Here is a 44313-nt window from a genome sequence, read left to right as displayed (position 1 = left end):
CGTTCCCATCCCGAACACGACCGTTAAGCCCTCCAGCGCCGATGGTACTTGGACCGCAGGGTCCTGGGAGAGTAGGACGTTGCCAAGCGGTAAAGCCGATTGTTTCGCAATGATGCGAGATGATCGGTTTTTTTATGTACTGGAATCTATATAGGAATCTTTAAGTTCTATACCGTGGTGTAGTGTACATGAGACTCCCTACTTGCCCGAACTTGGGTTGACCCGCGATTGCCCCCGCCACGTACTGGGAGCCGCACACGGCCCAGTTCCCATAAGAGCGGTTTGTACCGCTTATTTTTCCAAAAACTGAGCTTGGTGTGTTCATACGAGCGGTTTGCAGCTGCTAAATCGCTCCAAAGTACGGATTTCCTACAAAGTCGCTGAAATAAGAGGTAGAAACCGCTTCTATTTCGTGTAAATAAAGTATCATTTACCTAATAAGAGGTTCAAATAGCTCGTATTCCGGGATGAGGCTCGATAGACACCTTTGCTCCCACTCCCCGTGTATCAGTTGCGGGTTTGTCGGCCTGATTTGCCTCTAAACAAGCCATACTATACGTCATGCCCGTTTTTCCTAAATCGGGACGAGCCTGATATAATAAAACGTAGGAAGAACCAACTCGGAATTTGGAGCGTGATTGAAAATGCCTGTCCAGCCGGTTCCTTTTTTCTCGGGAGCTTTATATGCCAGAAAGTCGTGCTTTGTTTACTTGCCTTCGAGTTATGAGAGTACGGACCGGGAATATCCGGTGGTTTATCTGCTTCACGGCATGTACGGCAGCGAAAGCGACTGGCTGCTGAAGGGAAACGCTGAGGCAACGCTTAACCGGATGATGGAAGCCGGCGAGCTCGGAGAAAGCATTGTTGTATTCCCTAACGACGGAGGGTACGGCCAAGGTACGTTTTATATCGATTGGTATGACGGAACGGGGAATTTCGAGCAATATATAGTAGACGATCTCGTACCGTTCATCGATGAAACGTTTCGGACGATCAAGGACAAGAAATACCGGTACGTCGGCGGATTATCCATGGGAGGCTTCGGAGCATTCTCGCTCGCGCTGCGCAAGCCGGACGTATTCGGGGCTGCGGCCAGCTTGTCCGGAGCGCTCGGTTCCCTCCGTCTGATGCCCTACCCGAATTTCGCGCGATCCGAGTTTCCTCGGATGTTCGGGCCCCGGCACGGCGAGCGGGTCCAATCTCACGATCTGCTGCTGCTGACTGCCGCGCTGCAGACATCCGGTGAGCGCCCGCATCTGTATTTCGATTGCGGGAAAGAAGACTATTTGTACGAATACAACGCCGCCTTCAACCGGCATCTGGATGAGATCCGTTACCCGCACCTTTATACGGAATACACGGGCGAGCATAATTGGGCTTACTGGACGGAGCATTTGCCGGATGCGCTGCGGTTTTTCGAAACGTGCCGAGTAGAGGCGGGGCTGTAGGCTCGCATGTTGCATGATCGGGAAGGCTGCCCTGCGGATTGGGCGGCCTTTCTTGGTCCATGCAGCATCATCGTAAAGGTGCGGCCGCGGCTAAGGCTGCGGAGCAGATGTCGCGTTGCTGGACACGATTGCAAAAATTGATCATAATAGAAACGATATGGCATTATTCGACTTTAACTATCCGGTAATGGAGGATTTCCTTTGACTAACGGGGTCCGGAGAACGACGTTCAGGGAGCGCTACGCCTATCTTCTCGACCATATACGAACGAAAATTTCGTCCGGCGAATGGCCGCCCGGCCAATATATTCCGGCGGAAAACGAACTGGCCCGGTTGTTTCAGCTGAGTCGTCCTTCCGTCCGAAAAGTATTAAACGAGCTCTCGGAAGAAGGGCTGATCCATACGATGCATGGCAAAGGCTCGGTCGTAACCGAAGCGGAGCCGGCTTGCACGTATTTAAATTTGTTTTGGGGCGTGCCGTCCTTCGAGTTTGAGACGGTTAACGAAATTGTCACCCGGTTTAATCAGGCGAATCCGTTCGTGAAGGTGGAGATCACGCAGGTCCCCCGGGAAACGATTCTGTCGGCGACGCAGGAAGGATCGTTTATGGGACGGGTGAAGCCGGACCTCGTCGGATTGCCGAATACGATGTTTTTTCAAATATCGGACGGCGAGCCGGACAAGCTGCTGAAGCCGATCACCCTCGAAGACCCGGACGATTTTTACGAAGCGTACAGACGGGCTTTCACCCATGAAGGCAAACTGTGGGCCGCCCCGATCATGTTCGCTCCGATCATTCTCGCTTACAACAAAACGATATTCGACAGGCTCGGCTTGTCGTATCCGGACGAGACCTGGACATGGGACGAGCTGCTGCAAGCGTCGCAAGCGCTAACCGAATACGACGGCGGGCAGGCGGAGCGGTACGGCTTCAGTTTTACGGCGTCGGCGAACCGCTGGCCTTTGTTCGTTTTGCAGAACGGAGGAGCTTTCGTGGAAGGCCGGCAGTTGCTCCCCGAAGACAGCCGTACTTGGGAGGCGCTGCAGTTTTCCGCCGATCTGATGTACAAGTATCAAGTGTCGCCGATTTATTCGACCGGACATGCGAAGACAGGGGAAGGATTGTTTTTGCGGGAGAAGGTCGGAATGATTCTGACGTCCTACACGTTTATGGAGCAGTTCCGGGATATCGACTTCGAGTGGGACTTTGTGCCGTTTCCGGGCAAAGTGGCGGACGCGGGGCTCGGCATCTGTTCCGGGATCGGCATCAGCTCGCACTGTACATCGGTGCATGCGGCCGAGCAGTTTATCCGCTACGTCACTTCCGAAACGGCTCAAGCTGATATGAAGCACCGCGTATGCTCGATTCCCGCCCGAAGAAGCGTGGCCGAGTCCCGTGATTTTCCGCATTATCCGCTTGCCGGGAAAAGATATTATTCATTTCAGAGCATCACGGAGCGGGCGCAGACGATCAAAGACTTCGGACTGACTTACAAGCAATTTATGGATCTCGATAATGAACTCGGGCTGCTATGGGCGAATGTGGAATCGGTGCAAGACGTATGGAGGACGCTTCGAGGCAAGTGGAACGTACACATGTAAATAAGCGAACAACGCAGCTGTACAGCCGGTATCGGCGAATGGCTGCTTTTTTTTGCGTTTACGGCGAATTGGCGGGGATGACCGGAAGGAGCCGCTTTATGGCCGGATCAAGTTTTTTTATATACACAAAGATGGAGTTACCGATTGACGGCTACCGAGCAAAGTACTATGATGTAAATAAGTTGTAAACAACATAGTGAAACGGGTGATTGTTATGATACATGTAATCTGGAACGAGAAGCGTGCGAACAAGGTATGGGAACAAGGACGAGACGTTTACGAGTCGTATTGGCCGGAGATGTTGAGGCAGGCGGGACTCGCTTACGAGACATGGACGCCTGAATCGTGGCTCGGTAAGCAGCCGGACGGGGTGACGATCGTAACCGGTCTGGACGATTCGGCGGACTGGCCGGCTGTTTTTCAGGCTTACTGCGCTCGGGGCAGCTCGCTGCTGGCTGTCGGGGGAACGCACGGTCTGGACGATGTTCTGGGTGTGAAGAACGTACGCGATATTCATGAAGGATGGATCGACTGGAACGGGGCGGCTTTGGCAGACGGCATGCACAGTTCATTCCACTTTTTCGGGTCGGCTCTGGTCCGGCCTAACGATGAAACAGAAGCGCACGGAACGATTACGCTCCGCAACGGAACGGACACGGCGCATCCCGCAATTACGCTGAAGCCGGCCTCCAGCGGGACGGCCGCTCTGTTCGCCGTTGATCTGGCTCGGACGTTCCGGCTCATTCAGCAGGGCGATACGGTCATGAAGGACGGAGTCCCTGCCGATGACGGAAGCGGAGCGATCGACGACGACATTTTGAAGGCGGACGACAGTATTGTGCTGGACTGGAAAAGAGACCGCGACTCGGTAGAGGACGGCGTGCCCTTTTTCCTGCATCCGATCGTCGATGAGTTCCGGCTTGTGCTGTTAAGGCTCGTTCACCGGCTGCACGAGAAGACGTCGCGTACCTTCGCCCAGGTTTGGTTTTGGCCGGAAGGGGTGGAGGCGGTCGGACATATTTCCCACGATACGGACGGCAACCTGGTCGAAGCCGCGAACATGATGATGGACCGATTAAATGAAGCGGACGTGAAAACGAGCTGGTGTGTCATTATGCCCGGTTATCCGGAGGATGTGTACGAGCGGGTTCTTGCTGACGGTCATGAGATGGCGTTCCATTACAATGCTGTGCCGCAAGAAGGCTGTTATTGGGACGAAGGGCTGTTCAACGAGCAGTTGAGCCAGCTGCAAAGCCAAATGGCTGGGATGGAGAACGGCGCCGAACGGATCTGGACGAACAAAAACCATTACTTGCGTTGGGAAGGCGACGTCCAGTTTTATAAATGGTGTGAAAAAGCCGGGATCGTCGTCGAGCAGAGCAAGGGCGGGACGAAGCAGGGCAATAAAGGATTTCTGGCCGGGACGTGTCACCCTTACTTGCCCGCCAGCGATGCAGCCGAGCATAACCGGATAATGAACGTATACAGCAATCCGACGCTCGCATGGGACCCCCCGGTACCGCTTCGCTGCACCTATCCGGAGGCGAAAGCGCTTGTCGACCGGTCCAAGGACGTTTACGGGGTCGCACATTTCTTGTATCACCCGGCTACCTTCAAGATGTATCCGGATGTCGGGCCGACCTTCGTCGAGTTGATTCGTTATGGCAAAGAGGCCGGTTTGCCTTGGTGGACGGCGCTGGATTTGTATAACTGGCTGGAACTGCGGAGAACGGTTGATGCACGCGTCGAAGCCGGTACGCTGCGGATTGTAGCGGGCAAAGCGTGTAAAGGGCTGACGGTGCTTCTGTCGGAAGGAAGCCTGTCAACGGATACGGCGGCTTCGCCCGGAGTGCGAAGCGTCAAGCCGGTCGAACGATTCGGAATCCGTCTGCAGGAGCTCGTGCTCGACGTGGAGCAGGGGGAGACGCTGATCGCGTTGCAGGGGGCAGTCGGAGCGACCGGGTAAGCGGTTATTCATCCGTTTCTCGCCGTCGGCGGGGGTGGACCATAATCTGCATTTGGACTTATATGTAAAAATGAAAGGAAAAGGGCGGCCTTCGGTCGTTCTTTTTCTTCTTATTAAGAAGCGGCCCCCACCTTCCCGGATCAGACGGCTTCGATAGCGCGGTGAGTATGGTTCCAACGGTTGCATAACGAACGATCCGCAGCTTTTCCGGATAAGAAAAGATCCCGGCTGCTTCCTGCTCGCAGCATCTATTTTCGCAGCCCTATGATATAATAAAAATGGTAAATGCAGGGTGGGTACGTCTGTTGCGGTATGGCGTGCTCATAACTTCCAGGCGAGGGAACGAACGAGAGGAGGAAATCCAATCAGAAACGGACCCCGAACCAGGCGACAGGCCATCCTGTACTCGTTCTTATCCATTCCGGATGAACCGATGCTGATTCATCCTCCCCGGCTTCGGCTGCTGCTTCGCTTATGGTTGCTTCTCGTGTATTTGTCCTTTCTTGTAATCGCCTCCAATGGCATCTTTATGTTCGTTACCGTGCCTTTTTCCGTTGTATTTGTGCATCATTATTATTTGCTCTCCAAAAGGTGGGGGCTGCACCGGTATTCGAAGAAGCTGCTGCATTCCATTACTATTGCGGTATGGCTCGTTACGTTGGTGTTTGTGGAGCAGGCGAGGGACGGGATTATGCAACTGCTATGGTTATATTTCTAGGAAACGGCGTCGCCTCGGATTGCCATTAGGGAGGTTGTATACCATGTCCATACCAGAGGAAATCAGTCTGCTTTATCCGCCGGGGGTTACCGAGCATAACGCCGGGCAGTTTCCAATGGACTCTGCGGTTGTAGGGGCGCTTGCGGCGGAGGCTGTATTCGCGGCAATGCGAAGCGTGTTCAAATTTAAACCGAATCAGAGTCATCCTGTCGTATACGGCACGGATCGGCTGGAGGTGATTCAATACAGGCTGGATGTCGTCGAGGATCTGATGGAGAACGAGCAGCTGTATCTGATGCTCCGGTCGCTTCACCCGGAACTTGAGGATATGAGAGAATTGTACACGGCCGACAAAGGCGGTGAGGCGGATACGGTCGCTTCGCTGAGCAGCGTTTCGGAAATCGAGGTGTACACGGAGCTGATCGAGAAATTATACGTTTTTTTCCAGCAGGATTCGGTCGTTCTGCGCTCGGACGGCATGAAGCGGTTTAAGGCCGCCATCCGCGATATTCACGAAAGCGAAACGTTTCGGCGGCTGAAGGCGGAATATGCGAAGATCAACTCGCGCATCCGGGATATTAAAAGTATTACCGTAGGCATTAATCTCGATACGAAATTCAATCCGGTAGAAGCGGGGATTGTCGATGTACATACCGAGCGATTTCAATCCGGCAACATTATCGATAAAATGCTGCGGATGGAATTCCGCGACAATGGCTACAACTGTCTGGCTCCGCTTGAAGTGGTCGGCAAGGGGCTGTCGCCGGACCGGGCGGCCGGTTTTCGGGCGGCTGTCAACAGTTCGCTCCAAATGGTGATGAAATCGACGCTTCGAAGCTGGAAGCCGGCTATCCGGGCGTACACGTCGGCGCATTCCAAGTTTCTGTACCGGCTGGCGGACGAGATCCGGTTTCTTGTCGGAGGCGTGTCGCTGCTTCGTCAGCTGGTCGCGGCGGGAGTGCCGGTATGCAAGCCGCAGGCGGAACCGAAAGAACAGCGGGCGTTTACGATGAACGGGTTGTATAACCCGGTTATTGCGCTGAATCGGGAGAGTACGCCAGACGAAGCGGCCGGCCTTAGTCCGGTGGTGCTGAATTCGATCCAATTTGACGAGAACGGCATGATATATATCGTTACCGGTCCCAATCAAGGAGGGAAGACCGTTTTTGTGCAGGCGGTCGGCATCGCTCAAATGCTGTTTCAGCTCGGTCTGTTCGTGCCCGCGTATTCGGCGGTGATGAGCCCGGTCGATGCGATCTATACTCATTTTCCGGAAGACAGCGACCGGCGTTCGACCGGCAGGTTCGGGGACGAGTGCCAGCGGCTGATGCGCATCTTCGAGAAGCTGACCCCGCACAGTCTCGTCTTGATGGATGAGACGTTCTCCAGTACGAGCGCCGCGGAAGCCACTTACATCGCCGAGCAGGTACTGCTCGGGATGAGGGCTTCGGGAAGCCGCGTCCTGTTCTGTACGCATCTGCATGATCTGGCCAAAAGCATCGACGAGCTTAACGGTCGTGCGGGTTATGCAGGCAGCCGGATCGACAGCCTGACGGCGGAGCTGGACACGGAGCAGGCGGAAAGCGGCGTCCGCAGCTACAAAATCACCCGTTCGCGCCCGGAAGGCAGCAGTTACGCGAGGCATATCGCCCAGAAGTACGGATTGACCTTGGAAAACTTGATCGGATCGTTGGCCCGGTAACCCGGGCCTTTTTGGTGATCAGAAAGTTTGTGTTCACCGCATTAAAACGAAGATGAGCCGGAATGTAAGCTAAACCATACTCTAACGGACATGGTGGAGGCTATTTCGCTAAAAAACAGTTTTTTTAATGTGTAACGATCACCACAGCGCTTATTTACTCCGAATCACCTCTAAAAGTAACATTTCTCACCAAATAGTTGCGTTCATGTCCGTTAGAAATCAAATCGATCGAAATTCACCGTAATAAAGGCTGCTGTGTCCGTCAGAGTTTTTGTTCCTATACACCGTTCACGACTTCCGCTCCCAACGTAGCCGATCCGTACGATATCGCTGTTCCCGCCGCTGATTATAGAGATAAATCCGTCCCGGCAGGTTGGTTTTTCACCACTTGGAATAAACTGTTTGTAAGCGTTTTATTTTCTAAATGAACGCAACTTTTGTCGACATATCGGTTTTGCAGGATCAAATACGAACTTTACAACAATATGGACATAAAAATGTTCGCCTTTTAAGTTGACATGGCCATGTTAACATTGATAAACTAAACATGCAGATTCAAACACAAAATAAAACAACGATTCTCGTATAAAGCCGGGGATATGGCCTGGAAGTTTCTACCCAAAAACCATAAATTTTTGGACTACGAGTGAGCTGAAAGCGGAATGGGACGCCCTCCGCGGCGGTCTGACATTCCCTTTTTCGCTTCCGACCGGAAGCGGCTTTTCTTACAAAGCTTACGTCCATAGGCAGGCGCGGACAACCGTCTGCTCCTTGGGCTTTTTTCATTTCCGGACCTGTCGGGCCGGCGACTCCACAACGAAAGAAGGTTGGGACATGACGGCGAAGGTTGGCGTCATAATGGGAAGCAACTCGGATTGGGAAACGATGAAGCACGCTTGCGACATTCTGGATGAGCTGAAGGTGTCTTATGAAAAAAAGGTGGTGTCCGCACACCGGACGCCGGATCTGATGTTCGAATACGCCGTATCGGCTCGGGAGCGCGGTCTCCAGGTCATTATCGCCGGTGCCGGCGGAGCTGCTCATCTGCCGGGCATGGTCGCTTCGAAGACCGAGCTGCCGGTAATCGGCGTGCCGGTGAAGTCGTCCAACCTGAACGGTCTGGACTCGCTGCTGTCGATCGTTCAGATGCCGGGTGGCGTACCGGTAGCGACGGTTGCGATCGGCAAAGCCGGCGCGACCAATGCGGGGCTGCTCGCCGCGCAAATTCTCGGCATCAGCGATCCGGATCTGATGGACCGGTTCCAGAACCGCCGCGAAGAATTGCGTCAGCATGTGCTGAAGATGAGCGAGACGCTGGGAGAGGACGCGTAATGAGCGGAACGGGCGAACAAGTTATTAAGCCGGGAAGCACGATCGGCGTGCTCGGCGGCGGCCAGCTCGGACGTATGCTGGCTCTGGCCGGCCGGGCGATGGGTTACCGGTTCGCGACGCTGGACCCGACGCCGGATTCGCCGTGCGGACAAGTGGCCGACCAGATCGTCGCGCCTTACCACGACGCGGAAGCGGCCAGGAAGCTGGCCGGCATGTCCGATGTGATCACGTACGAGTTCGAGAACGTGGACGCCGGAGTAGCCGCGATGCTGATGAGCGAGTCTTATGTGCCGCAAGGCAGCGAGCTGCTCTACACGACGCAGCACCGGCTCCGCGAGAAGCGCGCGATTGAGGCGGCGGGCGTCAAAGTTGCGCCGTACCGGGAAATTCGCAGCGAGGACGAGCTTCGCGAAGCGGTGCAGGCTTTCGGTACGCCCTGCGTGCTGAAGACGGCCACCGGAGGCTACGACGGCAAGGGACAATGGGTGATCCGGTCCGAGGGCGAGATCGGCGAAGCGTACGAGACGTTAAGCCGGGCGAAGACGGAGCTTGTCCTCGAGCAGTTCATCCGGTTCGAGAAGGAAATATCGGTTATCGCGGCGCGAAGCCCTCGCGGTGAAGTCCGAGCGTTTCCGGCAGCCGAAAATATTCACGTCGATAATATTTTGCACTTGTCGATCGTTCCGGCGCGGGCGCCGGCCGAGGTGCTGGAGCAAGCGGAGCAGATGGCCGTCAGGATCGCGGAATCGCTTGGAGCGATCGGCCTGCTGGCCGTCGAGATGTTCCTGACGCGTGACGGAGAGCTGTTTGTGAACGAGCTGGCGCCGCGGCCGCACAATTCCGGCCACTATACGATGGACGCCTGCCGGACCTCACAGTTCGAGCAGCATGTCCGGGCGGTGTGCAACCTGCCGCTAGGTCCGGGCGAGCTGCTGACGCCGGTCGTCATGGCGAACCTGTTAGGCGAGCATGTCGCACCGCTCCTCGAATGGATGGGAGACGAAGCCGGCTTGCCGGAAGGCGTCGCCGCCAAGGTGCATCTGTACGGCAAGCATGAAGCGAAGGCCAAACGCAAGATGGGCCACGTCAACCTGCTCACGGACGACGTGAACAAAGCGATTGCCTGGGTGGAACAGTCCCCGATCTGGAAAAGCTAAATGAGAGAAATGATTGACCCCATAAATGAATTTATTCGACGGTAACGGAGGTTTTCTACGATGCTGCAACGGTACAGCCGGCCGGAAATGGCCGCGATCTGGACGGAAGAAAACAAATTCAAAGCTTGGCTCGAAGTTGAGATTCTTTCCTGCGAAGCGTGGTCGAAGCTCGGAATCATTCCGAAGGAAGACGTGAAGGTGCTTCGCGAGAAAGCCAGCTTCAACATCGACCGCATCTACGAGATCGAGGAAGAAACCCGCCACGACGTTATCGCCTTCACCCGCGCCGTCTCCGAGACACTCGGACCGGAGCGGAAATGGGTCCATTACGGCCTGACCTCGACCGATGTCGTCGACACGGCGCTCGGCTATTTGCTGCGGCAGGCGAACGAGATTATCGAGCAGGACCTGATCCGTTTCATCGACATTTTGAAGGAAAAAGCGGTTCAGTATAAAAGCACGCCGATGATGGGGCGGACGCACGGCGTTCATGCCGAGCCGACGACGTTCGGCCTCAAGATGGCGCTGTGGTATGAAGAGATGAAGCGCAACCTGGAGCGGTTCCGCACAGCGGCGGACGACGTCCAATTCGGCAAAATGTCCGGAGCGGTCGGCACTTACGCCAACATCGACCCGTTCATCGAGCAATACGTATGCAGCAAGCTTGGCACGAAGGCGGCGCCGATCTCGACCCAGACGCTGCAGCGCGACCGTCACGCGAGCTATATCGCGGCCATCGCTCTGATCGCCACTTCGCTCGACAAGTTCGCCACGGAGATCCGCGCATTGCAGAAGAGCGAATTCCGCGAGGTCGAGGAACCGTTCGGCAAAGGCCAAAAAGGCTCGTCGGCAATGCCGCACAAGCGCAATCCGATCGGCTGCGAGAGTATCTCCGGCCTGGCGCGCGTTATCCGCGGCCATATGCTTTCCGCCTACGAGAACGTACCGCTCTGGCATGAGCGCGACATCTCCCACTCGTCGGTCGAGCGGATCATTTTGCCGGATTCGACGATTCTGATCAACTACATGCTGAACCGGCTCGGCAATATCATCAAGAACCTGACCGTGTTCCCGGACAACATGCTGCGCAACATGAAACGCACGTACGACGTACCGTTCTCCGGACGCGTGATGACGAAGCTGATCGACAAAGGCTTCAGCCGCGAGCAGGCTTACGATACCGTTCAGCCGAAGGCGATGCAGGCTTGGGAAGAGCAGCGCTCGTTCCGCGAGATCGTCGAGAGCGACGCAGCGATTCGCGATCAGCTGACGCTGGAGGAGATTGCCGACTGCTTCGATCCGAGCTGGCACCTGAAGCACGTCGATACGATTTTCAGCCGTTTGGGCCTTGCCTGAGCTGAACGGAAGACGTTTTGCAAACAACCAACAAACCGGGCCGGACAGCCCTTCCTACTATGAAAAGGAGGCCATCGCCTTGAGTACAACGACGGCGATCTCGACCGCTGCGGACGATGTGAACGCACCGCTTTTGTATAAAGGAAAAGTACGGGAGATATACGATCTCGGGGAGCACTTCCTGATCGTCGTAACCGACCGGATCTCCGCTTTTGACTACGTGCTCAGCCCGGCCGTGCCGGACAAAGGCAATGTGCTCAACCGGATAAGCAAATTCTGGTTCGAGAAAACCGCCGATTTAATGCCGAATCACGTGATCCACACCGATCTGGTGAAGCTGCCGCAAGGGCTGATCCGGGACAACGATAAGATGAAGCACCGGTTCATGGTCACGAAGAAGGCGGAGCGGATCGATATCGAATGCGTCGTCCGCGGCTATATTACCGGCGGCGGGTGGAGACAATACCAGAAAACGGGTGAGATTAACGGCATCAAGCTTCCGGAAGGCATGCGCAAAAACGAGAAGTTCCCGCAGCCGATCTTTACCCCCGCAGCCAAAAACGACGTCGGTCACGACGAGGACATCTCCTTTGAGCGAATGGAAGAGCTGGTCGGCAAGGATATTGCCGCCGAACTGCGCGACAAAAGCCTGAAGCTGTACGAATTCGCGCATGCTTACTGTGCGGAGCGCGGAATCGTGCTGGCCGATACGAAGTTTGAATTCGGCATCGTGGACGGCAAGGTCATCCTGATCGACGAAGTGTTCACCCCGGATTCCTCGCGGTTCTGGGCTAAAGAAAATTATGAGCTCGACATCGAGATCGACAGCATGGACAAAGAACCGGTGCGTACGTACCTCGCGGGATCGGGCTGGGACAAAAACAGCGAGCCGGACCCGCTGCCGGATTCGGTCGTATCCGAAACATCCCGGCGGTACCGCGACATTTTGAACCGCTTGACGGGACAATAATGAGCAACTGTTACGAAATCATGATTATAACGACCGATTATCTGAGGAGGAACTTCCCATGATTAAAGCAACCGTCTACGTAACGATCAAGCAAAACGTATTGGACCCGCAAGGCAGCGCCGTGCAAGGCGCCCTGCACTCGATGGGCTTCGCGGAAGTAGGCAAAGTGCGCATCGGCAAATATATGGAGCTGGAGCTGGACACGACCGACCGTTCGGAAGCGGAGTCCCGCGTGAAAGCGATGTGCGAGAAGCTGCTCGCCAATACCGTTATCGAAGATTACCGTTTCGAATTGAACTGATTGTTATAGCGAATCCCATTACCAGCATTTGAGGAGGCATCCAGCCCATGAATTTTGCGGTTCTTGTGTTCCCGGGGTCGAACTGCGACATCGACTGCTTCAAGGCGGTCGAGCAGACGATCGGCCAACCGGTCGATTATGTCTGGCATACGACGACGGACTTGTCCAAATATGACGCCATCCTGGTTCCCGGCGGTTTTTCGTACGGCGATTACTTGCGCTGCGGCGCGATTTCCCGGTTTGCTCCGGTTATGAACGAAGTTGTCAAAGCGGCGGAGCAGGGCAAATTCGTCCTCGGCATCTGCAACGGCTTTCAGATTTTGCTCGAATCCGGGCTGCTGCCGGGCGCGATGCTGCGCAACCGGACGCTCAAGTTCCGCTGCCATCCGTCGACGCTTCGCGTGGAGAACAATGCGAATCCGTTCACGACGCAATATGCGGCGGGCGAGCTGATCAACATCCCGATCGCGCACGGCGAAGGCAACTATTACTGCGACGAGGCGACGCTGGCTGAGCTGAAAGCGAACAACCAGATCGTGTTCCGATATCACGGCGAAAACCCGAACGGTTCAGTGGACGATATCGCCGGGATCAGCAACAAGGAAGGCAACGTAGTCGGCATGATGCCGCATCCGGAGCGCGCAGTCGATCAACTGCTCGGCTCGGAGGACGGCAAACGGATGTTTACGTCGATCTTGAACGCATGGAGGGAGAAACATGGCGCAGCAATTGTCCGTTAAGGAGCCTACGGCTGAACAGATTGCAGAGCAAAAAATATATAAGCAAATGGGCGTTACCGATTCGGAATACGACCTCATTTGCGGATTTCTCGGACGCAAGCCGAATTATGTAGAGATCGGCGTATTCAGCGTCATGTGGTCGGAGCACTGCTCGTACAAAAACTCCAAGCCGATTCTGAAAAAGTTCCCGATCACCGGGCCGCGCGTCCTGATGGGACCGGGCGAAGGAGCGGGCATCGTCGACATCGGCGACAATCAGGCGGTCGTGTTCAAAATCGAAAGCCACAACCACCCTTCCGCAATCGAGCCTTACCAAGGCGCAGCTACGGGCGTGGGCGGCATTATCCGCGATATTTTCTCGATGGGCGCGCGTCCGGTGGCGCTGCTGAACTCGCTGCGTTTCGGTTCGCTGAAGAACGACCGGGTCAAATATTTGTTCGAGCACGTCGTATCCGGCATCGCAGGCTACGGCAACTGCATCGGCATCCCGACGGTCGCAGGCGAAGTAATGTTTGACGAAAGCTACGAAGGCAACCCGCTCGTGAACGCGATGTGCGTGGGCCTGATCGATCACGATAAGATTCAAAAGGGCGTTGCGCAGGGCGTAGGCAACCCGGTATTTTATGTCGGTCCGGCGACCGGCCGCGACGGCATTCACGGTGCGACCTTCGCATCCGAGGAGCTGACCGAGGAGTCGGAAGCGAAACGTCCGGCGGTTCAAGTCGGCGATCCGTTCATGGAGAAGCTGGTACTTGAGGCGACGCTCGAATTGATCAATTCCGGCATCGTCGTCGGTATTCAGGATATGGGCGCAGCCGGTCTCACCTGCTCCAGCTCGGAGATGGCGAGCAAGGCGGGCAACGGCATGGAGCTGTACCTCGACGAGGTGCCGCAGCGCGAAGAAGGCATGACGCCGTACGAGATGATGCTGTCGGAATCCCAGGAGCGGATGCTGTTCGTGGTGAAGCCGGAACATGAGGCGCAAGCGACAGAAATTTTCGAGCGCTGGGGCCTGATCTGTGCGAAGGTCGGCAAAGTAACCGACGACGGACGTCTGAAGCTGTTCCACCAAGGCCAACTGGTCGGCGATATGCCGGTAAAAGCGCTCGTCGACGAGTGCCCGGTATACAACAAGCCTTCCAAAGTTCCGGCTTATTACGAGCAGCAGGCTTCGGTCGATACGACCCGTTATGCGGAAGTGGCGGACTTGACGGACGCCCTGAAGCAAGTGCTGGCTTCCCCGACGGTGGCGAGCAAGGAATGGGTATACAATCAATACGATCATATGGTACGGACGAGCACTTACGTGCGTCCCGGCTCGGACGCGGCGGTTGTCGGCGTGACCGGTACCCGCAAGGCGCTGGCGATGACGACGGACTGCAACGGACGTTACGTATATCTCGATCCGGAAGTCGGCGGCGCGATCGCCGTAGCCGAAGCGGCGCGCAACATCGTCTGCTCGGGCGCGGAACCGCTCGCGATCACGGACAACCTGAACTTTGGCAGCCCGGAGAAGCCGGAAATTTTCTGGCAGCTCGAGAAAGCGGCCGACGGCATGTCGGAAGCTTGCCGCAAGCTGAACGCCCCGGTTATCGGCGGCAACGTCAGCTTGTACAACGAAAACGCAAAAGGCGCGATCTATCCGACGCCGGTTATCGGCATGGTCGGACTCGTTCACGACCTCGATCATATTACGACTCAAGGCTTCAAGAAGGAAGGCGACGTCATCCTGCTGCTCGGCGAGACGAAAGCGGAGCTGGGCGGAAGCGAATTCCAGAAAGTGCTGCACGGCGTTACGGAAGGACGTCCGCCGCAAATCGATCTCGACACCGAGAAAAAGCTGCTTGACGGCGTGCTCGGTGTGATCCAGAAAGGCCTCGTCGCTTCCGCTCACGACCTGTCGGAAGGCGGTCTGGCTGTCGCCCTGGCCGAATCGTGCATCAGCGGCGGCATCGGCGCCAAAGTCAGCGTAAGCTCCGAGCTGCGGACCGACATCTCGCTGTTCAGCGAAAGCCAGTCCCGGATTCTGCTCAGCGCTTCTCCGGACAAAGCGGCGGAGCTTGAGGCGTCGCTCGTACAAGCCGGCGTGACGGTTCAGAAGATCGGTACCGTTCAAGGCCAAGATTTGACGATTGAAGTCAATGCCAAGCAAGCCGTCCAGTCGCCTGTCGCTCAGCTGGAGAAGGTTTGGAAGGATGCGATCCCATGTTTGATGCAATAAAGTCGCCAGCCGGAACGCTTTGGACCGGGGACTTTTACAATGAAGGCATCAATCGCGAAAATCTGTTCGATAAATTGAAGGAAGAGTGCGGCGTCTTCGGGGTGTACGGTCACCCCGAAGCTTCTCATCTGTGCTATTACGGGCTGCACGCCCTCCAGCACAGAGGCCAGGAAAGCGCCGGAATCTGCACGACCGACGGAAGCCAGTTTCATTACCATCGGGATATGGGACTGGTCAAGGAAGTATTCGACAACGACAAGCTCGTCTCGCTGCAAGGATTGAACGCGATCGCTCACGTGCGTTACTCCACGGCCGGCGAGAGCAAGCTGGCGAATGCCCAGCCGCTCGTGTTCAAGTACCGCGAAGGCGATCTCGCCGTCGCTACGAACGGCAACATCGTCAACGCTCCGGAGATTCGCTCTCGGCTCGAGCGTCAAGGCTCGATCTTTCAGACGTCGAGCGATACCGAGGTCGTGGCGCATCTGATCGCCCGTTCGAAGCATGACGATATTGTGGAAGCTGCGCGTGAATCGCTTACCAACTTGAACGGGGCGTATGCCTTTCTGTTCATGACCAACGATAAGCTGATCGCCGCGCGCGACCCGCATGGGCTGCGTCCATTCGTCCTCGGCAAGCTGGGAGATGCGTGGGTGTTCGCTTCGGAGTCCTGCGCGTTCGACGCGATCGGTGCCGTCTATGTACGGGATATCGAGCCGGGCGAGCTGCTCATATTTGATGAGAACGGGATGAAGGAAGACCGGTTTGCCCCCGCCTCGAAGAGAGCCGTATGCGCGATGGAGTATATTTATTTCTCCCGGCCGGACAGCGATATCGACACGATCAACGTACACAGCGCCCGCAAGCGGATGGGACGCCAGCTGGCGATGGAAGCGTTCGTGGACGCCGACGTCGTAACCGGCGTACCGGACTCCAGCATCTCGGCGGCGATCGGATTTGCCGAGCAGACGGGGATTCCCTACGAGCTGGGCCTGATCAAAAACCGCTACACCGGCCGGACGTTTATCCAGCCGAGCCAGGAGCTGCGCGAGCAGGGTGTGAAGATGAAGCTGAGCGCGGTTCGCAAAGTCGTGGAAGGCAAACGCGTCGTCATGATCGACGATTCGATCGTACGCGGCACGACGTCGCTTCGCATCGTTAATCTGCTGCGCGAAGCGGGAGCGAAGGAAGTGCATGTGCGCATCAGCTCGCCTCCGTTCAAAAATCCGTGCTTCTACGGCATCGATACGCCGGACCGCAAGGAACTGATCGCCGCACAGAAGACGATCGAAGAGATTCGTATCGCGATCAACGCGGACTCGCTCCATTTCCTGAGCAAGGACGGGCTGATCGAGGCCGTCGGCAGACTGTCCGAAGCCGAAGGAGCCGGGCATTGCACCGCTTGCTTTGACAATATTTATCCGACCGATGTGCCGGATGTAGAGAATGCGGCCGCCGCTTGCGGAGGCTGCGACTGATAGATTTTACCAGCGCAGAAGGATCTGTGCCCAACCACCTACTACAATTTCAGAGCTAATCCTAGGGGATGAAAAGACGTTGGCCGGCGGCCGGCTCTCCTTTTCAAGCCACATCTTTAGCTCTGAATTTGTAATATCAAGGAGTGAACGAACTTGTCGGAAGCGTATAAACAAGCAGGAGTGGACATCGCCGCGGGCAACGAAGCGGTCGTACGGATGAAGAAGCACGTCCAGAAGACGTTCCGTCCTGAGGTGCTTACCGAGCTCGGAGGTTTCGGCGCCTTGTTCGGCCTGAACAAGGACAAATATGAGGAGCCGGTGCTCGTATCCGGAACGGACGGAGTCGGCACGAAGCTGAAGATTGCTTTCGCGATGGATAAGCACGACACGATCGGCATCGATGCGGTGGCCATGTGCGTCAACGACGTTGTCGTACAAGGAGCGGAACCGCTGTTCTTCCTCGACTATCTGGCTTGCGACAAGGTCGTACCGGAAAAAATCGAAGCGATCGTCAAAGGAATCGCTGACGGCTGTCTGCAAGCCGGCTGCTCCCTGATCGGCGGCGAAACGGCGGAAATGCCGGGTATGTACTCGGAAGGCGAGTACGATATCGCGGGCTTCACGGTCGGTATCGTCGATAAGAAGAAAATCATCGACGGCTCGACGATCGCCCCGGGCGATGTTATCCTCGGCTTTGCTTCCAGCGGCGTGCATTCGAACGGCTTCTCGCTCGTCCGCAAGCTGCTGCTGCAGGACAAAGGCTACAAGCTGCAGGACGAAGTGGCCGAGCTTGGCGGCAAGCTGGGCGACACGTTGCTGGCGCCGACGAAAATTTACGTGAAACCGATTCTGGCGATGCTGGAGAAGGTGACGATCAAAGGCATGGCGCATATTACGGGCGGCGGGTTCCTCGAGAACATCCCGCGCGTTCTGCCGGAGGGCGTCAACGCTCAAATCGAATACGGCTCGTGGCCGATTCTTCCGATCTTCAAGCTGCTGCAGCAGTCAGGCAACGTAACCAACAACGATATGTTCCGCACGTTTAACATGGGCATCGGCATGGTGCTGATCGTTCCGGCGGAGCAAGCGGACGAAGCGGTCCGTCTGGCCGAGGAGAACGGAGAGAAGGCGTACCGTCTCGGTACCGTCACCCCGGGCGAGCAGATCGTGACGTTTAACGGAGCGGACGTGTAATGAGGCCGTTTCGCATCGCGATCTTCGCTTCGGGAAGCGGTTCGAATTTCCAGGCGATCGTGGACGCCGTACAATCCGGGAAGCTCGATGTCGAAGTCGGGCTTCTCGTTTGCGATAAGCCGAATGCCAAAGTCGTCGAGCGGGCCGCGGCGGCCGGAGTCGACACCTTCGCGTTCCGTCCGAAGGAGTACCCCTCCAAGGAGGCGTATGAGGCGGCTATTGTGGAACGGTTGCAGAAGAAGGAGATCGATCTGGTCGTTCTCGCCGGGTATATGCGCATCATTACGGATACGCTGCTGAAGCCGTACGAAGGGCGGATCGTTAACATCCATCCTTCGCTGCTTCCTTCGTTCCCGGGACTTGATGCGATCGGTCAGGCGCTCGCTCACGGGGTCAAAGTAACCGGAGTTACCGTGCATTTCGTCGACGGTGGCATGGATACCGGGCCGATTATCGCACAGCGCGCGGTAGAAGTGGCGGGCGGCGACGACGCCGATTCGCTCGCTTCCAAGATTCACCCGATCGAGCACGAGATGTACCCGTATGTAATCCGGGCCATCCGCGAAGGCCGGGTGTCCATCAGCGATGACGGACGGCGGGTGCTGTGGAGCTGAGCGGCGGCTTGCGGTAGCCGGCCATGCTGCTTTAGTCGCGCAAGCCGAGCTGCAAAGCCATAGCCATAGCCGCACGCCATAGCTATAGCTGCACACCCTGGTCACATGCCATAGCTAAGCTGCACGTTATGACCCAAGTAGCACGCCATAGCCATGCTACACACCTTAGCTATAGCAAGCTACACACCATAACCCTAGCTGCGCCGCCCGATGGCCACACACGAACGTTTACCGGTACTGTTGCTCAATCAAAGAAGCTGTTGCTCAAATAAGAGTCTTTTGTACCTCTTAAAACGTCTCTCCCCGCCGAATTCAAGTAAATACGAGTCTTTTGGGACTCTTATTCCGACCCTGTTTTGCCCAAAAGGCGTTTTTGATCAAAATAAGAGCTGCAAACCACTCCTATTTGCTCGAGAGTTCACTTTATCCGGCAAATAACGGTCCCTAAAGACTCTTATTTAAGCGGGGAGCCGGGAAGGTCCGAGCCGAGTCGTCGGAGGTGTTCTCCTCTCCGGTCACCTCGGAGTCCGAAGCTGTAGCTATACGGAAGCCGCGTCTTCAACCGGGAAGCCGGACAAAGTCTGCTCCTTTCCAGGCTGCCACCAGGTATACAAGGCGGGAGAACGAGACGAGAGAGGCAATAAACTAATTAAGGATGGTCCACTATGCCAAATGAGATCCATTTGCGTTACGGGATGAACCCGCACCAGAAAGAAGCGAAGCTGTACGCCGAAGGCGGAGCCGAGCTGCCGATCAAAGTGCTGAACGGCGATCCGGGCTTTATTAACCTGCTCGACGCTTTGAACGCGTTCCAACTCGTACGCGAGCTTCGCCAGGCTACAGGCCTGCCGGCGGCCGCTTCGTTCAAGCACGTCAGCCCGGCCGGGGCGGCGGTGTATGCTCCGCTTAGCGACACGCTGAAAAAAGCGTACTTCGTAGACGGCCTGGAGCTATCCGAGCTCGCTACCGCTTATGCGCGCGCGCGCGGAGCCGACCGGATGTCGTCCTTCGGCGACGCGGCAGCACTGAGCGACATCGTAGATGCGTCTACAGCTACCCTGCTGAAGCGCGAAGTGTCCGATCTTGTCGTAGCGCCGGGTTATACGGAGGAAGCGCTGGAGATGCTGAAAGCGAAAAAAGGCGGCAAATACCTCGTGCTGCAAATCGACGCCGACTACGTGGCCGACTCGATCGAGACCCGTACCCTGTTCGGCCTGAAAATTCAGCAGCAGCGCAACGATGCCACGATCGACGCCTCGGCGTTCGACCATCTCGTAACCCGCAACAAGGATCTGACCGAGGAAGCGAAGCGGGATATGCTCGTAGCTCTCATTACTTTGAAATATACGCAGTCCAACTCGGTCTGTTACGCGCTCGACGGCCAGACGATCGGCATCGGAGCCGGACAACAGTCGCGGATTCACTGCACGCGTCTGGCCGGGGATAAAGCTGACCGTTGGTACCTCCGCCAGCATCCGACTGCGCTCGGCATGAAGTTCCGCCAAGGCTTGTCGCGCGCCGAGCAAAACAACGCCATCGACTTGTGGCTTGAGGACGAGCTGACCTCGTTCGAGCAGGCGAGCTGGGAAGCGTGCTTCGACGAAGTGCCTCAGCGTCTTACCCGCGAAGAGAAGCGCGAATGGCTGCAAGGGCTCACGAACGTCTCGTACGGTTCGGACGCATTCCTGCCGTTCCGCGACAACCTCGACCGCGCCAGCCGCAGCGGCGTCCGTTACGTCGTTCAGGCGGGCAGCTCGATGCGCGATGAGGAAGTCGTTCAGGCTGCCGACGATTACGGCATGGTCATGGCGTATTCCGGCGTTCGTTTGTTCCACCATTAATATCGTTAATTAGGGAAGGGAGAACGCCAACGTGACACAGCAATGGAGCCAGACGGCCGAGATTAACGCAGGCAAACTTAAGGAAAATGCATATCCGGGACGCGGTATCGTTATCGGCCTTACGCCGGACGGTACGCGTTACGCGCAAGTGTATTGGATCATGGGCCGCAGCGAGAACAGCCGCAACCGGGTGTTCATTCAGGAGGACAACGGCTTCGTCCGTACCGAAGCTAAAGATCCGGCCAAATTGACCGATCCGTCGCTTATTATTTATTATCCGGTCCGTCATGCGGGACAAGCCCATATCGTAACGAACGGCGATCAAACCGACACGATTTACGACGCCGTAGCCGCAGGACGCACGTTCGAGCAAGCACTGACGACTCGTACGTGGGAGCCGGACGCGCCTAACTATACGCCGCGCATTTCCGGATTGGTCGACTTGTCCGACGTGAACTGCGCGTACAAGCTGTCGATCCTTAAGACGAACCAAGGCGACGCTTCGCAGACGATGCGCCACTATTTCCACTACGAGCAAGGCATCGCCGGCTTCGGTCATTGCATACACACGTACGCCGCAGACGGCAATCCGCTTCCTTCGTTCCAGGGCGAGCCGGTGCTGATGCCGTTATTCGACGATATCCGGCAAACCGCTTCGTTCTACTGGGACCGCTTGAACGAGGAAAACAAAATTTCGCTGCTGGTCAAAACGATCGACAAAGCTACCGGCCAGACGGAAACGGTCATATTGAACAAGGCTTAACATCCCTGTGATCCATTAGCGGAGGTCCGGATGAGCCGGGCGCAGCAGCGTCAGTGGGTGCCGGAGGTTCGGCAGGAGCGCGGAGTCATCGGCCCTTGCAGTGCCAACCGGGCTTGCCGCACGATGACGAACAGGGAACAAAGATTCGGGAGGGTTAACGGTTGCGTATATTGGTCATTGGCAAGGGCGGAAGAGAACATACGATCATTTGGGCGCTGAAAAAAAGCTCCCGGGTCGAGCGCATTTACTGTGCGCCGGGCAACGCCGGCATTTCGGAGCTGGCGGAGAACGTGCCGATTAAAGAAAACGAGTTCGACAAGATCGCCCAGTTCGCACTGGATTATGCGATCGATCTGGTCGTCGTCGGACCGGAAGATCCGCTGGCGGCCGGAATCGTCGACTATCTGGAAGAGCGCAATATCCCGGTATTCGGCCCGCGTGGCAATGCGGCGATTATCGAAGGCTCCAAAGTGTTCACGAAGGAGCTTCTCCAAAAGTATAAAATCCCGACCGCGGCTTACGAATCGTTCGAATCGTACGAGCCGGCGCTTGCCTATGTGCGCAAGCAGGGAGCTCCGATCGTCATCAAGGCGGACGGCCTAGCGGCAGGCAAAGGCGTCATCGTCGCGCAAACGCTGGCCGAAGCGGAGAAAGCGCTGCAGGACATTATGGTCGATAAAGTATTCGGCGAGCAGGGCAGCCAGGTTGTTATCGAGGAGTTTTTGCAAGGCCAGGAGATGTCGATCCTGTCGTTCGTAGACGGCAACGTCGTTCGTCCAATGGTACCTTCGCAAGACCATAAGCAAATTTTCGACGAAGACAAAGGCCCGAATACCGGGGGAATGGGCACGTACAGCCCGCTGCCGCACATTCCGCAATCCGTGATCGACGAAGCGATCGAGACGATCATCAAGCCGACCGCCGAAGCGATGGTGAAGGAAGGACGTTCGTTCCGCGGCGTCTTGTTCGCCGGTCTGATGATTACTGAGAACGGTCCGAAAACGATCGAATTTAACGCACGTTTCGGCGATCCGGAGACGCAGGTCGTGCTGTCGCTGCTCGAAACGGATCTGCTGGACATCTTCCTCGCCACGATCAACGGTCGTCTGCAGGACATGGATATCCAGTGGAGCGGCGATACGGCCGTATGCGTCGTCCTGGCGTCAGGCGGCTACCCGGGCAGCTATCCGAAAGGAGTACCGATCTACGGCTTGGACGAGGTGCAGGACTCGGTCGTCTTCCATGCCGGAACGACACATAAGGACGGTCAGGTCGTCACCGACGGCGGGCGTGTGCTTGGAGTGACGGCGAGGGGCGCCAGCATCATGGAGGCCCGTGCGAAAGCTTACGCGGACGTGGAACGGATTCGCTTCGAGGGTATGCAGTACCGCGCAGATATCGCGCTTAAAGCGCTTCGTTAAGTCAAGGGGAGCCAACCGTCAGTCAGCTCAAGGGCTGCTCTTTTACGCTCCGTACCACAGTGGCACAATGGAACGTCCCTGTGTTCTAACAAAAGGACCTCAACTTCCACGGAAAAGTGGGGGCTGAGGTCCTTGTTCTTGAGGAAAATCGGTTCCGGTTCGTTCGAAGGCGGCGCCAAATCGCAAACGGGCTTTGGTGACAGCCCCGTTTCTCAGCACTTATTCAATGAAAACGTGTTTCCTTTACTCAAACTCATTTTTCGCGTATTTTTCTTTCCGTTTATGCACATAAAGGATAGCTGTGACTAACCCTGCGATCAGGAGCACTTCCAGCCAGTAAGCTTTCATTGCCATGAGGAGCCAGTTCATTCGGATTCACCCCGCGAAATTCCGCCACCGTTTTCTTAAAAGCCCATTCCGGCGGTTTTCCCTATAGGTTGCCCGTTCGTTCGATGGTCTATGCCTTCCTATAGATCAAGCGGCGGTAGGGGTGGAAAATGTGGAATGGAAACGATTCCCTGTGATATACTAGTAGAAGTACAACCTATAATCAGGAGGGTTTTCCATGGATATGGAACAAAGACAACCATACAGCGGAACCGATGATCAATCGGCTTATTACAATGCGCCATTCCACAAGCTGCTGCGGATGTTCACCGTGTCGGTGCTGATCTCGTTCGTCGGTACGTTTGTAGGGATGTACGTTCCGCCGGCGTTATTCATTCCGCTCGTCGTCGTAGAGCTGATTATGCTGGTCGCCGCTTTTTTCATACGGCGTAAAGGAAAAGCGGTCGGATACGGATTTGTATTTACGTTTTGTTTCATCAGCGGAATCACGATATTTCCGGCGATTGCGCATTATACGTCGATCGGAGGCACTTGGCTTGTCTCGACCGCGTTGTTACTGACTGGCATTATTTTTGCCGGGTTAACCGCCTATGCATATTATTCGAAGCGCGATTTCAGCTTTTTAGGCGGATTTCTGACGGTGGGCATTCTCGTTCTGATCGGGTTCAGCCTGATCGGACTGTTTACCGGCGGATTTGGCGGTACGCTCGGACTGATGATCGCTGCGTTCGGGGTACTCATCTTCTCCGGGTTCATTCTGTACGACATTTCCCAATACAAGCACGGAGTTCCTGACGAAGAGATTCCGCTCGCCGTATTGAGCCTGTACTTGAGCTTCATCAATTTGTTCCTGTACTTGCTTCGTCTGCTCGGTATTTTGTCCAGCGACGACTAAGCGCCGACATCGAACATCGACAGCCCTCTGCCCGGGTTTATAACCGGATGGAGGGTTTTTCTTTTTGGTGAACACCGCCAGGGCATCTATCGGCTTCTGTTCCTGCGGCTTTCTTCATATCCTGTGTGTCGGGCTGCCTATCCATCTATGGTTTCCGGTTCTACTCTAGCGTTCCGGCACATAGTCTGGAATCAAGAGAGAGAAGGAGGAGAGGAAGAGCTATGAAGCAAGGACGTTCGGCGATGTTCACCGGTCTGATCGTTTTACTAGCGGGAATCTTATATGTGTTTATTTTGATAGGATGCGAGGAACGGTCCGGCGAGAGCGGACAGCCTGTCCAACAGGCGGCCGTTTCTGACGGAGCCGGGGAACCGGGCGAACGGCGGCCTGATACGGTCGTAGGAGGAGGAGTTTCCCCGAAGGAAGCGGACAAGCAGGAGGCCCCGCCGCCGCCGAAGTTCCCGCTGACCGGTCTGACCGCGCCGCAGGACGTACAGGAGCGTCCCGTTATGGTGATGGTGGAAAATTCGCCGCAAGCCCGTCCCCAGACCGGACTGGATCAGGCGGACCTGGTCTATGAAATATTGGCCGAGGGCGACATTACGCGATTCGCTGCGGTGTATCAGAGCCGGGCGCCCAAGACGATCGGACCGGTCAGAAGCATCCGGCCCTATTACGTAGAGATCGGGGACGGGCTCGACGCCTATATCGTTCATGCCGGATGGAGCGAGGAGGCGATGGACATGCTGGCCGGACGCAAACTGTCCCATCTGGATGAGGTGTACGGGGACGGAAAGTATTACTGGCGCGATGCCAAACGGAAAATGCCGCATAATCTGTATACGAGCATTGAGCTGATCCGCCAAGGAGCTAAAGATAAACGGTTTCGCACCGCTTGGAACGGTCCGCTGCTGCAATTCACTCCGGATTCTCCGGACGGTCTGTCGGCCTCGCCAAGCGGACAGACAGCGGCGAAGGCGGTTATCCCGTATTCGCGGGGATATACGGTCTCTTACCGGTACGAAGCGGAGAGCGGAACCTATCTCCGTTCTATGAACGATAAGCCTCATACCGATGCGCTTTCCGGACATACGTTGTCTGCGTCCAATCTCATTATCGCTTATGCGGCACACCGAGTATTGGATTCGGAGGGCAGGCGGAGAGTCGACGTATTCGGGCCGGGCCAAGGCGTGCTGCTGCAGCGGGGAACGAAAAAAGACATCACCTGGGAGCGGAAAGAGGGACTGATCCGGGTCTACGAAGGCGGCAAAGAACTAGGCTGGCTGCCCGGACAAACGTGGGTGCAGATCGTGCCGTCCGGCACCGCCGTCCGGATCGAGTAGCGGGACATGCGGCGAACAGGGGAGAGCGTTCGGCGGAAGGCAACAGCAGGGACGGAGCTCCTTTCAGTGGCCAGCGAGTATAGATTTCCGCGCGCGGGCATACTAGCCAGCAGAACAACCGAAATAAGGGGGCTGACAGGTTGGGGCAAGGACCCGGCGCTGGGTATCGGCGAAGGGATCTCCGCTTTTTCGATCTGCTCCACCGGCTGCTGCAGGGTCGCTATCTGCCTTTCCGGCCGGTGATCCGGCCGGTATCGACCCGGCGGTCTGCGATCCCGGGAGTACGTTCGGGTGAGGCTCCTCTGCGGAGCCTTCTTTTGTGTCCTGTACCGCTTACCCGTTTGTCCACTCCATCTCCGGTTATGGTAGAATAAGGGCAACAAGCGTAAAGGCGGTGCGGCAGGCGATGAAATTCGCGATATGCGGCGGTACGGGATTTATCGGCGGTGCTCTGGCCCGGTATCTGGAGCAGTCCGGGGACGAGGTCGTGCTGATCTCGCGCACGGCATCCGGCGGCGGAGGGCGGGAGCGGTGGAAGACCGTCAGCTGGGATGATCTTGACGCGGACCTGCGGACACTGGAGGGGCTTGATGCGATCGTCAATTTGGCGGGCGAATCGATCAACCAGCGCTGGTCGGACAAGGCCAAGAGGCGGATTTTGCAGTCGCGGCTGGATACGACAGAGAAGCTGGCAAGGCTGGTTGCAGGGCTGGAGCATAAACCGAAGGTGGTTGTTAACGGGTCGGCTATCGGCATATACGGGACGTCGGAGACGGAAGTATACGACGAATCGCGTCCGGTTCGCGCTTCGGACTTCTTATCCGGCGTCGTCGAGTCGTGGGAGAAGGCGGCCGACGCGATCCCGGTCGAGCGCATCGTCAAGCTGCGTACCGGACTCGTGCTGGGCAAGGAGGGCGGAGCGCTGCCGGTGATGGCGCTGCCGTACAAGCTGTTCGCCGGTGGCAGAGTGGGTAGCGGCAAGCAATGGATGAGCTGGATTCACGTCTATGACATCGCCCGGCTAATCCGATATTGCATCGAGCGGCCGGAGATGTCCGGTCCGGTTAATGCGACCGCTCCGAATCCGGTAACGAACGATAGTTTCGGCAGAGCGCTCGCCGCTGCACTGCACAGGCCTCATTGGTTTCCGGTGCCGGGCTTCGTTTTCCGCGCCGTGTTCGGGGAGATGTCCGAGCTTCTGCTGGCCGGTCAGCAAGTATTGCCGAAGTCGGCGGTTGAGCATGGCTTCGAATTTCAATATCCGACGGTGGATAAAGCGCTCCAGAGCATCTATGGACATGGAAGTCACTAATACGACCTATTTTACTCCTTGACATGCTGTGTCAGGTATCGTTAACTGGAATAGAAAGAGGTACAGGTTCATAACCAATAATATAGAAACCAGGTGAAACCGATGAGCGGAAACAAACGGATTTTGATGGGAGCCGGCCGACCAGCGCTCAGCAACGACGTATTGGGGTCAACGCAAACTGTCATTCACGAAGCATTGGAACGTCTCGGTTATGGAGAAAGCTACTACGAACTGCTGAAGGAGCCGCTGCGGCTGCTGACCGTGCGGATACCCGTACGGATGGACGACGGACAGGTGAAAGTATTCACCGGCTACCGCGCCCAGCATACCGATGCGGTCGGACCGACCAAGGGGGGAATCCGGTTCCACCCGAACGTCACGGCCGAGGAAGTATCCGCCCTGTCGCTCTGGATGACGCTGAAATGCGGCATATTCGATCTGCCGTACGGCGGAGGAAAAGGCGGCATCATCTGCGATCCGCGCACGATGTCGCTTGGCGAAGTGGAGCGTCTGGCTCGCGGCTATGTCCGGGCGATCAGCCAGATCGTAGGTCCCAACAAAGATATTCCTGCTCCGGACGTATATACGAACGCACAGATTATGGCATGGATGCTCGACGAGTACGGCATTATCCGCGAGCACGACTCCCCGGGCTTTATTACGGGTAAGCCGATCGTGCTTGGAGGGTCGCAAGGCCGGGAGAAAGCGACGTCGCTCGGCGTAGCGATCTCTATCCGCGAAGCTGCGGCCGCTCAAGGGATGGCGATCAAAGGACTGAGAGTATGTATCCAGGGCTTCGGCAACGTCGGCAGCCATCTGGCGGAAATTCTCGACCAATGGGGCGCGGTCGTGGTAGGCATCAGCGACGTGCATGGCGGCATCTATGACGAGAAGGGGCTGGATATCCCGTACTTGCTGGACCGCCGCGATTCGTTCGGCAGTGTCACCAATTTGTTCAGCAAGCGGCTGAGCAACGCGGAGTTCCTAACCCAGTCGTGCGATGTGCTCGTTCCGGCGGCGCTGGAAAACCAGATCACGATGGAGAACGTCGATTCCATCCGGGCCAAAATGATTGTCGAAGCCGCCAACGGTCCGACTTCGATGGAAGCGTCGGAGAAGCTGCATGAACAAGGCGTGCTCGTCGTGCCCGACGTGCTGGCTAACGCGGGCGGCGTAACCGTCTCGTATTTCGAATGGGTACAGAACAATCAGGGCTACTACTGGCCGGAGGAAGAAGTGAACACCAAGCTGGAGAGCAAGATGGTCGAAGCGGTCCAGAAGGTGCTGAGCATGGCGAAAAGCCGGAATATTACGCCGCGACTGGCGGCCTATATGGTCGGTGTGCAAAAGTACGCCGAAGCCAGCCGGATTCGAGGCTGGGTGTAAGTCTCACTTACAACGGAATAACGGATGCATCCAGGGCTTCGCATACGCAGATCACATCTGCAAGGGCGAGGCCCTTTTTCATTGGATTCAAATCGAATTGGAGGAGGAGTCACGATGAGCGAGCTTCAGGTGCCTACCTGGTATTACCAGCATTACGACGCCGACTTTGCAAGGGACGTTCCGGCGGAAGCGTTCGGAGGATGGAAGAAAACGGTGCTGCCGATCGCCTGCGAACGGACGGCGCTGGTCGTCATGCATGCGTGGGATTGCGGGACGAGGGAGCAGTTTCCCGGTTGGCACCGGGTCGTCGAGTACATTCCGCGTTCTTACGACATCTGCGGTAACGTGCTGCCGGGCCTGTTGCAGGCGGCCAGAGCGTCGGGGCTTACGGTGTATCATGTCGTGAGGCCGGGCGGAACGTATTTCCGCGACTATCCGGGCTACCGGAGGGCGGATCAATTGGCCGGACCTGAGGTGCCGAGGAAAAGAGAAGTGCAGCGCGACGAAGTGCTCGATCGTCTGGCCCGTTTCCGGAGCCAGTCCGTGTTTCCCGGGGAGCATAACCAGCCGGATATTACGGCAGGCCAGCGGTGTATGGACTTTCCGCAGTCGGTCAAACCCGCCGGCGACGAAGGCGTTGCCGAATCGTCCGCGCAGTTGCACGCGTTATGCCGGGAAGACGGGATCAATCATCTGATCTATACCGGATTCGCGATTAACGGCTGTCTGGTCAGTTCCCCGGGCGGGATGATCGATATGCAGCGGGAAGGTTATATGTGCTCCGCCGTCCGCCAAGCGGTTACCGCGATCGAGAACAAGGAGACGGCACGCGCCGAGACGGCGAAGGAGATCGCGCTGTGGCAGGTTGCGCTGCTGTACGGATTCGTCTACGATGCCGACGATTTGGCAGGCGAGCTGCGCAGCCGGACGGTGTAGCGGCCGTCATAGTTCGCTGGGGATGACGCAATCCGCAGACCTCTCAACCTTCTGTCCGCGACCCAAGACTCCGCTAACAAAATCGCCCGTTCGCCGCCGTGCATGCACGGCGGCGAACGGGCATCTTGCCGATTAACGGCGTCTGCGTCTGCGGCGTCTCGAACCGGAGCCGGGGGCGTACAGCACCGGCCGCGGGCCGGATCTTTTCTTGCCCTTCCGACGGCGCTTGCGGCGGCGGGGCCGTTTTTTCCAACCTTCGAATTCGTCGTTTACCTCGGTCGTTTTCGCTTTGCCGGGCATCATGTTCATCAGCAGTTTAATCATCGGCTGCATCTGTTGAATATTGCTGACGATTTTCTGAACTTTGCCTATGCTGGACATAATGCCGTCGATTCCTCCCAGCCGGTCGACGACGGATTTAATATCCTTGAAGTTGAAGTTGCCGAGCAGACCGGAAGCTCCCGAGGCGGGGGCCGCATTCGTAACCGTAGGCAACTGCTGCAGCTGTTGAAGCTGTTGTCCGTAAGGGACGGGGGCATAACCGAACTCTCCGTTAAAGCCGCCCGCTCCCGCTCCCGGATAAGCGCCTACATTACGCGTGTCCCTGAAGTTGCTGCGATGGTCATGCCAACCTGGCCATTGTTGTGGATTCACGCGGGTCTCATTCCTTTCGCAGAAGATGGTTATGTACTACTGTATGTGGTAGGCGAATGTTTGGATTGGACGAATGCCCGGTTTATGGCGGCGAGTTCGGGGGCCTGCCCGCTTGTGCGCGGATTTTGGCGGCCGGGAGCGCCCTTTTTATGCTCGATCGGCAGGAACGAAAACCAAACAAACCTCCATACCCGCCGACGACCCGGGCATGAAGGTTTATCTGTCAGAAGTCTCGGTTACTTCGTTAAACCGTGATCGTCCGCTGCATGACCGCGAATCCGGCGAGCTGCGCTCAGGCAAAGTGTCCGGCGGCCCCAAGCCCTGAATCCGTCGGATGGAGTCTCCCGTCAGATCCTGCGAGGCGATTTACCGAGAGGGGAGGGACGCGGCTTTATCCCTGTAACGCATAAAAATTTTAACGTTATGCAAACGTAAAGGAAGGAAATGCAGTTCCGATGTCGAAACAGGTAAGCAAGACAGGAAATAGGGGTTGATGGAAAAGTGCAGTTGAAGAAGCTGAACGATAAAACGATCGACCAGCTGTTTGAGGCGGTTTTGACGTTAAAAACAGTGGAAGAATGCTATATTTTTTTCGACGATCTGTGCACGGTTAATGAGATTCAGTCGTTGTCGCAGCGGCTGGAGGTCGCCCGCATGCTGGGCAAAGGCAGCACCTATAACCAGATCGAAGCGGAGACGGGCGCAAGCACGGCGACGATATCCCGCGTCAAGCGCTGCCTCAATTACGGGAACGACGGCTACAAGATGGCGCTGGAGCGGCTGGGCCGTTAATCGTTTTGCTGCTGCCGATAGAGGTTTCCGCTATACCGGTAGTACCCGAATCCTTCTCCTCCAGGAGCGGGATTTTTGCGTTGCCGAGGGGCGTTCATGGGCAGATTGACTTTCCATGACGGTTTCGTTAGCATGAAGTTGATATGGGGGCGGAGTAGGTGTCGCGTTTGTCGGATACGAGCAAGGCAGGCGTCCTGGTTATCAGTCACGGTTCGCGAAGCCCGGTATGGGTGGAGAGGGTGGACCGGGCGGTGGCGGATGTCGGATGGACCGGAGCGGTACCGGTTGTCTCTTCGTTTCTGGAGATTGTGGAGGGCCGGCTCATTCAGGACGGGATCGATGCTCTGGAAGCGCAGGGCGTTACCGATCTGATCGTCGTTCCGCTATTCGTCTCGTACGGGAGCACGCATGTGGACGAGATTCGCTGGGCGCTGGGCGATTTGCCCCGGCCTTCCTCGGAGACCGATCTGCAGCTTTTTCGTCTGAACGCCCGGGTGTGGGTATGTCCTCCGCTGGATGACGACCCGGTTGTCGCTGAGATTATGTATGAACATATACGGGACTTGTCGGTTCGCCCGGGACGGGAAGCGGTTCTGCTGATCGGACATGGCAGCGGGCTGCCTTATTTTTATTCGAGGTGGAAGCGCGGCATGGAGCGGGTGGCGGCCGATCTGAAGGAGCTGGGAGGCTTTGCGGAGGTGCGGAGCGCCTTGCTGCTGCCGGATGAGACGGCGGACGTGCTGCACAGCTGGAAGCAGGAATTGCCGGAGCGGGACGTGATTGCGGCTCCGCTGTTTTTGAGTGAAGGCTACTTTACAGAGCGGGTCATCCCGGACAGGCTGGGAGGCCGCGGCTGCCGGTACAACGGACGAGCCCTGCTGCCGCATCGCGGAATCTCCCGCTGGATGGAGCGGCAAATCGCCGAGATGATGGGCAAGGCGGGTTTGCGGGTATAACGCTCGTGGGCTCCGTATAAGGAACGTAAGGAACGGCTGGAATGAAGCATAAGAAACGACTTTGATCATAGAACGATATAACGGAAAATGGGGGAATGGGTCAATGGCCAAACGTGCCAGACTGATCTACAACCCGACGTCCGGTCGGGAAGAGATGAAGCGAAGGCTGCCCGAAATCTTGCAGCGGCTGGAGAGAGGCGGACTGGAGACGTCCACCCACGCTACGATCGGAGAAGGGGACGCAGCTATAGCCGCGGCGGAGGCGGTGGAGCGCGGGTTCGACGTCGTGATCGCCGCAGGCGGGGACGGCACGCTGTATGAGGTGATCAATGGCATGGCCGAGAAGCCGAACCGGCCGCCGCTCGGCATCCTGCCGCTCGGTACGACGAACGATTTCGCGCGGGCGCTCGGGATTCCGAAGAATTGGGAGTTTGCGGTCGACCTGATTTTGCAGCAGCATACCCGGAATATCGATGTCGGCCGGGTGAACAAGCGGTATTTCATCAATATCGCGGGTGGCGGCTCGATGACCGAGCTGACCTACGAGGTGCCGAGCAAGCTGAAGACGGTGATCGGACAGCTCGCGTATTATATGAAGGGACTCGAGAAGCTGCCCCGGCTCCGTCCGACCGAGCTGATCTTCCGCTGGGAGGATCAGATCGTCCACGAGGAAGTGATGATGTTCCTGATCTGCAACAGCAACTCAGTCGGCGGCTTCGAGAAGCTCGCTCCGGAGGCGAGCCTGAGCGACGGGTTGCTGGACGTGTTTATTTTGCGCAAATGCAATCTGGCGGAATTCATCCGCATCGTCTCGGCGGCGCTGCGCGGCGAGCATATGAACGATCCGCATCTGATTTATTTCCAGACGCAGAGCATTCAGGTGACGTCGCCCGACTACGTGCAGCTGAACCTGGACGGGGAGTTTGGCGGTACGCTGCCTTGTACGATTTCGGTGCTTCCGGATCATCTGCAAATTTTCGTCGACGAGTCCGGCAATTCGACATACAAATAAGTCAGGTTGGAGTGAACGTCTAGTGGCAAAAGGAACAGGCCGGGGCGGCCGATCGAAACGAAGCGGCGCGTCCGGCGGGCGGGGAAGAAACGGTGCACCGTCCGCAAAAGCGCAGGCTGTGGCCAAGGATACGGCCAAGGCGCCGGTGACGCTGCAGGAAACGTATATCGCCGATTGTATCGGGATCGGGCACGAAGGGGAAGGGGTAAGCCGGGTGAACGGCTTTACCCTTTTTGTTCATGGAGCGCTGCCGGGAGAGAAGGTCAAGGTACGGGTGACCGGGCTGAAGAAGCAGTACGGGTTCGCCGAGCTGCTTGAGGTCGTGGAGCCGAGCCCGGACCGTATCCAGGCGCCTTGTCCGGTCTATGCGGAGTGCGGCGGCTGTCAGCTCCAGCATCTCGATTATGCGGCTCAGCTGCGGCTGAAGCGGCGAATGGTCGCCGACAATCTCGAGCGGATCGGGAAAATCCGCGTGGCCGGGTATGACGCGGCAGGCGGAGATGGGGATGGCGGCAGTGCCGGAGCCGATGCCGGTTCGCTGGGGAACGGGGCAGCGGAGGACGACGGGGTCGTCGTTCATCCGACGATCGGGATGGACGAGCCGTGGCAGTATCGCAACAAGGTTCAGGTGCCGGTCGGGGAGCAGGAGGGCGGGCTTGTCGCCGGCTTTTATGCGGGCGGCAGCCACCGGATCATCGATGCGGAGCGATGCCTGATCCGCAGCGAAGCCGCCGACGGGATCGTGCAGGCGGTCAAGAGCGCCGCCCGCGAGCTTGGCATACCGGCGTATAACGCCGAGAAGCGCGAGGGCGTGCTGCGCCATGTGATAATTAAGTCCGGCTACCGCACCGGCGAGACGATGATCGTTCTGGTTACGGCGGGGCCGGAGCTGCCGCATGGACCGGAGCTGGCGGAGCGGATCGCACAGACCGTGCCCGGCGTGGAGAGCGTGTGCCACAACGTCAACGACGGTGCGCCAGGCAGCGTCATGGGTCCGAGCACGAACGTGCTGTGGGGACGCGACCGGATCTACGATGCGATCGGCGACATCCGGTTCGCGATCTCCGCGCACTCGTTCTACCAGGTCAACCCGCTGCAAACCGAGGCTTTGTACCGCAAAGCGCTCGACTATGCCGGGTTGACCGGCAGCGAGACCGTGATCGACGCCTATTGCGGCGTCGGCACGATCTCGTTGTTTCTCGCGCGGCGCGCGAAGCGGGTGTACGGCGTCGAGATCGTCCCCGAAGCCGTTGCAGACGCCCGCCGCAACGCGGAGATGAACGGCTTGGCGAACGCGGAATTCACGGTCGGCAAGGCCGAGGACGTGCTCCCCTCATGGCGGGAGCAGGGCATCCGCGCCGACGTCATCGTCGTCGACCCGCCGCGCAAAGGCTGCGATGCCGCCTTGCTCGAGACGATCGTCGCGATGCGCCCGCAGCGCGTCGTCTACGTCTCGTGCAACCCCTCGACGCTCGCGCGCGACCTGCGCGTGCTCGAGGACGGCGGCTTCCGCCCCGTCGAGGTGCAGCCGGTGGATATGTTTCCTTGGACGGCGCATGTGGAGTGCGTGGTGGGGATATGTCGCGTCGATACCTAGAAGTCTATCGTTTTCAGCATTCGGCGAAGTATTTCTCCTTTGTACAGGATGACGGTGACTAAAAAAAATGTACTGCGTGATACGATTAAAGTTTCAGTTGTTTTGGATTTGAAATGGGTGGATATGACGAGTGAATTTTAACCTGCAAAGAGAGAACTCTTCTGCTATTTATGAAATGAACTGTGAAAACGCGAATGAGCATTGGTGTTGATGTAGAGCGTGTTGATTTCGGGCTGGGGTTAAGTCAGGCATTAAAGCCGCAGTTTTCCCGTATCGTTCATGATGTTCGGAGCATGGTCTGTAGCCTATTGAATGAGTAGAAATGCCGCCTGGCATACAGGCGGCATTTCTGGATTGTAGAATAACGGCTTGGTTATACACAGAGTCTGGCGTATGGCTTTGAAGCGAATGGTGCGGTAGATAGTAATTGTACAAATGAACGTATCGTGCCTGGTTGCCGCAAGCCGTGAGCAAGCTCAGCAGCGCCGCGCCAAGCCACATGTTCAATGTTTTCATGTTGGTTTCAAGTCTCGCCTTCCGGCACCGGATAGCGGAGCCTTCCTGTACGTACATCCGCCTCGACGAATCCCCCCTTCGGCACAGGCGCTCCCGCCAGCCGCCGCAGCATCGTCAACTGCCCGATATGGGTCATCGCATCGGCCAGCGGCCCTTGAATCATTTGCCTCATCGTATTGTCGTCTGCCTGCTTCGCGCCGTGCAGCAGCGCTTCGTCCAACCGCTCCAGCGTCAGGTAGAAGCGTTCCGTCTCGGCTTCCCACGTCCCTACTTCCCAACACTCGCGCTCGTCTTCGGCGAGTCGGGACCGGGCGTACTCCAGCACAACGGCCGTGTGGCTGAGGAGCTCGACGGGCGAACGAACACCATGTCCTGCATTGAACGAAGCAAAATAGTCAGGCGCCGCATGCAGTGCCTGGCTCCCCCGATACCCCAAAGTAGCAACATAATGGCGGAGCACTGCCAGTTGATCCATTTTCCATTCCCCTTCCTTGTTCGCTCGGCTGCGCCGGACGGTGCGGTTTCGATTACCGTGGATGCGCCCATTGAAAGCGTCATCTCTCCTTGACCTCAGCAAAGCGATAACCGATTCCTCGTATCGTTTGTATGTATCTAGGCATTTTCGGGTTGGCCTCGATTTTTTTACGCAAAAAATTAATATATACACTAAGGCTGTTGGGGTCATATTGCTCGTGGTTCCATACAGCTTGGTAGAGCTCGTCCTTCGTATACGTATAACCGGGTTTGCGCATAAATGCAGCAAGCAAATCGCATTCTGTTTGCGTAATCGAATATCGATTCCCCTCTTTTTCAATCGTTAAAGAATCCAAATTAAGAATGATACTCCGATATTGAAGGCGATTGGCCGTTATACGGGTTTGCGGGCTCCGGCTTCGCCGAATATTGGCCATAGCCCTGGCTACGAGTTCACTGGGGATAAAAGGCTTCGTTATATAATCATCGGCCCCCAGGCCAAGCGTCTTGATTTTCTTCTCCGTTTCGCTTAATGCGCTCACAACAATAATTGGTGTATGATTCTGGCAGGAACGGACATGCTCCAAAACTTGCAGCCCATCCGTATCATCCATCATGAGATCCAATATAACGAGGTCAAAGGACTCCAGATCCAGTAATTCAAGCGCTTCTTTTCCGCTTCTCGCCTCTGTATAGATCATGTCTCCTTCCTCCAAATGGATACAGATCAAATGACGAATATCCGGGTCGTCATCCACGACAAGAATACGGGAATCTATCACTTTATTTACCTCCTCCCCCAAGGTGACATGGCTGTCGCCGTCCTTGTAGCCGTGGCGTGAATGTATCCAGTATAATACATAACTCATTTCATTACACTTCTGTTGATTAACCAACTTTTGGGTTTTCAAGACGTGACAAATCGATGTATGTATCCAGAATCTTAGTCACAGCTATGAGCCATTCCGCCTGCAATTGGTTCACTTGCATGTGTTCTTTGCGGATGAGAGGCATCGATTTGCAGGCGATGATGAGTGACTTGGAATGATCATAGAGCCACCTCAAGACAACGTACGTCATGAGTGCCGCGAACAACTGGTTGAATACCGCATTCTTTGTCGTTCCGAGCAGAACAGGAACATTCAAGTTTTGCTTGATCCATCGAAAGAAAACTTCTATGCCCCATCTTGCCTTGTACATATCGGCGATTTGATCGGCAGACAGGTGCTTGAGATTGGTGGCAACTCGAATTTCGTGACCGTAATCGTCTTTAAAAATGACGACGCGATGACGAAGCTGCGATTGACTTTGAGGGGTTCCCAGGTAACAAGTCATATCCTTCACGACATTCGAGTTTTCAGCGGATTCCCGCTTTAACTAACGCGGTTGTACGAGCGTTATATTTTCTTTGATTCTTGTGACAAAATATTGGTTCTCCCGCACGTTCTCCAAGAAACAATGCCCAAGGGAGTCGTGTTTTTCCCACGCTAATGGTTGTCGAATCAACGAGCAAAAGGTTTTTCGGAATGCCAAGATGACGCTTGGTTGCACGATTGCATTTGGAAAGAAGTCGATGAAACAATTGCTTAAAAAGCGCATATGCAATGTTCACGGACAGGCTGCCATCACTTAGGCAATGTGATTGAGAAGCGCGTCTCCAGGCCGGGCACGCTATCCACGGTTACTTCACCGCCATGGGCATGCGCAATTTCTTTGACAATGGATAACCCAATCCCGAAGCCTTCGCTGCTACGATTTTGACTCCCCTGATAAAAACGATCAAAGAGCAGAAGCTGCTGTTCTGCGAGAATTCCTTGACCGCGATCGATGACAGAGAAGGATACCCCCTCTTCCCCTTCTTTGTATTCCACTCTCAGATACTTTCCATCTGATCCGTATTTTATCGCGTTATCGATCAAATTACGTATCGCTCGTTCCAGCAAGTTAGCATCAGCCATCAAGGTCACGCTTATATCTGGAATCGAGATATCCGCTTCGATCTCCTTGGATTCCAGAACTACGATGTATTCGGCCAATACTTTTCTCAATATCACGGCTATACGAGTAGGAGCTTTCTCGATTTGAACGCCGTGGAGATCGTACTGTGACACTTGAAACAACGCGTTGATCAGTTTTTCCATGTACTGGGAACGGCTTAGGATGATATCCGTATAGGCTTGAAGCTCTTCACCATTCTTGTATAGGCCTCTCTGTAACGTCTTTGCATAACCAAGAATGTTAGTAAGAGGTGTCCGCAGATCGTGGGATAAGTTGGATATCAACGTTTTACGCTTGTTCTCCTGATCTTGAATCTGTACGACTTGTTCATGAATGCGCTTCGACATGGTATTGAAATGATCGGCGAGCTGTCCGATTTCATCGTTATGGTCGTCATGGATTTCCCGGCGACGATCAATCGACATGCCGGACAGGGCGTCTATTATTTTGGTTAATCGTTGGCGTAAAGAATGAAAGAAGTGATAGGTAAAGAAATACGGCGTGATGATAAATACGAGCAAGGGAATAATCAGAGAGAAAAAGGACGTCCATGAACGGAAATAGAAAAGAATCTGTGATTCCCTCATGGCTTCAGGGGGGATCTCAAGATGCAAATAGTAGTTGTACCCTGAAATGTCGGCCGGATACATCATACTGACGGGATGTTCCAGATCCCAATAGCTATCCGATTCGTTAGCTAGCATATGGATGAGCTCGGAAGGGCTGTACGCTTGCGTTCGACCGTCCGAGGCATATACAATCGCCCCGTCAGTATGGAGCCACTCGAAAACAAAAGAAGGGTGCTCGGATTGATAGATCTTCGTGACTTCATGGAGCGCTGTCTCCTTTGCTCCGTTTTGGTTGACCTCTAAGATCATTTCGTCTGCCATTGCTTTTAAGGTTTCATAGGTATGGCCGGGCTGCAATATTTGCCCCAAGGTCAGAGCAAGTGTTACGGCCAACACAATAGCTGCGGCGCTGCTGACAATAAAGTACAGCCATAATTTCAAAGAGAGCTTCATAATCCCGCTTTAGCCTCCAAAAAGTGATAACCGCCTATTCATGTCCTCTGAAGAAACGTGTTTGTACTATAGTACAACAATCCTTACAAGATTGAATACTTTATTCAAATGAGAAAAGAGAGATTTTAAGAAACCTTTAAGAATACATGGCGGCAAATATGCGAGAATAAGCAAGCATCATAGCCAATTCGACATTGCGAGTCGTATAGAAGCTATGAAATGAAGAGGAAGAGGAAGAGGAGCGCGAAAGGTGAAAAGAAGAGTTCAAAGCAGACTGTCCATGATCCTGGTCCTTATACTAGTAATAAGCGTGATCGAACTGCCCGGATGGCAGCATACCGCAGATGCGGCACAATCAGCATCAGGTTCACGAGGCGTGGTATCCATTGCGAGCGGCTTTTTGCACAGTTTGGCGGTAAGGGCGGACGGCTCGGTCGTCGCTTGGGGGCGCACCTATGGCGAAACGAACGTCCCTTCGGAGGCGCAAGGCGGGGTTATAGCCGTTTCGGCCGGATACGGCCACTCCTTGGCGCTGACGGAAGACGGCGAAGTCGTGGCTTGGGGTAACAACAATCTCGGGCAATTGAATGTCCCGGACGAGGCGCGGAGCGGCGTCGTGGCCATTGCCGCAGGAGATAACCATTCCCTGGCGTTGAAGACGGACGGTTCTGTCATCGCCTGGGGCTACAACTACTGGGGGCAGTCGACCGTCCCCGCCAATGCGCAAAGCGGGGTTAAGGCGATTGCGGCCGGAACCGGCCATTCTGTGGCGCTGAAGGCGGACGGCACAGTCATCGTCTGGGGCAACAATGGCGACGGTCAAACGATCGTCCCGACCGAGGCACAAAGCGGCGTCGCGGCGATCGCGAGCGGAGCCAATCATATCCTGGCGTTAAAAACGGACGGCACGCTCGTCGCCTGGGGCTACAATTATAGAGGTCAAGTGACCGTTCCGGCCGGGGCGCAAAGCGAGGTGGTGGGGGTCGCAGCGGGAAAGAATTTCTCCATGGCGCGCAAGGCGGACGGCTCTGTCATTGCTTGGGGAGACAACACTTTCGGGCAGATCACCATTCCCAGCAGCGCGCAGAACGGCACCGTGGCGCTTGACGGTGGGAGCGCACATGTCCTGGCGTTAATGGCGGATGGCAGTGTCGTCGCCTGGGGGTTAAACAGCAATGGTCAAGCGTCGGTCCCGGCTGAACTATCGAAGCCTGTGAAGGCAAGTGGAATTTCGCTTGGTTTTTATCATGCCCTGGCCTTGAAGTCGGATGGAGGTGTCGTCGCGTGGGGGAGCAATGATACAGGGCAAATAAACGTCCCGACCGGAGCGCAAAGTGACGTGGTAGCGATTGATGCTGGTTCCGAACATTCGTTGGCTTTAAAGTCGAACGGGAGTGTCATTGCATGGGGAGAACCAGATAATGGCAAAACGACCGTTCCGGTCGCAGCGCAGAGCGGTGTGGTATCGATTGTAGCAGGAGCCAATCATTCCGCGGCGCTAAAGTCGGATGGCAGTGTCGTCGCCTGGGGAATGAATGATGCAGGTCAAACGGATGTCCCGACCGCAGCGCAAAGCGGCGTCACAGCGATTGTGTCTGAAGGCAATCATACCTTGGCATTAAAGGCGGACGGCAGTGTTGTCGGTTGGGGCTATAATTATTTTGGCCAGGCGTCCGTTCCGACTGAAGCGCAGAGCGGTGTCGTATCCATTGCGGCCGGACTAAACCATTCCTTAGCCTTAAAGACGGATGGTAGTGTCGTTGCATGGGGAGACAATCGTTTTGATCTAATGGACGTGCCGACAGCAGCACAGAGCGGCGTCGTAGCCATCGCGGCTGGATTCCGTCATTCCCTGGCGTTGAAATCAGACGGCAGTGTCATCTCGTGGGGGGACGGACAAACGACCGTTCCGACCGCAGCACAAAACGGTGTTGTAGCGATTGCTGCTGGTTATCATCATTCCTTGGCATTAAAGTCGGATGGCAGCATTGTGTCATGGGGGGAGAGCGTTTATGGCAAACCTGATCTAACAGCCCCGGGCAATTGGAATTTAAGCAGTATGACTATCGATGCAGGTACGATAAGTCCTAATTTTCATCCGAATGTCACCAGCTATACGGGATACGTCAACCCCTCGGCCACCGACGTAAATGTGACGGCGACGCTAGCCAGTCCCCTATATGCCGAACTGCAGATCAACGGATCGTATGAAACGAGCGCTTCGGCAGTTCATGTTCCGCTGACGGGAGATTCTACCGTCATTCAAGCCCATGTAGAACCGTACTTCCAGACCGGGAAAACCTACACCGTGACTATTGTGGAAGACGCAACAGCTCCCACTATCAGCTTGGGCACGAACGGCAATGAAACGTTGGCGACCTCCGCTTCGACGACCGTTACCGTCAGCGACGGCGACAGCGGCGTCGATCCAGACACCCTGCAGTATGTGTGGACGCAAAGCTCCAGTACGCCGGATGACGGATCCGCATGGACAAGCTTCTCAAGCGGGGATACGCTCACACAAAGCGGCGTGAACGGCGACTGGTACTTGCATATAAGGGCTGCCGATGAAGTGGGCAATGTTGCGAATGCCGGGTCGAACCGCTTCCGGCTCGACAATAGCGCCCCTTTGGTTGAGATCGAGCTGAGGAAACAGGACAGTTCCCCGTATACAAGCGGAAGCTGGACGAATCAGAATGTGACGGCCAGCCTGAGCGCTTCGGATGGGCTAAGCGGACTCGACACCCTGCAGTATTCACTGGATAACGGCAGTGGGTGGGAACCCTACAGCACCCCGCTATCCTTCACCGCCGAAGGCGCACATACACTGATAGTCAGAGCAGCGGATAGAGTCGGCAATACAAGCTCACCGACCCGCTCGATCCATATCAGCCGCAGCGGTTTGGTGCTCGATGTCCATTTGAAGCTGGCCGACGACAGTGAATACAATGCAGGCGATTGGGTGAACCAAAGCGTGACGGCAAGCGTGTATACGAACCAAGCGACCGATGGAGTAGATGTGATCTCCACAACCTATTCCCTCGATGGCGGATCGACGTGGCAGCCTTATTCCGCACCGGTTTCCTTCAGCAGTGAAGGCCAGCATACGTTGGATGTGAAAACGGCGGACAGTGCCGATAATGAATTAACGTCATCCTATATCATCCGGGTGGATTCAACCGTTCCGGTCGCAGGTTTGGGCACGAACGGAAATGAAACGTATGAAACAACAGCATCCACTACCGTTAACGTTAGCGACAATGACAGCGGCATCGATACGGGCACCCTGCAATATGTGTGGACAGACGAGGCAACGATGCCCGGTGATGAGGTGGCGTGGACAGGCTTTGCAAGCGGAGATGTCTTATCACTAAGCGGCGTGGACGGCGATTGGCATCTTCATATCCGGGCTGCCGATGCGGCAGGCAACACCATGAACACCGGTTCGAACCGCTTCCGACTGGACAACGGCGCACCAGCAGTTGTCTTCGACACGAACGGCAATGAATCGTTTGCGACCTCGGCATCCACTGTCGTTACAGTAAGTGACAGTTATAGCGGCGTCAATCCGGACAGCCTGCAATATGCGTGGACACAGAGCCCAAGCACGCCGGACAGCGGAGCAGCATGGACCGGTTTTGTAAACGGAGACACCTTGTCGCTAAGCGGCGTGGACGGCGACTGGTACTTGCATATCCAGGCTGCCGATGCGGCAAGCAGCACCGTGGACAGCGGATCGAACCGCTTCCTGCTGGACAACAGCGCACCAGCAATTGTCTTCGACACGAATGGCAATGAAGAGAATGCAACCCGGGCTTCCACTACCGTTACCATTGGCGACAATGACAGCGGTGTCGATCCGTCCAGTCTGCAATATGTATGGAAGAATAGCGCCAGTGTGCCGGCTGGGGACGAAGAGTGGACCCGCTTTGCTAGCGGAGATGAATTGACGAAGAGTGGTGTGAACGGCGATTGGTACCTGCATGTGAGAGGCATGGATAGGGTTGGCCATACACAGCAAGCCGTATCCAATCGTTTCAAGCTGTTCACACTTGTCCTCCCGATCATCAACAATCAAGCCGGTTTATACGAAGATTCTCTCTTGCTTGAGTCTACCAACAACATCCAAAAGTTTACGCAGGGTGACGGCACCATCATAGAGCAGTTAAGCATTAATGAAACTGCGCTGAATCAAGCGTTGAAGAAACTACAGAAGGACCTGCTGACCATTCGGGTGGATGATACGGAAGGCATTGTGCAAGTGCAATTGCCGGCCTCCTCCCTCGTATCGGCTATGCAATCCAAGCCGAACCTCTCCATCCATGTGGAGCTAAACGGCGCAAGCTATCAGCTGGCGATTCCAGCGCTCCATTGGGAGCAGATAACCGAGACGCTTGGCGTGGAGCTTGAGGATATGAAGCTTACCATTAAGCTGGAGAAACTGGATCCGGACAACGAAGCAGAGATCCGGCAGCTTGCCGCCGATCAGGGGATGCGTCTGGTCAGCCGCGTCATCGACTTCAAGGTGACGGTGGAGGCAGACGGACAATCGCTTGAAATCAGCGATTTCGGCGGAACCTATATGACCCGGGCGATTGTCATCGATGAGGCTGAGGATGCCGCCACCTTGATAGTAGTAGAGATGGTGCCGGAAACAAAAACATTCCGCTTCATCCCTTCCCTGCCGGGAATGCGTCCGGACGGAACGCCGGAAATGGTGATGAACGCAGCGCATAACAGTCTCTATGCAGTAGTCGAACCGACTGGCAAAAGCTTTGGGGACCTAACGGAGCACTGGGCGAAAGCAGAAGTGGAGCTGCTGGCGACCAAACGAATTGTCGAAGGCGCCGCCCCGGATCGCTTTGCCCCGAATGCCAATATTACGCGGGCTGAATTCACAGCCTTGCTGGTGCGCGCGCTGGGATTATCTACGGTTCAGAGTGATGCATCCGATACCGGGTTCGCCGATGTGTCCTCCGATGCCTGGTATGCGCCTGCTGCAACGGCGGCCGTGAAGGCCGGACTAGTCCAAGGATATGCAGGCAACCGCTTCAGGCCTAACCAGCCGATACGCCGGGAGGAACTGGCGGCGCTGATTGACCGGGCCAGACAGTTCGCCCACGGGCAGGCTGCACAAGCGAATGCTTCCTCGAACTTGCATGCTTTCACGGATCAAGCGAGCATTTCGGACTGGGCGAAGCAAGCCGTGGCGAACCTGGTGCAAGACGGGATCGTTGAAGGACGAGACGAGCATCGCTTTGAGCCGAAGGCTCAAACGACCCGCGCCGAAGTCGTTGTGCTGCTGGCCCGCTTGCTGAGAGATTTGAATTTTATTGCAGAATAGCGTCATGTGAAGATACAGACAACAGCTTCAAATAGACCGCCACTCTCTTACGAAGGGCGGTCTATTCCTATTTTTCCCGACCGGGATCCAACTAAGCGCGCCGGCAACCGTTACGCTTTTGCCGCAGCAGGTCCTTGTTTACCGGCAGCATATAGTCCGGGTTGCCCGGCGTATCGGACAGGAAGAGCGCCAGCTCCCGCTCGTTTGGGAAGTGGTAGACCACTTCCCCGTACGTTTCAATTTCAACATGCTGGAAGCCTTTTTGCCGCAAGCGCTCCTGCACGGTCTCAATCGCGTTGTGAATGCCGATAATGGTGCCGCCCTTGGCAAGGACCCGGCTGTGGTTGAGAATGGAGGTCGGCCCGCGCCGGTCGTAGATCAGATCGAATTGCCCGTCGGCGAAGGGCAGCTCGGTTTTGGTGGTCGCATGCACGAATTCCACATTGGAGACTGCGCTGTCTCGCAGCAATTGCTTGGCAATGCGGATCATTTCGCCAGAATTGTCGAAGCGACGATGTGCCTCGCATGCCCGGCCATACTCAACGTAAATGCGCCGTGGCCGCATCCCGCGTCCAAAATACACTTGAAATCAGGCATGTGTATCTCCGTGAATGGATGGGTTGGGCGAGACGCTCTCAACTTGAACCAATGATTAAACTTGCAAAAACAATTAAAACGCATGAAGAGGGCATCCTTCGATGGTTCCACAGTAAGATGACCAATGGTTTGCTTGAAGGTATTAATGGACTTGTTCAAGCTTCAAAACGAAAAGCTCGCGGATACCGAAACGTGAATAATTTAATTGATATGGCGCGGCGAGACTGTCAAGTAAAAAGTGTAACCTTTGAAACCAGAGTCTAGCAACTGCCGAGCCGCGACTTGACCTGGAGCCTCTGGCGGGTCCGGT

The 44313-nt window shown here is 56.0% G+C and carries 35 protein-coding genes, 1 rRNA gene and 1 riboswitch; of the genes, 30 read left to right on the top strand and 6 right to left on the bottom strand.

Annotation, left to right across the window (positions count from 1 at the left end; genetic code table 11):
• The 24 genes from rrf to IDH45_RS31735 all read left to right on the top strand — a co-directional run.
• Positions 1-88 (top strand): 5S ribosomal RNA (rrf, locus tag IDH45_RS31850); the annotation flags it as partial.
• A 556-nt stretch (positions 89-644) separates the two neighbouring features.
• A complete protein-coding gene (locus IDH45_RS31845; protein WP_190932188.1) occupies positions 645-1448 on the top strand; it encodes an alpha/beta hydrolase in 804 nt (267 codons plus the stop codon).
• Between the two features lie 201 nt (positions 1449-1649).
• A complete protein-coding gene (locus IDH45_RS31840; protein ID WP_190932187.1) occupies positions 1650-3050 on the top strand; it encodes an extracellular solute-binding protein in 1401 nt (466 codons plus the stop codon).
• Between the two features lie 214 nt (positions 3051-3264).
• Positions 3265-5016, top strand: a complete 1752-nt coding sequence (locus tag IDH45_RS31835; protein ID WP_190932186.1) for a polysaccharide deacetylase family protein — start codon at positions 3265-3267, stop codon at positions 5014-5016.
• 433 nt (positions 5017-5449) lie between these two features.
• The gene (locus IDH45_RS31830; RefSeq protein ID WP_190932185.1) at positions 5450-5734 is read left to right on the top strand and encodes a hypothetical protein; all 285 of its coding nucleotides are present in this window, start codon (positions 5450-5452) and stop codon (positions 5732-5734) included.
• Between the two features lie 43 nt (positions 5735-5777).
• Positions 5778-7436 (top strand): MutS-related protein, encoded by a 1659-nt coding sequence (locus IDH45_RS31825; protein WP_190932184.1) that lies wholly within the window; start codon positions 5778-5780, stop codon positions 7434-7436.
• A 561-nt stretch (positions 7437-7997) separates the two neighbouring features.
• Positions 7998-8099, top strand: a riboswitch (purine riboswitch).
• 171 nt (positions 8100-8270) lie between these two features.
• Positions 8271-8768, top strand: coding sequence for a 5-(carboxyamino)imidazole ribonucleotide mutase (purE, locus tag IDH45_RS31820; protein WP_190932183.1), 498 nt, complete (start codon positions 8271-8273; stop codon positions 8766-8768).
• The gene (purK, locus tag IDH45_RS31815) at positions 8768-9925 is read left to right on the top strand and encodes a 5-(carboxyamino)imidazole ribonucleotide synthase (RefSeq protein ID WP_190932182.1); all 1158 of its coding nucleotides are present in this window, start codon (positions 8768-8770) and stop codon (positions 9923-9925) included. The genes purE and purK overlap by 1 nt, the downstream gene beginning before the upstream one ends.
• Positions 9926-9985: 60 nt before the next feature.
• Positions 9986-11281 carry an adenylosuccinate lyase gene (purB, locus tag IDH45_RS31810; protein WP_190932181.1) on the top strand — a complete coding sequence of 432 codons (1296 nt, stop codon included), beginning with the start codon at positions 9986-9988 and terminating at the stop codon, positions 11279-11281.
• A gap of 79 nt (positions 11282-11360) precedes the next feature.
• Complete coding sequence (locus IDH45_RS31805) at positions 11361-12251, top strand: phosphoribosylaminoimidazolesuccinocarboxamide synthase (RefSeq protein ID WP_223837199.1); 891 nt, start codon at positions 11361-11363, stop codon at positions 12249-12251.
• A 58-nt stretch (positions 12252-12309) separates the two neighbouring features.
• Positions 12310-12552: a phosphoribosylformylglycinamidine synthase subunit PurS gene (gene purS, locus IDH45_RS31800; protein WP_190932180.1), complete on the top strand. Its 243-nt coding sequence runs from the start codon at positions 12310-12312 to the stop codon at positions 12550-12552.
• Between the two features lie 47 nt (positions 12553-12599).
• Complete coding sequence (gene purQ / locus IDH45_RS31795) at positions 12600-13292, top strand: phosphoribosylformylglycinamidine synthase subunit PurQ (protein ID WP_190932179.1); 693 nt, start codon at positions 12600-12602, stop codon at positions 13290-13292.
• On the top strand, positions 13270-15513 hold the full coding sequence (gene purL / locus IDH45_RS31790) for a phosphoribosylformylglycinamidine synthase subunit PurL (RefSeq protein WP_190932178.1): 2244 nt from the start codon (positions 13270-13272) through the stop codon (positions 15511-15513). The genes purQ and purL overlap by 23 nt, the downstream gene beginning before the upstream one ends.
• Positions 15498-16988: an amidophosphoribosyltransferase gene (gene purF / locus IDH45_RS31785; RefSeq protein WP_190932177.1), complete on the top strand. Its 1491-nt coding sequence runs from the start codon at positions 15498-15500 to the stop codon at positions 16986-16988. Before purL ends, purF begins: the two co-directional genes overlap by 16 nt.
• 153 nt (positions 16989-17141) lie before the next feature.
• Positions 17142-18182, top strand: coding sequence for a phosphoribosylformylglycinamidine cyclo-ligase (purM, locus tag IDH45_RS31780; RefSeq protein ID WP_190932176.1), 1041 nt, complete (start codon positions 17142-17144; stop codon positions 18180-18182).
• Positions 18182-18796 (top strand): phosphoribosylglycinamide formyltransferase, encoded by a 615-nt coding sequence (gene purN, locus IDH45_RS31775; protein ID WP_190932175.1) that lies wholly within the window; start codon positions 18182-18184, stop codon positions 18794-18796. The genes purM and purN overlap by 1 nt, the downstream gene beginning before the upstream one ends.
• A gap of 665 nt (positions 18797-19461) precedes the next feature.
• The gene (locus IDH45_RS31770; protein WP_190932174.1) at positions 19462-20637 is read left to right on the top strand and encodes a phosphoribosylaminoimidazolecarboxamide formyltransferase; all 1176 of its coding nucleotides are present in this window, start codon (positions 19462-19464) and stop codon (positions 20635-20637) included.
• Between the two features lie 31 nt (positions 20638-20668).
• Positions 20669-21400, top strand: a complete 732-nt coding sequence (locus IDH45_RS31765; protein WP_190932173.1) for an IMP cyclohydrolase — start codon at positions 20669-20671, stop codon at positions 21398-21400.
• Between the two features lie 161 nt (positions 21401-21561).
• Complete coding sequence (gene purD / locus IDH45_RS31760; RefSeq protein ID WP_190932172.1) at positions 21562-22821, top strand: phosphoribosylamine--glycine ligase; 1260 nt, start codon at positions 21562-21564, stop codon at positions 22819-22821.
• Between the two features lie 565 nt (positions 22822-23386).
• The gene (locus IDH45_RS31755) at positions 23387-24064 is read left to right on the top strand and encodes a Bax inhibitor-1/YccA family protein (protein WP_317891320.1); all 678 of its coding nucleotides are present in this window, start codon (positions 23387-23389) and stop codon (positions 24062-24064) included.
• Positions 24065-24285: 221 nt separating this feature from the next.
• Positions 24286-25407, top strand: coding sequence for a DUF3048 domain-containing protein (locus tag IDH45_RS31750; protein WP_190932171.1), 1122 nt, complete (start codon positions 24286-24288; stop codon positions 25405-25407).
• Between the two features lie 406 nt (positions 25408-25813).
• On the top strand, positions 25814-26719 hold the full coding sequence (locus IDH45_RS31745) for a TIGR01777 family oxidoreductase (protein ID WP_190932170.1): 906 nt from the start codon (positions 25814-25816) through the stop codon (positions 26717-26719).
• Positions 26720-26845: 126 nt separating this feature from the next.
• Positions 26846-28105 (top strand): Glu/Leu/Phe/Val dehydrogenase, encoded by a 1260-nt coding sequence (locus IDH45_RS31740; protein WP_397327121.1) that lies wholly within the window; start codon positions 26846-26848, stop codon positions 28103-28105.
• Positions 28106-28219: 114 nt separating this feature from the next.
• Positions 28220-29041, top strand: coding sequence for a hypothetical protein (locus tag IDH45_RS31735; protein WP_190932168.1), 822 nt, complete (start codon positions 28220-28222; stop codon positions 29039-29041).
• A 132-nt stretch (positions 29042-29173) separates the two neighbouring features.
• On the opposite strand, the gene IDH45_RS31730 is transcribed toward IDH45_RS31735, so the two are convergent.
• Positions 29174-29695: a hypothetical protein gene (locus IDH45_RS31730; protein ID WP_190932167.1), complete on the bottom strand. Its 522-nt coding sequence runs from the start codon at positions 29693-29695 to the stop codon at positions 29174-29176.
• A gap of 501 nt (positions 29696-30196) precedes the next feature.
• Between IDH45_RS31730 and IDH45_RS31725 the strand changes: the two genes are divergently transcribed.
• The 4 genes from IDH45_RS31725 (at position 30197) to rlmD (ending at position 34052) form a co-directional block, all read left to right on the top strand.
• The gene (locus IDH45_RS31725) at positions 30197-30487 is read left to right on the top strand and encodes a YerC/YecD family TrpR-related protein (RefSeq protein ID WP_138880059.1); all 291 of its coding nucleotides are present in this window, start codon (positions 30197-30199) and stop codon (positions 30485-30487) included.
• 158 nt (positions 30488-30645) lie between these two features.
• Complete coding sequence (locus IDH45_RS31720; protein WP_317891319.1) at positions 30646-31443, top strand: sirohydrochlorin chelatase; 798 nt, start codon at positions 30646-30648, stop codon at positions 31441-31443.
• A gap of 103 nt (positions 31444-31546) precedes the next feature.
• The gene (locus IDH45_RS31715; RefSeq protein ID WP_190932166.1) at positions 31547-32455 is read left to right on the top strand and encodes a diacylglycerol kinase; all 909 of its coding nucleotides are present in this window, start codon (positions 31547-31549) and stop codon (positions 32453-32455) included.
• 22 nt (positions 32456-32477) lie between these two features.
• Positions 32478-34052, top strand: a complete 1575-nt coding sequence (gene rlmD, locus IDH45_RS31710; protein ID WP_190932165.1) for a 23S rRNA (uracil(1939)-C(5))-methyltransferase RlmD — start codon at positions 32478-32480, stop codon at positions 34050-34052.
• Between the two features lie 523 nt (positions 34053-34575).
• Here the strand turns inward: rlmD and IDH45_RS31705 are convergent.
• The 4 genes from IDH45_RS31705 to IDH45_RS31690 all read right to left on the bottom strand — a co-directional run bounded on the left by IDH45_RS31705 (position 34576) and on the right by IDH45_RS31690 (position 38062).
• A complete protein-coding gene (locus tag IDH45_RS31705; RefSeq protein ID WP_190932164.1) occupies positions 34576-35043 on the bottom strand; it encodes a hypothetical protein in 468 nt (155 codons plus the stop codon).
• A 79-nt stretch (positions 35044-35122) separates the two neighbouring features.
• Positions 35123-35911, bottom strand: a complete 789-nt coding sequence (locus IDH45_RS31700; protein WP_190932163.1) for a response regulator transcription factor — start codon at positions 35909-35911, stop codon at positions 35123-35125.
• Between the two features lie 19 nt (positions 35912-35930).
• The gene (locus tag IDH45_RS31695) at positions 35931-36377 is read right to left on the bottom strand and encodes a transposase (RefSeq protein WP_190932162.1); all 447 of its coding nucleotides are present in this window, start codon (positions 36375-36377) and stop codon (positions 35931-35933) included.
• A 290-nt stretch (positions 36378-36667) separates the two neighbouring features.
• Positions 36668-38062 (bottom strand): HAMP domain-containing sensor histidine kinase, encoded by a 1395-nt coding sequence (locus IDH45_RS31690; protein WP_190932161.1) that lies wholly within the window; start codon positions 38060-38062, stop codon positions 36668-36670.
• Between the two features lie 250 nt (positions 38063-38312).
• On the opposite strand from IDH45_RS31690, the gene IDH45_RS31685 reads away from it, so the two are divergent.
• Positions 38313-43406 carry an RCC1 domain-containing protein gene (locus tag IDH45_RS31685; protein WP_190932160.1) on the top strand — a complete coding sequence of 1698 codons (5094 nt, stop codon included), beginning with the start codon at positions 38313-38315 and terminating at the stop codon, positions 43404-43406.
• Between the two features lie 91 nt (positions 43407-43497).
• Here IDH45_RS31685 and IDH45_RS31680 read toward each other — a convergent pair whose 3' ends face one another.
• A complete protein-coding gene (locus IDH45_RS31680; RefSeq protein ID WP_263364906.1) occupies positions 43498-43896 on the bottom strand; it encodes a class I SAM-dependent methyltransferase in 399 nt (132 codons plus the stop codon).
• Between the two features lie 35 nt (positions 43897-43931).
• On the opposite strand from IDH45_RS31680, the gene IDH45_RS35145 reads away from it, so the two are divergent.
• Positions 43932-44267, top strand: a complete 336-nt coding sequence (locus IDH45_RS35145; protein ID WP_223837197.1) for a transposase — start codon at positions 43932-43934, stop codon at positions 44265-44267.
• Positions 44268-44313 lie beyond the last annotated feature (46 nt).

The organism is Paenibacillus oceani (genome assembly GCF_014705615.1).
Taxonomy (GTDB): Bacteria; Bacillota; Bacilli; order Paenibacillales; family NBRC-103111; genus Paenibacillus_AB; species Paenibacillus_AB oceani.
This window is presented reverse-complemented; position numbering and strand designations above follow the sequence as displayed.

What these genes read in the sequence shown, in the direction of transcription:
- IDH45_RS31845 (WP_190932188.1), top strand. Translation starts at nt 645, where the DNA reads ATGCCTGTCCAGCCGGTTCCTTTTTTCTCGGGAGCTTTATATGCCAGA.
- IDH45_RS31835 (WP_190932186.1), top strand. Translation starts at nt 3,265, where the DNA reads ATGATACATGTAATCTGGAACGAGAAGCGTGCGAACAAGGTATGGGAA.
- IDH45_RS31830 (WP_190932185.1), top strand. Translation starts at nt 5,450, where the DNA reads ATGCTGATTCATCCTCCCCGGCTTCGGCTGCTGCTTCGCTTATGGTTG.
- IDH45_RS31825 (WP_190932184.1), top strand. Translation starts at nt 5,778, where the DNA reads ATGTCCATACCAGAGGAAATCAGTCTGCTTTATCCGCCGGGGGTTACC.
- purE (WP_190932183.1), top strand. Translation starts at nt 8,271, where the DNA reads ATGACGGCGAAGGTTGGCGTCATAATGGGAAGCAACTCGGATTGGGAA.
- purK (WP_190932182.1), top strand. Translation starts at nt 8,768, where the DNA reads ATGAGCGGAACGGGCGAACAAGTTATTAAGCCGGGAAGCACGATCGGC.
- purB (WP_190932181.1), top strand. Translation starts at nt 9,986, where the DNA reads ATGCTGCAACGGTACAGCCGGCCGGAAATGGCCGCGATCTGGACGGAA.
- purS (WP_190932180.1), top strand. Translation starts at nt 12,310, where the DNA reads ATGATTAAAGCAACCGTCTACGTAACGATCAAGCAAAACGTATTGGAC.
- purQ (WP_190932179.1), top strand. Translation starts at nt 12,600, where the DNA reads ATGAATTTTGCGGTTCTTGTGTTCCCGGGGTCGAACTGCGACATCGAC.
- purL (WP_190932178.1), top strand. Translation starts at nt 13,270, where the DNA reads ATGGCGCAGCAATTGTCCGTTAAGGAGCCTACGGCTGAACAGATTGCA.
- purF (WP_190932177.1), top strand. Translation starts at nt 15,498, where the DNA reads ATGTTTGATGCAATAAAGTCGCCAGCCGGAACGCTTTGGACCGGGGAC.
- purN (WP_190932175.1), top strand. Translation starts at nt 18,182, where the DNA reads ATGAGGCCGTTTCGCATCGCGATCTTCGCTTCGGGAAGCGGTTCGAAT.
- IDH45_RS31770 (WP_190932174.1), top strand. Translation starts at nt 19,462, where the DNA reads ATGCCAAATGAGATCCATTTGCGTTACGGGATGAACCCGCACCAGAAA.
- IDH45_RS31755 (WP_317891320.1), top strand. Translation starts at nt 23,387, where the DNA reads ATGGATATGGAACAAAGACAACCATACAGCGGAACCGATGATCAATCG.
- IDH45_RS31750 (WP_190932171.1), top strand. Translation starts at nt 24,286, where the DNA reads ATGAAGCAAGGACGTTCGGCGATGTTCACCGGTCTGATCGTTTTACTA.
- IDH45_RS31745 (WP_190932170.1), top strand. Translation starts at nt 25,814, where the DNA reads ATGAAATTCGCGATATGCGGCGGTACGGGATTTATCGGCGGTGCTCTG.
- IDH45_RS31740 (WP_397327121.1), top strand. Translation starts at nt 26,846, where the DNA reads ATGGGAGCCGGCCGACCAGCGCTCAGCAACGACGTATTGGGGTCAACG.
- IDH45_RS31735 (WP_190932168.1), top strand. Translation starts at nt 28,220, where the DNA reads ATGAGCGAGCTTCAGGTGCCTACCTGGTATTACCAGCATTACGACGCC.
- IDH45_RS31715 (WP_190932166.1), top strand. Translation starts at nt 31,547, where the DNA reads ATGGCCAAACGTGCCAGACTGATCTACAACCCGACGTCCGGTCGGGAA.
- IDH45_RS31705 (WP_190932164.1), bottom strand. Translation starts at nt 35,043, where the DNA reads ATGGATCAACTGGCAGTGCTCCGCCATTATGTTGCTACTTTGGGGTAT.
- IDH45_RS31700 (WP_190932163.1), bottom strand. Translation starts at nt 35,911, where the DNA reads ATGAGTTATGTATTATACTGGATACATTCACGCCACGGCTACAAGGAC.
- IDH45_RS31695 (WP_190932162.1), bottom strand. Translation starts at nt 36,377, where the DNA reads ATGACTTGTTACCTGGGAACCCCTCAAAGTCAATCGCAGCTTCGTCAT.
- IDH45_RS31690 (WP_190932161.1), bottom strand. Translation starts at nt 38,062, where the DNA reads ATGAAGCTCTCTTTGAAATTATGGCTGTACTTTATTGTCAGCAGCGCC.
- IDH45_RS31680 (WP_263364906.1), bottom strand. Translation starts at nt 43,896, where the DNA reads ATGATCCGCATTGCCAAGCAATTGCTGCGAGACAGCGCAGTCTCCAAT.
- IDH45_RS35145 (WP_223837197.1), top strand. Translation starts at nt 43,932, where the DNA reads ATGCCCGGCCATACTCAACGTAAATGCGCCGTGGCCGCATCCCGCGTC.